Consider the following 56,244-nt stretch of genomic DNA (forward strand, 5'->3'; position numbering starts at 1 on the left):
TGGAACGAGCCGAGGCATTTCCCATGGCTGACTACGACATCATCATCATCGGCTCCGGCCCCGGCGGCTACATCGCGGCGATCCGCGCGGCGCAGCTCGGCTTCAAGACGGCGATCGTCGAGCGCGAGCACCTCGCCGGCATCTGCTCGAACTGGGGCTGCATCCCGACTAAGGCGCTGCTGCGCTCGGCCGAGATCCTGCACTACGGCCAGCACGCCAAGGATTACGGCCTGATGCTGGAAGGCTCGTTCAAGGCCGATCTGGAAGCGGTGGTGAAGCGCTCGCGCGGCATCGCGGTCAGGATGAACAACGGCGTCCAGTTCCTGATGAAGAAGAACAAGGTCGACGTGATCTGGGGCGAGGCCAAGCTCACCAAGGCCAACACGATCGTGGTCGCGCCGACCAAGAAGCCGGCGATGCAGCCGCAGGGGCCGATCCCGAAGGGCGCCAAGGGCGAGGGCACGTACACCGCCGACCACATCATCGTCGCGACTGGCGCCCGTCCGCGCGTCCTGCCGGGGCTGGAGCCGGACGGCAAGCTGATCTGGACCTATTTCGAGGCGCTGGTGCCGCCGACCATGCCGAAATCGCTGGTTGTGATGGGCTCGGGCGCGATCGGCATCGAGTTCGCCTCGTTCTACCGCACGCTCGGCGCCGAGGTGACGGTGGTCGAGGTGATGCCGCAGGTCGTGCCGGTCGAAGATGCCGAGATCGGTGCCTTCGCCCGCAAGGCTTTCGAGAAGCAGGGCATGAAGATCCTGACCTCGACCAAGGTCACCAAGGTCGAGAAGGGAGCCAACTCCGTCACCGCCCATGTCGAGGACGACAAGGGCAACAAGCAGACGATCACCGCCGAGCGGATGATCTCGGCGGTCGGCGTCGTCGCCAATGTCGAGAATCTCGGCCTTGAGGCGCTCGGCGTGAAGCTCGACCGTGGCGTTATCGCGATCGATGGGCTCTGCCGTACCAATGTGAAGGGCATCTATGCGATCGGCGACGTTGCCGGCCCGCCGATGCTGGCGCACAAGGCCGAGCACGAGGCGGTGATCTGCGTCGAGGCGATCAAGGGCCTGCATCCGCACCCGATGGACAAGGCGATGATCCCGGGCTGCACCTATTGCCACCCGCAGATAGCCAGCGTCGGCCTGACCGAGGCCAAGGCCAAGGAAGCCGGCCACCAGCTCAAGGTCGGCCGCTTCAACTTCGTCGCCAACGGCAAGGCCGTGGCGCTCGGCGAAGACTCGGGCATGGTCAAGACGATCTTCGACGCCAAGACTGGCAAGCTGCTCGGCGCCCATATGGTCGGCGCGGAAGTCACCGAGCTGATCCAGGGCTTCGTGGTCGCGATGAACCTCGAGACCACCGAGGAAGAGCTGATGCACACCATCTTCCCGCATCCGACCCTGTCAGAGACGATGAAGGAGGCCGTGCTCGACGCCTATGGCAAGGTGCTGAACGCCTGAACGAGGCCTGCCCGTTCATCCACGCTTCAGCTCAAGGTTGCGATGACCTGGCGGCATAGCAAGGAGATCGTTCATGGACCTTCGTGCCATTCTCGTCGCCATAGCCATCGGTGCCGTCGCCGGCTGGCTCGCCAGCATCGTCATGGGTGGCGGCGGGCTGATCCGCTACATCATCACCGGCCTGATCGGCGCCTTCGTCGGCAGCTTCCTGCTGCAGTTCCTTGGCATCAGCCTCGGCATCGGCAATCCGCTGATCTCGCAGATCGTCACGGCGACGATCGGCGCGATCGTCGTGGTCTTCCTGGCCCGGCTGATCGCCTGATCGCACGGCACTGGCATTCGCTGATGGTGCAGGCCATATCCGGCCGATGAGCCGCACCCGCAAAACTGCCAAGCCTGACAAGGTCGTGCCCGACGACAAGGTCGAGATCCTGCCGCCGAGCAGGAAGCTGACGCTTGATTGGGCCCGACTGTTGCCGCCGGTCGCCTTCGGCACGGCCGCGGGCTTCATCGCCAGCCTGGTGGTCGGAGGCGGCGGCTTCCTGCGTCACGCTGTGGTCGGGCTGCTCGGCATGCTGGTCGGGCAGGGTATCGTCCGAGTCACCGGCTGGCGCGCGAGTACCGGCTATCGCTTCCTCGACTCGATGGCGATGGCGGTGATCGGCGCGATCCTGGTGGTGCTGCTCGCGCGCTTCATCGCGTGACGGAACCAGCGGACATTCAGCGCGTTGTCGTCGGCGGCCGGATAGCCGGTCTTTGAGGGCAGGGGGACTACTATGAACGACCAGATCTACGCCGCGCTCGGCACGCCGGGCTACGGCTTCTTCATGACGTTGCTGATCGGCATCATCGCCGGCTGGATCGCCGAACGGGTCACCTCGTCCGATCACGGGCTCTTCACCAACATGATCGTCGGCGTCGCCGGCTCCTTCGTCGGCAGCCGCATCGCGGAACTGCTGGAGATCCCGATCTTCGGATTCTGGCGCACACTCGTCGCGGCGATAGCCGGCGCCTGTCTGCTGATCGTCGTCTGGCGCGCGGTGCGCAACTGACCCGGGTACGGTACAGCGGGTTGCCGGGACGCCACTTCGGCATTAGCTAGACGGAAGTGGCCGTGCCCTGCTGTGCGGCGCCAGTAACGGACCCGTCCATGGCCGTCGTGCTCGACCTCCTCAACCGCGATCCGCGCCCCAACTCCGGCAACCCGAAATCCGAGGTTAAGCCGGAGCTGCGCCATCCGGAGAAGCAGAAACGGCCGGAGAACCCGATCCTGCGCAAGCCCGACTGGATCCGGGTCAAGGCGCCGGGCTCGCCGAAATGGGCCGAGACCCAGAAGATCGTCAAGGCCGAGAAGCTCGTCACGGTCTGCGAAGAGGCAGGTTGCCCCAATATCGGCGAGTGCTGGGAAAAGAAGCACGCCACCTTCATGATCATGGGCGACACCTGCACGCGCGCCTGTGCCTTCTGCAACGTCAAGACCGGTGTGCCCGAGGCGCTCGACCATGACGAGCCGCGCAAGGTCGCCGACGCCGTCGCCAAGCTGGGCCTCGAGCATGTCGTGATCACCTCGGTCGACCGCGACGATCTCAAGGATGGCGGCGCCGAGCATTTCGCCCGCGTCATCCGCGCTATCCGCGAGGCCTCGCCCGGTACGACGATCGAGATCCTGACACCAGATTTCCTGCGCAAGCCCGGAGCGCTCGAAGTCGTCGTCGCCGCCAAGCCCGACGTCTTCAACCACAATCTCGAAACGGTTCCCGGCAAGTACCTGAAGGTGCGCCCAGGCGCCCGCTATTTCCATTCGCTGCGGCTGCTGCAGCAGGTGAAGGAGCTCGACCCGACCATCTTCACCAAGTCCGGCATCATGGTCGGCCTCGGCGAGGAGCGGAACGAAGTCCTGCAGCTGATGGACGATCTGCGCTCGGCCGAGGTCGACTTCATCACCATCGGCCAGTATCTGGCGCCGTCGCGCAAGCATCACGAGGTCATCCGCTTCGTCACGCCGGACGAGTTCAAGAGCTTCGAGACCATCGCCTATGTGAAGGGCTTCCTGATGGTCTCCTCGACGCCGCTGACGCGCTCCTCGCACCATGCCGGCGAGGATTTCGCCAAGCTGCGTGCGGCGCGCGCGGCCAAGCTCGGTAACTGATCGGCCATATCCATGCCGATGTTCAACAGCACCCGCCGGGTGAAGCATTCACCCGGAGAGATGTTCGCGCTCGTGGCGGATGTCGAGAAGTACCCGCAGTTCCTGCCGCTTTGCGAAGGGCTGACCGTCCGCCGGCGCACGCCGCGCGAGGGGGGCGGGGAGGTGCTGCTCGCCGACATGACGGTGGGCTACAAGGCGATCCGGGAGACTTTCACCAGCCGCGTCACGCTCGATCCCAGCAATCTCAAGATCCTGGTCGAATATGTCGACGGGCCGTTCCGCTATCTGGAGAACCGCTGGAGCTTCAAGCCTCTCGACACGGGCAGCGAGGTCGGCTTCTTCATTTCCTACGAATTCGCCAGCCGGATGCTGGGCCTCTTGATGGGCGCGATGTTCGACAAGGCCTTCCGCAAGTTCGCCGAAGCTTTCGAGAAGCGCGCGGACCTGATCTACGGGAAAAGCAGCCCCGCCGCGCTCACCTGAACTTAATCTCTTTCAGGCAGGCTCCCCCGATCGCCCGGGGGATGACATGGACGCTGAATTGACGCAGGAGCGCGGCCAAATCGCCGCGCCGAGCTTGACCGCAGTCCTCCCGGTCTTCGCCGGAACCATTTTCCTCTCCGCCTTTCTCCTCTTCGGCATCCAGCCGATGTTCGCCAAGATGGTGCTGCCGAAGCTCGGCGGCTCGCCCGGCGTCTGGTCGACGGCGATGGTCTTCTTCCAGGCCGTGCTGCTGGCCGGTTACGCCTATGCGCATTGGTTGGTCAGGCGCTTCAGCGTGCGGCACGCTGCCTTGATCCACATCACCCTGATGGTCGTCGTCGTTGCGACCTCGCTGCCGATCGGCATCGTCGCGGGCTTCGAGCGCCCGCCGCAACAGGGCGAATTCGCTTGGCTCCTGCTGCTCTTCACCGCGTCGGTCGGCTTGCCGTTCTTCGCGGTCGCCGCCAATGGCCCGCTGCTCCAGGCCTGGTTCGCGCGGACCGGGCATGCCCATGCCCGCGATCCCTACTTCCTCTACGCCGCCTCCAATATCGGCAGCTTCCTCGCTCTGCTCGCTTATCCGTTCGCGGTCGAGCCGACCCTGCGGCTGGCGACGCAGGCCTCGGCCTGGGCATGGGGCTTCGGCCTGCTGCTTGCCGGCATCACGGCCTGCGCAGGGCTCTGCGTCGGACAGTCGGCGGAGGCAAGCGAGAACGCCTTGCCCGCGGCCCAACCCGTCCCGACCGGCCGCAAGCTGCATTGGCTGTTCCTCGCCTTCGTACCATCCGGCCTGCTGGTCGCGGTGACGGCCCATATCTCGACCGACGTTGCCGCCGGCCCGCTGCTCTGGGTCGCTCCGCTCGCGCTCTTCCTGCTGAGCTTCGTCATCGTCTTCCAGCGCAAGCCCCTGCTTCGCCATAGCTGGATGCTGAATACGCAACTGCTGCTGATCGTCTGCTATATGGCCATGATGGTGCTCGAGCTGCGCCTGGGCTGGGGCTGGGAGCTCGTCCTTCATCTCGCCATTCTCTTCATCACGGCGATGGTCGCGCATGGCGAGCTCGCGCGGCTGCGGCCATCGGCAGCCGAGCTGACGGGCTTCTATCTCTGGATGTCGCTCGGCGGTGTGCTCGGCGGCGTGTTCGCGGCCCTGCTGGCGCCGTTGCTGTTCAACTCCGTCGCCGAATATCCGCTGCTCGTCGTGGCGGGCATGCTCTGCCGTCCCGGCTTCACGTCGATCCGGATGCGGCGCTGGCAGGGCATTGCACTTGCCGGCTGCGCCGTTCTCGTAAGCTGCATCCTGATCACCCGCGAGTGGGCGCGAACGGACATGGTGCGCTCGTTCTTCGGCATCCACCGCATCACCGAAACCAAGGATGCCCGTTTCCGGATGCTCAGCCATGGCAGCACGATCCATGGTGCGCAGCGCCTGCGCCAGGACGATGGCACGCCGGTATCGGGGCGTCCGGAACCGCTGACCTACTATTTCACTGGCGGCGGCATCGCCGACGGGGTCGACTCGATCCGGCAGGCGCGAGGAGGCCGGATCGCGGCGGTGGCAGCGATCGGCGTCGGCACGGGCTCGCTTGCCTGCCAGGCGCGTACCGGCGAGGATTGGCGCTTCTACGAGATCGATCCGGCCGTGATCCGGATCGCGACCGATCCGGCCCGCTTCACCTTCTTCAGCGAATGTGCGCCAGCGACGACCTTCGTGATCGGCGATGCCCGTCTGACGCTCGGAGATGCCCAGGACGGGTCGCTCGACATGATTGTCGTCGACGCATTTTCCTCCGACGCCATCCCCGTGCATCTGCTCACCGACGAGGCCCTGGCGCTCTATATGCGCAAGCTCAAGCCGAATGGCGCTGTGCTGCTGCACATCTCGAACCGGAACATGGAGCTTGCATCCGTGGTCAGGGCGACGGCGGCCGGGCAGGGGCTGACGACCTGGCTGAACGTTCCGGTTCGTTCCGAAGCCAACCGGCAGGCCATGAAAACGGCTCCGGACGTCGCGCTCGTCCTGCGGCCCGGCGTCGATCCCGGCCCGATCGTGACCGGCAGCTGGCGCGAGCAGGTCGGACAGGGAACGACCCGCCCGTGGAGCGACGACTATGCCGATGTCGTCAGCGCGATCTGGCGGCAGCTTTCGGCGAAATAGGCGCGGCGCCGCCTATTCGATCGTCAGTGAGGCCTCGCGTAGCAGGTCGAGCGCCTCCAGCACGCTGAGGCGCCGGATTTCGTCGCGTCCCTGACCGCCGAAGCGCTTCTCGCGATGCAGTGTCCGAGCGCCACTGGCGCAGGCGAAATGCACCAGCCCCACCGGCTTGGCTTCGCTGCCGCCATCGGGGCCGGCGATACCGGTGATCGAGACGGCGAGCCGCGACGACAGGCGCTCGCGGCCGCCCACCGCCATGGCGCGCGCGACCGGCTCGCTGACCGCGCCGTGTTGGCGGATCAGCTCGGCCGGAACGCCGGCGAGAGCCGTCTTCGCCTCGTTGGAATAGGTGACGAGGCCGCCGAGCACCATGCTGGACGAACCGGAGATCGCCGTCAGAGCGCCTGCAACGAGCCCGCCCGTGCAGGATTCGACCGTCGCGACGGTGATGCCGCGCTCGCGGGAGATGTTCAGCAGTTCGGCGGCAAGCGAACGGATGTCGAGATCGAACATGGCCTCACTCCGGTTCGGGCAGGCGGATGGTGGCGGTGGCGAGCGCAGCCAGGCCCTCGCCGCGCCCGGTGAAGCCGAGGCGCTCCGAGGTCGTCGCCTTGACCCCGACATGGTCGAGACGCAGGCCGGCGATCTCGGCGATGCGAGCCCGGATCGCCTCGCGATGCGGGCCGACCTTTGGCCCCTCGCAGACGATGGTCAGGTCGAGATGATCGATCCTGCCGCCGCGCTGCCGGACACGTTCCGCCGCGAAGGCGAGGAAGCGGTCGGAGGAAGCGCCGCGCCATTGCGGGTCGCTCGGGGGAAAATGGCTGCCGATGTCACCATCGGCCAAGGCGCCCAGCACGGCGTCGGTGAGCGCGTGCAGGGCGACGTCTCCATCGGAGTGAGCGGTGACACCGCGGCTGTGCGGGATCCGGATACCGCCGAGCCAGACATGATCGCCTTCGGCGAAAGCGTGGACGTCGTAGCCCGTGCCGGTGCGAGTCACGAGCGGGCGGGCGAGGCGCTGCTCGGCCAATTCGAAATCGCCGGGATAGGTCAGCTTCAGGTTCATCGGGTCTCCGGCGAAGGTCGCGACGCGGTGGCCGGCCCATTCCATGATGGCGGAATCGTCGGTGAAGCCGCCGGCTGCGGCGGCATGGGCCTTCCTGTGCGCGGCAAGGAGCGGCTGGAAGGCGAAGGCCTGGGGCGTCTGCACGAAGGCGAGCTGTTCGCGCGGCAGGGTTTCCTCGATCACGCCGGCGGCATCGACGCGCTTGACGGTATCGGTCACGACGAGCGCCGGGATCGCGGCGACATGCTTACCGCTCGCCGAAAGCGCCCGCTCGATCAGGGCCGGCGAGACGAAGGGGCGGGCAGCGTCGTGCACGAGCACGCTGCCGGCGAATCCGGTCGCCGCGAGTGCCTCCAGCCCCATGCGAACCGAAACCTGCCTAGTCTCGCCGCCGTCGATCGGTGTGGTCAACCGGCTGCGCGTCGTTTCCGGCAGATGAGCGATCGCATCGTCGTAGCGAACGCCGTCGCCGGCGCCGATCACCACCAGCACCGTGCCGATGCGATCGTCGGCAAGGAAGGGCGCGAGCGTACGGCACAGCACAGGCACGCCATCGAGCTGCCGGTACTGCTTCGGAGCTTCCGCGCCGGCACGCAGGCCGCGCCCGGCGGCAACGATCAGGGCTGCGACGGCCGGTGTCATCGATCCTCTGGGCTCCGCTACTCAGGGCCTCGCTGATAGGACGGCAACGGCCCGCCGCCAAGCCGTCGACGTTCCGAAGCAGGAGGCGCCACCACGAACCCTGCGCCATATGTCGATATTGCAATGCAATATGGCGTGAAATTCTCTTGCGCGGCGCAGCATTTGTCCAATAAATCAGCACAATGGAAATTGCCTCAAATTCAGGCGAGCATCAGGCCGCGATCGGTGGACTGCTCCCGGTATCGCGCGCTTTCCTCGCGCCGATGTCGGGGGTGACCGATCTCGCCATGCGCCGGATCGCCGCGCGCTTCGGCGCCGGGCTCGTCGTCTCCGAGATGGTCGCCTCGGACGAACTCGTCCGCGGCAGCGAGGAAGCACGGCTGCGGGCCGAGGGCGCCGGCGTCACGCCGCATGTCGTCCAGCTCGCCGGCTGCGAGGCGCGCTGGCTGGCGGAAGCTGCGCAGGTGGCAGAGGCGTCGGGCGCCGACGTCGTCGATATCAATATGGGTTGTCCGGCGAAAAAGGTCGTCGGCGGCTGGGCTGGTTCGGCGCTGATGCGCGATCTCGACCACGCTATCGGCCTGGTCGAAGCGGTCGTCGCGGCGGTGAAGGTGCCGGTCACGGTCAAGATGCGGCTCGGCTGGGACGATGCCAGCCGCAACGCGCCGGAGCTCGCCCGCCGCGCCGTGATGGCTGGCGCGGCTGCGATCACCGTCCACGGCCGCACGCGCCAGCAATTCTACAAGGGCCAGGCCGATTGGGCGGCGATCCGCCCGGTGCGCGCCGCAGGGCTATTCCCGCTGGTCGCCAATGGCGACATCGCGACGCTGGAGCAGGCGCAGGCCTGCCTGGAGCAATCGGGCGCCGACTACGTCATGGTCGGGCGGGCGGCGACGGGCCGCCCCTGGCTGCCCGGTGCGATCGGCGCCGCGCTCGCTGGCCGCGAGCCGGGGACGATCTCGCTCAGTACCAAGCACGACATCGCCCGCGAGCATTACGAGAGCCTCCTGTCCCTGATGGGGCGTGAGACCGGCGTCCGCCACGCTCGCAAGCATCTGGCCGCCTATGCCGACGAAGCGCTCGCCAGCGGGCTGGAACCGGACGAGACCGCTCGCCGCGAGCTCCTCACCACCACCGAGCCTGCCCGCGCCATCACGGCGCTCGGGCAACTGTTCTCGACCGACCGTCTCGGCGCGGCCGCCTGACCACGAAAGTCCCGCATATGACGATGGCGATGTTCAACGAGGATGCGGAGGAGCGGCACGGAGCCTTGTACGATCTTCTCGAAATCCAGGCGCTGAATGTCCTGCCGATGCCGGTGCTGGTGATCGGGGAGGGGCACGGCATCCTCTACGCCAATACCGCCGCGGAGGACTTCTTCCAGGCCAGCGCGCTCGTCCTGAAGCGCCAGCGCCTCGACGATCTCGTCGCCTTCGGCTCGCCGGTCCTGACGCTGGTCGAGGAGGTGCAGCGACGCGGCGCCAGCGTCAGCGAATACCGGCTCGAGCTCGCCTCGCCCCGGCTCGGCCTCGACCGGGTGGTCGACGTCTTTGCCTCGCTCTTGCCCAGCCAGCCCGACGCCGTGGTGCTTTTGCTGCAGGAACGGACAATTGCCGAAAAAATGGACAGGCAATTGACGCATAGAGGGGCAGCCCGCTCGATTACTGCGCTCGGCGCGATGCTGGCTCACGAGATCAAGAATCCGCTCTCGGGCATCCGTGGCGCGGCGCAACTGCTCGAAGCCTCGGTCGAGGACGATGACCGCCTGCTGACGCAATTGATCTGCGACGAGGCCGACCGGATCGTGAAGCTGGTCGAGCGCGTCGAACTGTTTGGCGATGACCGGCCGGCCGAGCGCGGGCCGGTCAATGTCCATGACGTGCTCGACCATGTGAAGCGACTGGCCCAGTCGGGCTTCGCCCGCCACATCCGTTTCAGCGAGATCTATGATCCCTCGCTGCCGCCGGTGGCAGGCAATCGCGACCAACTGGTTCAAGTCCTGCTGAATCTGGTGAAAAATGCGGCAGAGGCGATCGGCCAGGACGCCATCGACGGCGAGATCACGCTCACCACGGCCTATCGCCCCGGCATCCGCATGCAGGCGCCCGGCTCCGGCGCGCGCCTTGCCCTGCCGCTCGAGATCGGTATCCGCGACAACGGGCCCGGCGTACCGCCCGACCTGCATCAGCACCTGTTCGATCCCTTCGTCACCACCAAGGCACAGGGAAGTGGCCTTGGACTTGCACTCGTCGCCAAGGTGATCGGCGATCACGGCGGAATCGTCGAATGCGAGTCCGCGCCGCGACGCACGACATTCCGCATTCGATTGCCCCTGCACGAGGCGAAGCCGCCTCAACTGGGGTGAAAGACGAGTAGGACACGGAAAAGCGCATGCCGACGGGTAACATTCTCATTGCTGACGACGATGCGGCGATCCGCACCGTCCTCAACCAGGCCCTCGCCCGCGCTGGTTACGAGGTTCGCACGACAGGTCAGGCGGCGACGCTCTGGACCTGGGCTGCGCAGGGACTCGGCGATCTCATCATCACCGACGTGGTGATGCCGGACGGCAATGCCTTCGACCTGCTGCCGCGGATCAAGCGGGTCCGGCCGGAACTGCCGATCATCGTCATGAGTGCGCAGAACACCTTCATGACCGCGATCAAGGCCTCCGAACGCGGCGCCTATGAATACCTGCCCAAGCCCTTCGACCTGAAGGAGCTCGTCGCCATTGTCGGGCGAGCCCTGTCGCGGCCGCGTGGCGACGCGCCGCGCAACCAGCCCGCCGAGCCCGAGGATATCCCACTGGTCGGCCGCTCGCCGGCGATGCAGGACGTCTATCGCGCGCTTGCGCGTCTGATGCCGATCGACCTGACCGTGATGATCAACGGCGAGTCCGGGACCGGCAAGGAGCTGGTCGCCCGTGCCCTCCACGATTACGGCAAGCGCCGCACCGGGCCTTTCGTCGCGATCAACATGGCGGCTATCCCCAAGGACCTGATCGAATCGGAGCTGTTCGGACATGAGAAGGGCGCCTTCACCGGCGCGCTGACCCGCTCCTCCGGACGCTTCGAGCAGGCCGAGGGCGGCACGCTCTTCCTCGACGAGATCGGCGACATGCCGATGGAGGCGCAGACGCGGCTTCTGCGCGTTCTGCAGCAGGGCGAGTACACCACGGTCGGTGGGCGCACGCCGATCAAGACCAATGTCCGCATCATCGCCGCGACCAACAAGGATCTGCGCATCTCGATCGCGCACGGCCTGTTCCGCGAGGACCTGTTCTTCCGCCTCAATGTCGTGCCGATCCGGTTGCCGCCTTTGCGCGAGCGGGTCGAGGACATTCCCGATCTCGTCCGTCATTTCTTCGCGCTGGTCGAGAAGGAGGGCCTGCCGCGCAAGCAGATCGATTCGGAGGCGATGGACGTGCTGCGGCGCTATCGCTGGCCCGGCAATGTGCGCGAGCTCGAGAATCTGGTGCGGCGACTGGCCGCGCTCTATCCCCAGGATACGATCACGGCGCCGATCATCGAAGCCGAACTGCAGCCGGCGAGCGGAGCTCCCATGCAAGCCGGTGGTGGCAGTGCGCCGGAGCGGACGGAAACCCTTTCGGGCTCGGTCGAGCGCCATCTCACCCAGTATTTCGGCGGTTTCGGCGACCAGATTCCGCCGCCCGGCCTCTACCACCGCATTCTCCGCGAGATCGAGCCGCCCTTGATCGCCGCGGCCCTGGCAGCGACGCGCGGCAACCAGATTCGCGCCGCCGAGTTGCTGGGACTTAATCGCAACACCCTGCGCAAGAAGATCCGCGAGCTCGACATGCAGGTGGTGCGCTCGCCGCGCTGACGGCGAGGCGGTGTGGCTGCCTTGCATCTGTCATATTTTGACAACACCGTTGCGGCGGCGCATCAGTGCGTCGTGTGACGCCTGTTCGAAGGGCGTCGCGGGCAACGGAGCTTCGGCATCGCCTTGACGGCCTCGACCGGTGACATGCGCATGACGCCCCGGACCGACGACCCGCCCCGCCGGGTCTCGGGCTGGCTCGGCGCGCTCGTCGTCGGTTTCGCCCTGGTCTCGGCGCTGACGACCTTCCTCGTGCTTTCAGGCGCGACGCCGGTCGCGCCTGTCCATGAGGTCGTGGTCGGCGTCTTCGTCATCAACGGCCTGCTGATTCTGCTGCTCCTGACCATTGTGGCCTTTGAAGCGGCGGTGCTGATCCGCGCCCGGCGCAAGGGTGTGGCCGCCGCCGGCCTGCATGTGCGGATCGTCAGCCTGTTCAGCATCGTCGCCGCCCTGCCGGCGGTGCTCGTCGCGATCATTGCGACGGCGACGCTGGAACGTGGCCTGGAGCCCTGGTTCTCGGATCGCATGCGCGACGTGATCTTCAAATCCGTCGAGGTGGCCGACGCCTACACCACCGGGCAATGCCGCTCGCTCGGCCGCGAGATCCGGTTGCTCGCGGACGATCTCGGGCGTGCGAAGACGGCCTATGACGCCGACCGGCGTTGGTTCGAGAACTTCCTGACGGCACGCGCCACGGCGCTCGGCCTGCCGGTGGCCTGGATCATGAAGCCGCCGGACAACGTCCTCGTCCGGGCCAATATCGACGTCCTGCGGGACGCCCATAAGCCGAATGCCGATGCCTTCGACGATGCACAGAGCTCACCCGAGCCGATTTGCGTGCTGCCGTCGACCGGCCGGGTCTTCGGCGCGCTGATGAAGCTGCCGAGCTATGACGGCGCTTTCCTCTATGTCGCTCGCGAGGTCGATCCGCTCGCAGTCGAATTCCCGGCTGTCGCCCGTGGCGCCGCGGTCGAATATCTCGGCATCGATGCGCGCCGGAAGGGTGTGCAGATCGCCTTCGCCTCCATGTACGCGCTGATCTCGGTGATCCTGTTGCTCTCGGCGATCTGGCTCGGCCTCAACTTCGCCAACGGCCTCGTCGCGCCGATCCGGCGGATGATCCACGCCACCGACCAGGTCTCCAGCGGCAATTTCTATGTCCAGGTGCCGATCAGACGGGCGGAAGGCGATCTCGCCCATCTCGGCGAGACCTTCAACAAGATGACTGCGGAACTGCGCCGCCAGCGCGACGGCCTCGTCACTGCGAGCGAGGTGATCGACAGGCGCCGGCGTTTCACCGAGACGGTGCTGTCCGGCGTCTCCTCCGGCGTGCTCGGCATCGACGAGGACGGCCACATCACGCTCAGTAACCGTTCGGCCGAGGCCCTGCTCGGCGCCGGCGGGCGTCTGCTCGGCGAGCCCGTCGCTCGCGTCGTGCCGGAGATCGCCGGCTTCGTCTCCGAGGCGCTCACCAGCCGCCAGCGCCTGAGCTCTAGCCAGGCCGCGATCACCCGCGGCGGGCGCGAACGCATGCTCAACATCCGGGCGACGCGCGAAGGCGAGGGGGCCGGCGCCGGCCTGGTGGTGACGCTCGACGACATCACCGATCTCGTCTCGGCGCAGCGCACCGCCGCCTGGGCCGACGTCGCCCGGCGCATCGCCCACGAGATCAAGAACCCGCTGACCCCAATCCAGCTCTCGGCCGAGCGCATCCGCCGCAAGTTCGGCCGTGTCATCCTCGAAGACAAGGAGATCTTCGACCAGTGCACCGCCACGATCGTGCGGCAGGTCGAGGACATCCGCCGCATGGTCGACGAGTTCTCCTCCTTCGCCCGCATGCCCAAACCCTCGCCGGCGCGGGACGACATCGTCGAGACAGCGCGGCAGATCATTTTCCTGATGCGGGTAGGCAATCCCGAGATCGACATCTCCGACAATCTGCCGGAGACGCCGGTCCTGGCGCATTTCGATCGGCGCCTGATCTCGCAGGCCCTGACCAACGTCATCAAGAACGCGACCGAGGCGATCCAGGCCGTGCCGGCGGAGGAACGCGGCAAGGGGCGCATCGAGATCGGCTTCGAGCGGACGCAGGACGGCCGGATCGTCATCGACATCCTCGACAACGGCAAGGGCCTGCCGGCCGACCAGCGCCAGAAGCTGCTCGAGCCCTACATGACTACACGCGACGGCGGTACAGGGCTCGGCCTCGCCATCGTCGGCAAAATCCTCGAGGACCATGGCGGCGGCATCGAATTGCTCGACCGCCCGGACGGTGCTCGCGGTGCGCGGATCAGGCTCTGGTTCATCGAGACCGGGCCGCCGCCAGCCGGCGAAGACCGATCAGAAACAGGCAATAGCACGGCGGATTCCGCCGCACGACAAGTGAACGGGACGAAGGCATGAGTGCTGACATTCTCGTCGTCGACGACGAGGTCGATATTCGCGAACTGGTGGCCGGCCTCCTGGAGGACGAGGGCTACCGGACGCGCAAGGCGGGCTCCGCCGACGAGGCGCTGGCCGCGATCGCGGCGCGGCGGCCGAACCTCGTCTTCCTCGACATCTGGCTGCAGGGCAGCCGGCTCGACGGGTTGCAGGTGCTGGAGCTGATCAAGGAGAGCCACCCCGACCTCGCGGTCGTGATGATCTCCGGCCACGGCAACATCGAGACCGCGGTCTCGGCGATCAAGAGCGGCGCCTACGACTTCATCGAGAAGCCGTTCAAGGCCGACCGACTCGTACTCGTGGCCGAGCGCGCCTTGGAGGCCTCGCGGCTGCGGCGCGAAGTGCGCGAGCTCAAGACCCGCTCGGTCCAGGCCAGCCGGATCGTCGGCCGTTCGACTGCGGTCAACCAGCTGCGCCAGACGCTTGAGCGCGTCGCGCCGACCAATGCCCGCGTGCTGATCACCGGCGAGCCGGGTTGCGGCAAGGAACTGACCGCGCGCACCCTGCATGACGCCTCGACCCGCTCGGCCGGCCCCTTCGTCGTGATCAATGCGGCGACGATCACGCCCGAGACCATGGAAGAGGAGCTGTTCGGCATCGAGGGTGGCGACGGCCGCTCACGCCGCGTCGGCGCGCTCGAGGAAGCCCATGGCGGCACGCTCTACATCGACGAGATCGGCGACATGCCGCGCGAGACCCAGAACCGCATCCTGCGGGTTCTGGTCGATCAGAACTTCCAGCGCGTCGGTGGGGCGACCCGCGTCCATGTCGACGTCCGGATCATCTCCTCCAGCAGCCGCGATCTCGCCAAGCTCATCGCCGACGGGCAGCTGCGCGAGGATCTCTATCACCGGCTCGGCGTGGTGCCGATCCGCGTGCCGGCCCTGTCCGAGCGGCGCGAGGACGTGCCGGAGCTGATCGAGTTCTTCATGGACCAGATCTCGGTCGCGACCGGCCTGCCGAAGCGCCGGATGGGCGGCGATGCCATGGCGATCCTGCAGTCGCATGAATGGCCAGGCAACGTCCGGGAGCTCCGCAACAATGTCGAACGGCTGATGATCCTGACCAAGGGCGATCCGACCGCCGAGATTACGGTCGACATGCTGCCGGCCGAGGTCGGTGCCATGGTGCCGACGACGCCCTCCGGCTCGGGCGGCGAGAAGCTGATGAGCCTGCCACTGCGCGATGCGCGCGAGATCTTCGAGCGTGAATATCTGATGGCGCAGATCGCCCGATTTTCCGGAAACATTTCGCGCACGGCGGAGTTCATCGGCATGGAGCGTTCAGCCCTGCACCGTAAGCTCAAATCGCTAGGAGTAGGCTGAGCGACCCCGGCCGTGTTGCACTGCATGCAAGGCGGCCGGCCGAAATTGGTGTTGCGCAACCCTTGCGCGTCGTTGCCCGGTCACGATCTAATGGAGTGTCGGTGTTCCGAATGCCCGGCGATTGGCGCCGAAGCCTAACGGAACGATCTGGATCGCAAGTGCAAGCCGAGTTGCGATCCCAACAACAGGGGTTACCCATGGCCGCGGAGCGGGCTCAAAATCTCCAGGACACCTTTCTCAACCACGTCCGCAAGCAGAAGATCCCTCTCACCATCTTTCTCGTGAACGGCGTCAAATTGCAGGGCGTCGTCACCTGGTTCGACAATTTCTGCGTGCTGCTGCGCCGAGACGGGCATTCGCAGCTCGTCTACAAGCATGCGATCTCGACGATCATGCCGGGCCACCCGGTGCAGCTGTTCGAGCCCGAGGATACGGACAAGGCCTGACCGTGGGCGGGAAGGCCGGCAACTCGTCGACGACGGGTGGCGGAGCGTCGATCGGGATCTCGATCGACGCGGCCGAGCATGCCCTCGCGGCTGATACCCGCGCCTTCGTGGTCGGCCCCTATCTGGCGCGTCATGCCGCCAGCCGGGCCACCACGGCCGACGAGAACCAACGCAACCACGCGGCGCGGCTGGACGAGGCTTTCGGCCTCGCCAGCGCTATCGATCTCCAGATTGTCGAAGCGATCCCCGTGGTGCTGACGGCGCTGCGGCCCGCGACCTATCTCGGCAAAGGCAAGGTCGAGGAGCTCTCCGAACGCGTCAAGATCGAAGAGATCGGTCTCGTCGTGATGGATTGCGCCCTGTCGCCGGTGCAGCAGCGCAATCTGGAGAAGGCGTTCGGCTGCAAGGTCATCGACCGCACCGGCCTGATCCTCGAGATATTCGGCCGTCGCGCCCGTACGCGCGAGGGCGCGCTGCAGGTCGAACTCGCCCATCTCAACTACCAGAAGAGCCGGCTCGTGCGCTCCTGGACCCATCTGGAACGCCAGCGCGGCGGATTCGGCTTCCTCGGCGGCCCGGGCGAAACCCAGATCGAGGCCGACCGGCGCATCATCCAGGAGCGGATGACCAAGATCGAGCGCGAGCTCGACAGCGTGAAACGCACGCGCTCGCTGCATCGTGCGAGCCGCAAACGCGTGCCTTATCCGGTCGTCGCGCTAGTCGGCTACACCAATGCCGGCAAGTCGACCCTGTTCAACCGGCTGACCTCGGCCGAGGTTTTGGCGCAGGACATGCTCTTCGCCACGCTCGACCCGACGGCGCGGGCGCTGAAGCTCCCTCACGGCGCCAGGATCATGCTGTCGGACACGGTCGGCTTCATCTCCGAGCTGCCGACGCAGCTCGTCGCCGCCTTCCGCGCCACCCTCGAGGACGCGATCGAGGCCGACGTCCTGCTGCATATCCGCGACGTCTCGCATGAAGACACACAAGCCCAGGCCGCTGACGTCCGTGGCATCCTGCGCGATCTCGGCATCGATCCGGAAGACGGCGACCGCGTCATCGAGGTCTGGAACAAGGCCGACCTGCTCTCCGAAGAAGAGCGTGAGCGCCAGGCAGCGCTGACCGCGCTGAAGCCTGGCGCCTCGCGGCCGGTGCTGGTCTCTGCGCTGACCGGCGAAGGCATGGAGCGGCTGACCGATGCGATCGAGCAGCGCATCGCGCGGGCGCGGCCGGTCTATCGGCTCACCTTGGAGCCAGGCGACGGCAAGTCGCTGGCCTGGCTGCACGCCAATGGCGAGATCCTCGAGCGCGAGGATGCGGACGACGGCACGCTGAGTCTGTTGGTGCGGCTGCCGCCGGAGCGGGAAGGGGCCTTCGGCGCGCGCTTCCCACAGGCCGAACGCGTCAGCAGCAATCCCTGATGACGGATTTGGTTACGCTCGCGATGAGCGCAGCCTGAACCGCTGGTGTTTCAAGTCGGCCAGCACGGAACGGGCTGCGTTGTGACCAGGCGCGCCGGTGACGCCGCCGCCGGGGTGGGCACCGGAGCCGCAGAGATAGAGGCCCGGCACCGGCATGCGATAATCGGCATGGCCGAGCACCGGCCGGGCGCTGAAGAGCTGGTCGAGCGTCAGTCGGCCATGGAAGATATCGCCGCCGACCAGCCCGAAACGCTCCTCCAGATCGCTCGGCGCCAGCGCCAGCTGGCCGATGACGGAGGCGCGGAAGCCCGGAGCGTAGCGGTCGACCGTCTCGATCATCAGATCGGCGACCGTGTCGCGGTGCTTGTCCCAGCTCTCGCCGTCCGGCAGCTGCGGCGCGACATGCTGGCAGAACAGGCTCACGACATGCCGGCCGGGTGGGGCGAGGCTGTCGTCGAGCGTCGATGGGATCAGCATCTCGACGATCGGCTCGCTCGACCAGCCCGACAGCCGCGCCTGCGCATGGGCGCGGTCCATATAGGCGAGCGACGGCGCGATGATGATGCCGGCGGTGAGATGGTCGCCCGGTTCCGGCAGGCTTGTGAAGCGCGGCAGCTCCGACAGCGCCAGATTCATCCGGAAGGTCCCGGAGCCCGAGGCATAGCGGCGGATGCGCTCGCCGAAATCGGCCGGGACGACCGCCGGGTCGACGAACCGCTCGAACAGCAGGCGCGGGTGCAGGTTCGACACCACGGCGCGCGCCCGCACCACGTCGCCCCGTTCCGTCACGGCGCCGACGGCCCGACCCTTCTCGGTCAAGACCTCAGCGACAGGCGTCTCCAGCCTGATCTCGACGCCTTGCTCGGCGCAGGCCCGCGCCATCGCCTGCGTGATCGCGCCCATGCCGCCCAGCGCATGACCCCAGGCGCCGCGCTTGCCGTTGACCTCACCGAAGACGTGATGGAGCAGCACATAGGCCGAACCCGACGTATAGGGGCTGGCATAGTTGCCGACGACGCTGTCGAAGCCGAACAGCGCCTTGACCGGATCGCTCTCGAACCAGCCGTCGAGCCAGTCACCGGCCGATTTGGTGAAGAGGTCGACGAGATCGCGCCGGCCGGGCTGGTCGAGTCCGGCGACGCGCCGCCCTAGCGCAGCCACTTCCAGCACCTGCGGCAGCGCGGCCAGCCAGCCGCCATCACCGAGATTGGGCGGCGCCTGCAGCACGAGATCGCGCAGCATGGCGGCGACCCGTTCGAGCCGCTCACCATAGGCTGGCAGCCGCTCGGCATCGCGCGCGGAGAACTTCGCCACCTCCGCTTCGGTCCGGCCTTCGCCGGCCGCGAGATAGCGCCCGTCCGGCAAGGGCAGGAAGTTGGCGAGGCGTCGCTCGACGATGCGCAGCCCATGCCGTGCCAACTCCATCTGCGCGATGATGCGCGGGTTGAGCAGGCTGACCGTGTAGCTCGCCGTGGAATTGCGGAAGCCGGGATGGAATTCCTCGGTGACGGCCGCGCCGCCAACCACGGCGCGCCGCTCCAGCACGATGACCCTCAGCCCGGCCTTGGCGAGATAGAAGGCGCAGACAAGTCCGTTATGGCCGCCACCGAGAATGACGATGTCGGCATGGCTGGTGCTCACGAAACCACTCCTTCGTCAGCACGCAGCTTGTCGATTGGAAGGCCGACGGATCAGTTCAGCTCGGCCTTGTCGAGCCGGTACTTGCCCTTGCGGTCGCGCCGAAAATATTCGCGCGCCTGCGGATGACGGATCGGCCGGTTCGACTCGTCGATCACGAGATTTTGTTCCGAGACATAGGCGACGTACTCGGTCTCCTCGTTCTCGGCGAAGAGGTGATAGAAGGGCTGGTCCTTCGACGGGCGCAGGTGCTCCGGGATCGCCAGCCACCATTCGTCCGAATTCGAGAACACCGGATCGACGTCGAAGATCACGCCGCGGAACGGGTAGACGCGATGGCGCACTACATCGCCGATCCGAAATTTCGCCGTGCGTGATTCCATGATCCTCGTTCAGCCCAAACCCGGCTCGCCACAGCCGATGTCGCCGCACCCCAGCGCTTGACGTAGGATTACGTCGCAAATGCGTCAACATCCGTGGATGTCGCGGGTACTAACTCTTCAAAGCCCATAGCGAGCCGCAAGTTCCGGATCCCGCGCCGCCACCTGCCGCGCCAGGTCGACGATGACCTTTGCCTGCTTCCAGGTCGCGTCGTCCTGCATCTTGCCGTCGATCATCACCGCGCCCGAGCCGTCCGGCATCGCTTCCAGGATGCGGCTGGCGAAGGCGACCTCATCCGGGTCCGGACTGAAGACGCGCTTGGCGATTGCGATCTGCGAGGGATGCAGCGTCCAGGCGCCGGCGCAGCCGAGCAGGAAGGCGTTGCGGAACTGCGCCTCGCAGGCGGCGGCGTCCGAGAAGTCGCCGAACGGGCCATAGAACGGCTTGAGGCCGGCCGAGGCGCAGGCATCGACCATCTTCGCGAGGGTGTAATGCCAAAGATCCTGCTGCGCGATCGCGCGCGGGCCGCCATCGGGGGTAGGATCGGCGATGACCTTGTATTCGGGATGGCCGCCGCCGACGCGCGTCGTCTTCATCGCGCGCGAGGCAGCAAGGTCGGCCGGTCCCAGGCTCATGCCGTGCATGCGGGGGGAGGCGGTGGCAATCGCGTCGACATTCTTGACGCCTTCGGCCGTCTCCAGGATGGCGTGGATCAGGACCGGCTTGGGCAGGGCATGCCGCGCCTCGTACTGCGCCAGCAGCTGGTCGACATAGTGGATGTCCCAGGGCCCCTCGACCTTGGGCACCATCACGACGTCGAGCTTGCCGCCGATCTCGGCCATGATCGTGCTGATATCGTCGAGGAACCAGGGCGAGTTCAGCGCATTGACGCGGGTCCACAGGCCGGTCGCGCCGAAATTGGTCGCTTTCGCCAGCTCTATGAAGCCGTCGCGGGCGGCCTGCTTGGCTTCGGCCGAGATGGCGTCTTCGAGATTGCCGAGCACGATGTCGACTTGGCCGGCCAGCTCAGGCACCTTGGCGCGCACCTTCTCCAGATGCGGCGGCACGAAATGGATCATCCGCTCCAGCCGCAGCGGCAACTCGCGATAGGGCTCGGGCGCGCCGATCGCCAGCGGGCGGAAGAACTGGCGCGGCGTCTTCGTCGTCATGCTCGGCTCCATGCTGCAATGCAGCGAATGTGCCGGAAGGCCAGTTCCCCGTCCATCGGTCTTTTGGCGGCTTTTGGGTGCATTATCCTAGGATGAAAAACCCAGGATGATCATCCTACGCTCCAGTCAATTGCGTGCGAACGGAGTTTGCAGCACCACGCGCGGCGGGTTGGCGATCGGGTCGCGCGGATTGAGCTGTCCGCGCAGGCCGAGTGCATCGCTGGCGTAATTGTCGTCATGCAGGCTGGCCTCGCGCACCCGCATCTGCCGACGCAGGGCACGAGCCTGCGCCTCCATGTGCGAGATGCCGACCTTCTCGTCGATCTTGCGGCGGTCGCTGGCGGTCAGCTCAGGCGAGCCACGGAAATCACGGAAGTCGGCAGCGGTGTAGGGCCATTTGCCGCCGTTGAAGGTCCGCACCCTCCCGTCGAGCACGATGCTGTCGCCCGGCCGCAAGGTGAAGTCGCGCAGCAGCGAGACACGACGGTCCTTCGCGGTCGCGATGGCGGGCCGGCAGGCCGGATCGGCGCCGCGCTCATAGGCATAGGCCATCGGCAGCTGGCGATAGGTCTTGCCGTCGTTCGCCACGGCGTCGTCGATGGTCGCAGCACCGGCCGCGACCTTGAAGACCTTGACCGGCACGCCCGGATTGGCGGCCTGGCAGAGCGCCTCATGCGCCTTGAGGTCGGACTGGCCGCGCAGATGGCCGATCGGCGCCTGGAAGCCGTCGCAGAGGCGCACGCAGATGGTGCGCGTCACATCGGCCGCGCCGGACACGGTGTCATAGCGCATCGCCGGCAGCTTCGGCTTGTGCTGCGCCTGCTTCGGCGCGGCCTGGACCGGCCGGAAAGGATTGAGTTCGACCGGCGGCGGCGCGAGGCGCCCGTCTGGACGCGTCTGCTGGAAGAAGGGCAGGGACCAGGTCTGGCGAGCCGGGGCATAGGCCGAGACCGGCACGGACGCGAAGGTGGCCCTGGACGCGATGCGCTCGGCCCGGTTGGCGGCTTCCTGGCGGTGGAAGGCACGGATGCCGGCATCGTCCTCGGCCTGGACCAGCGAGACGGTCAGGATCGTGCCGCCCGCGCCGAGCGCGAGCCCTAGGCCGGCCATGGCCATGAGGCGCAGACCGCCATTGCGGCCACGCGAAACGGGATTCACCTTCGTCGAGGAGCTGGAACCGGTCGGCGGGACAGGATCGGAACGCAGGCAATCGACATTACGGACACGAAGCACCGCGATTTCTCCATCGCTCGCTGGTTCATTGTCCGCCGCAGGATTGGCTTAGTTTACTTTTTGTTAAGACTCAACGGGCGGCGGGGCGCTGTCACCGCAAAGCCGGCGTCATCGTTAACACCGAAAAGGCGCGTGTCGTCCCGGGCGACCGAAGGGGGACCCGGGACCCATTCCGGAACCTCTTTCGGAGAGGCTCAGAAATGGATCTCGGATCGGCGCGGCTTCGCCGCTTGTCCAGGATGACCAAGAATGAAGCTAAAGGCCCTATCAATCCGCCTGGCGATGGACCGCCTGCGGGATCGCCACCGGGATCGCGCCCGGCACCGACGCCGCTTCCTCCCGTTCGCCGCGACCGCGGCCGGAGATGAAGCTGTCGACCTTGTCGAGATAGAAATAGACGACCGGCGTGATGTAGAGCGTCAGCAATTGCGAGACGACGAGGCCGCCGACCACGGCGATGCCGAGCGGCTGGCGCAGTTCCGCGCCGGCGCCGGCCCCGAGCGCGATCGGCAGCACGCCGAAGATCGCGGCGAAGCTCGTCATCATGATCGGCCGGAAGCGCACCAGCGCCGCATCGCGGATCGCGGTCAGCGCGTCATCGCCCATCTTGCGACGCTCGATCGCGAAGTCGACCATCATGATCGCGTTCTTCTTGACGATGCCGACCAGCATCAGGATGCCGATGATCGCGATCACCGATAGGTCCATGTGGAAATACTGCAAGGCGAGCAGGGCGCCCAGGCCCGCCGAAGGCAGGCCGGACAGGATCGTGATCGGGTGGATGAAGCTCTCGTAGAGGATGCCGAGGATGATGTAGATCACCAGGATCGCCGCGAAGATCAGCAACCCCTGGCCTTTCAGTGCGTCCTGGAAGAGCTGGGCCGAGCCGGCGAAGCTGGTGACGATCGAGGCGGGCAGGTTGATGTCGCGTTCGGCGCTCCGGATTGCGTTGACGGCATCGCCAAGCGAGACGCCGGGCGCGGTGTTGAACGAGATCGTCACCGCCGGCTGCTGCGAGATCCGGTTGACGGCGAGCGGCCCGACGCTCGGCTTGATCGTCGCCACCGTCTCGAGCGGCACGTTCTGACCGTTGGCGGCCTTGAGCATCAGCCGCGACAGCACCGCCGGATCCTGCTGGTAGGCGCGCTCGGCCTCCATGATCACCTGGTAGTCGGTGGCTGGCGTGAAGATCGTCGCGATCTGGCGCGAGCCGAAGGCGTTACCGAGCGCCTGGCGGATCTGGTCGCTGGAGATGCCGAGGCTGGCGGCGCGCTCGCGGTCGATGTCGATCGAGAGCTGCGGATTGCGCAGCTGCAGGTCGATATTGGCGTCGCGCAATTGCGGCAGCTGCGACAGGCGCTGCTGCATTAGCGGCGCATAGTTGAAGAGGGCGCCGAGATCGGGCCCCTGCAGCGAATAGAGATACTGCGCCCGCGAGGAGCGGCCGGCGTTGAGGTTGATGTTCTGGACCTGCTGGAACACCGCGGTGATGCCCGGCACCTCGGAGACGGCCCGGCGCAGCCGCGCGATCACGACCTCGGCCTTGTCGCGCTGCTCCTTCGGCTTCAGAGCGATGAACATGAAGCCGTTATTGGTGGCGTTGAAGCCGCCGATATTCGAGGTCAGGTAGTCGATAGCAGGATCGGCCTTGACGATCTCGGCGACCCGGCTCTGGCGCGCCGCCATCGCCTCGAAGGAGGTGTCGGGCGGGCCTTCCGTGGCGCCGCGCAGCAGGCCGGTATCCTCGGTCGGGAAGAAGCCCTTGGGCACGTCGATATAGAGTTGGACCGAGACATAGACCGTGCCGAGCGTCACCAGCAGCATCAGGAAGCGCGCCTTCAGGACGAGGTCGAGCGTCCAGCGATAAGCGCCGAGCATGCCCTGGAAGCCGGCTTCGAACACGCGTTCGACGAGGTTCGGCCGCTTGTGATGGTCGTGCGCCTTGAGGAAGCGGGCGCAGAGCATCGGCGTCAGCGTCAGCGAAACGAAGCCGGAGACGATGATCGCCGCTGCGATCGTACCGGCGAACTCGGCGAAGACCTTGCCGACGACGCCGCCCATGAAGAAGACCGGGATGAAGACGGCGACCAAGGAGATGGTGATCGAGAGGATGGTGAAGCCGATCTCGCGCGAACCGTCGAGCGCCGCCTGGAACGGCTTCTTGCCCATCTCGATATGCCGGATGATGTTCTCCAGCATGACGATGGCGTCGTCGACGACGAAGCCGACCGCGAGCGTCAGCGCCAGCAGCGAGATGTTGTCGAGCGAATAGCCCAGCGCATACATGATCGCGAAAGTGCCGACCAAGGAGATCGGCAGCGCCAGCGTCGGGATCACCGTCGCGGCGAAACTCTTCAGGAACAGGAAGATCACCATGATCACGAGGGCGATCGCGATCATCAGCGAGACCTCGACATCCTCGACCGCCTCGCGGATCGGGATCGAACGGTCGTTGAGGACGACGAGATCGATCGCTGCCGGCAATTGCGCGCGATAGGCGTCGAGCTTGCCCTTGATGGCATCGACGACCTGGACGGTGTTGGCGTCCGACTGGCGATAGACCGCCAGCATGATCGAGCGCTGGCCGTTGTACCAGCTGCCGGTCTGATCGTTCTCGACGGAATCGTAGATCTGCGCGACGTCGTTGAGCCGGATCGGGATGCCGTTCTTCTGCGAGATGATCAGGTTGCCGTATTCGCCCGCACGCTCCATCTGGCCGGTGGCGCCGAGCGTCAGGCGCTGGTTGGCGCCGTTCAGTGTGCCGACCGGGGAGTTGGAGTTGGCGGCGGCGATGGCAGTGCGGACTTCAGCGAGGGAGAGGCCGCGGGCCGAGACCGCGTCCGGGTTCACCCGCACACGCACCGCATATTTCTGCGCGCCGAAGATGTTGACCTGGGCGACGCCGGGCAATTGCGAGATCTGCTGCTGCAGGATGTTCTCGCCGAACTCGTGGACCTCGTAGAGCGGCTTGGTCGCCGAGGTCAGCACCATGAACAGCACCGGCTGGTCAGCCGGATTGACCTTCCTGAAGCTCGGCGGGGCAGGGAGCTCCGGCGGCAGGCGCCGCACGGTGGCACTCAGCGCCGCCTGCACGTCGAGCGCGGCGCCGTCGATGTTGCGGTTGAGGTCGAACTGCAGGGTGATCGAGGTCGAGCCCTGCTGCGAGACCGACGACATCGAGGTGATGCCGGAGATCGAGGCGAATTCGCGCTCCAGCGGCGCCGCGACCGAGGACGCCATGGTCTCGGGGCTCGCACCCGGCAGGCGGGCGCTGACATTGATCGTCGGAAAATCGACCCGGGGCAGCGCCGCTACCGGCAGCTGCTTGAAGGCGAACAGCCCGAAGATCAGGAACGTCGCCATCAGGAGGGTCGTCATGACCGGGCGACGGATGCAGAGCTCGGGCAGGTTCATCAGCCGGCGCTCCCCCGCTGGGAGGTGAGATTGGGCGCCGGTGGGCTCTGGCCGCCACGGCCGCGCTCGATCGTGCGCGCGCCCTCGGTCAGCAGCAATTGCCCGTCGATCACCACCGTCTCGTCGCCGTTGAGGCCCGAGGCGATGACAGCGCGGTCGTCGACATTGCGCGCAACCACGATCGGCCGGGCGCGGGCGAGATTGTTGTCGATCACGAAAACATAGGAGCCGTTCTGGCCGGTCTGCACCGCCTCGCGCGGCACAGTGACGGCGTCGGCCTCGGTCCGCAGCGTCAGTCGGACCTGGCCGAGCGCACCCGGCCAGAGCGTCTCCTCGGCGTTGTCGAAACTGGCGCGAAGCTGGATCGTGCCGGTCGTCGCATCGACGGCGTTGTCGATCACCGCGATCGTGCCCTCGATGCTCTTGCCGACGCCCTGCTGGGTCGCCTGGACGACCGCGGTCTTGGCGTTCATCGCCTCGCGGATCTCGGGGAGATAGCGCTGCGCCACGGCGAAGCTGACATAGATGGGATCGATCTGGTTGATCGTCGCCAGCATCGCCGAGCTGTCGCCGCTCTTGGCGATGTTGCCCTCCTTCAGCGCGGCGACGCCGACGCGGCCCGAAACCGGAGCGGTGATCGTGTAGTAGCTGAGCTGGACCCGCAGGCTGTCGACAGCAGCTTCGCCGCCACGGATCGCGGCGCGCAGCGTGCTCACCGCCGTGCGGGCGGTGTCGAGGCGCGCGTCGGTGGCGATCTCGCGCCGGGAGAGCTCCTCGGCTCGGCGCAGATCGGACTCGGCCGCGATCAGCGAAGCCTTGTCGCGCGCGACATTGGCTTCGGCCTGACGCAATTGCGCCTCGAGCTGGCGCGAATCCAGCCGGAACAGCACGTCGCCCTTGTTGACCATGGCGCCGTCGCGGAACTCGACCGCCATGATCTGGCTGTCGACGCGCGAGCGGATGTTGACGGTGGAGATCGCCTGCACCGTGCCGATAGCGTCGATCCGGACCGGCATCGCCCGGCGCTCGACCTTGGCGGTGACGATGGTCACCGGCGGCCGGTTGGCCTGGCCGGAGCGGTTACCGCCGGCTGCCGGCGCGGCAGCGGTCGCTGCCGGCTTGGCCGGCCCCGGGATGACCTTGCCGTAAGGGACCTGATCGAGCGGCCAGGGAACCGGACGCCCGGTGTAATGAAGAAACGCGCCCGCGGCGAGAACGCCCGCGGCCGAGAACAGAGCCACACGCCCGAAAGTCAGCACTGCCATAGAAAGCCTTGCGCCACGGGGAGCGCCACGTCGACCCTGTCGAACGGTTGCTCCCCAAACCGTCCTCACCGCAAGAATTTAGCATGAAGACGGCCGGGTTTCGACGCAAGTGTCCAATACGGTTTATTGAGCGCTGTCGCGACGATGTGACAGGACGACAATTCAGCGGAACGAAATCGCCGTCACACGTCTTGCGTGCGTAAGCAACGCCCGCTCAGACGATGGCAATCACGATGCCGATCCACATGAAGAACAGGCATGCGATGCCGGCTGCAAAGACGAGCGCCCGATGCTTGAGGCTGTTGGAGCCGGTGTGGATCAATGTATGGGCAACACGCGTCGCGACAAAAGCCCAGGCCAGCGCCGCCATGACATAGCCGGTAGCGCCGACATGGATCGCGATCAGGGTCAGCGCGAAGAACAGGACCGGCGTCTCGAACTGATTACTGAAATTGGCCGCCGCGAGACGGGCCGAATCCGGATAGCGCTCAGTCGAGACTGCGATGTCGGCAAGCCTGACTTCGCGGTTGGCGAACGCCTGCTTGCGGCGCCGGAACATGATGACGAGGACGACGAAGCTCCAGAGAATCTGGGCCAGCGCCGGATAGATCAGCTTGAGCGTCATGTCGGCCTCTTCGCGGAGCGGCGGACCGACAACTGGGCCGCCGCTCCGGAAGTATCCGATGCCCGATCGAAAAAGGACAGATCGCGATGAGGCGATCCGCGATCAGGAACGGGTCGGGTAGTTCGGGCTCTCGCGCACGATGGTCACGTCGTGGACGTGGCTCTCGCGCAGGCCGGCGCTGGTGATGCGGATGAAGCGCGCCTTGTTGCGGTAGTCCTCGAGGTTGCGGCCGCCGACATAGCCCATCGCGGCACGCAAGCCGCCGGCGAGCTGGTGCAGCACGCTGGAGACCGGCCCCTTATAGGCGACCTGGCCCTCGATGCCCTCAGGCACGAGCTTCAGCGCATCCTTGATGTCCTGCTGGAAATAGCGGTCGGCCGAGCCGCGCGCCATCGCGCCGACCGAGCCCATGCCGCGATAGGCCTTGTAGGACCGCCCCTGGTACAGGAACGTCTCGCCCGGCGTCTCGTCCGTGCCGGCGAGCAGCGAGCCGACCATGGCGCAGGCGGCGCCGGCGGCGAGCGCCTTGGCGAGGTCACCCGAATACTTGATGCCGCCATCGGCGATGACCGGAATGCCGGCCTTCTGCGCCGCCGAGGCGGCATCCATCACCGCGGTGAGCTGCGGCACGCCGACGCCGGCGACGATGCGGGTGGTGCAGATCGAGCCCGGGCCGATGCCGACCTTGATCGCGTCGGCGCCGGCGTCGATCAGCGCCTGCGCGCCGCCGGCGGTCGCGACATTGCCGGCGATGACCTGGACGGCGTTGGAGAGCTTCTTCACCCGCGTCACCGCCTCGAGCACCTTGGCGGAATGGCCATGGGCGGTGTCGACCACGATGATGTCGACGCCAGCGTCGATCAGCATCTCGGAGCGCTCGAAGCCCAGATCGCCCGTCGTGGTCGCAGCCGCGACCAGGAGCCGGCCCTGACCGTCCTTGGCGGCGTTGGGGTGGGTGACCTGCTTTTCCATATCCTTGACGGTGATCAGGCCGATGCAGCGGAAATGATCGTCGACGACGAGGAGTTTCTCGATGCGGAACTGGTGCAGCAGGCGGCGGGCTTCGTCAGGGCTGACGCCCTCGCGCACCGTGATCAGCCGGTCCTTGGTCATCAGCTCGGCGACGGGCTGATCGGGATTGGCGGCGAAGCGCACGTCGCGATTGGTCAGAATGCCGACGAGCCGGCCATTATGGCCCTGCGGACCGCGCTCGACCACCGGGATGCCGGAAATGCCGTTGTTCTTCATCAGCGCCAGCGCGTCGGCCAGCGTCTCGTCGGGATGGATGGTGATCGGGTTGGCGATCATCCCGGATTCGAACTTCTTGACCAGGCGGACCTGAGCCGCCTGCTGATCGGGATCGAGATTGCGGTGCACAACGCCGAGGCCGCCGGCCTGCGCCATCGCGATCGCCATCCTTGCCTCGGTCACCGTATCCATCGCCGAGGCGATGATCGGCAGGTTGAGCGAGATCGTCTTGGTGAGCTTGGTCGAAATATCGACATCGCTGGGCATCACCTCGGACGGGCCCGGCTCGAGCAGCACGTCGTCGAAGGTGAAACCGTCGCGAATGAGGCCGTCAGTGATCGTCGCCATCGTCAACTCCGAGGGCCGGCCGGACCGGCGCTGAAAGAGGGCCGGGCAGATGCGCCCTGAGCCGAGTTGACGAGGCCCGTTATCATGCGTGTGACGCGCCCGCTAGGGGCAGTGCGATAAAATCTGTCGAAGCGGTCGCGGCACAAGGCCGCGACCGCCTCGTTCAGCAAAACTATGGACGTCTACTGCTTCCGGACGGGGCGCGCCTGGCTGGCCTGCGCCGCAGGGGGAGCAGCGTTCGGCATCACGAAGAAACAGCCATTGCCCATCATCATGCTGCCCTGGGCATTGGCCATCTGCTGGCAATCCTTTTGGCGGCCACAGTTGGTGGTCCGCAGAATATCACCCGAGCCCGGTGTGACGACGCGCATCGCACAGCCTTCCTCCCAGCTCATCGACTGGGCGAGGGCGGGCGCCTGACCGGCACTGAAGAAGGCAGCTCCGGCGAGCAATGCGGCGGCAGCACCATGGCGCAACGCGGTCAGGGTGAGCGAGCGGACTGTGTGGTGGGTGGAGTTGATCATAGGACACCTCTTGCCCGCGGACCGGCCGCGTCGGCTTGTGCGAAATCATCGCCCCTTCCGCCATCAGATAGGCACGATCTTGCCGGAATGACCTGCAATCGGTGCATGGCAGAGCCGCAGTCACGTCCTTGTGATGAGCTGCGCGCAACTCGGAAGCCGGCTATTCCCCTGCCACGTCGCCGTTTTTGCCATGCAGCGAACGCAACCCTCGTCGCCGAGGTCCAATCTGCTCTCGCCAGTCTGAAATGCGCGCATTAAAGCGCTGCGGGCGGCCAAATCCGAAAGTCCAATTCCTTGCAGCGCGCCAAGCTCCTGCCCCTGATAGTCGCTTGCGCGTTGTTCATGGAGAACACCGACTCGACGGTGATTGCGACCTCGCTGCCGGTGATCGCCCAGTCGCTCGGCGAGGATCCGATCGCGCTCAAGCTGGCGCTGACCTCCTATCTCGTCAGCCTTGCCGTGTTCATCCCGATCTCCGGCTGGATGGCCGACAGGTTCGGGGCCCGCACCATCTTCAGGACGGCGCTCGGCATCTTCATGCTCGGCTCGGTGCTCTGCGCCTTCTCGAACTCGCTCGGGGCCTTCGTCGGGGCACGCTTCATCCAGGGCATGGGCGGGGCGATGATGGTGCCGGTCGGGCGCCTCGTCATCCTGCGCAGCGTCGAGAAATCGGAGCTGGTCAGCGCGCTGGCCTATCTGACGGTGCCGGCGCTAGTCGGCCCGGTCGTCGGGCCTGTGGTTGGCGGCTTCATCACCACCTATTTCGATTGGCGCTGGATCTTCTTCATCAACCTGCCGATCGGCCTGCTCGGCATCGCGCTCGCGACGATGTTCTTCGAGGATATCCGCGAGGAGGACGTCGCTCCGCTCGACATCAGGGGCTTCCTGCTCTCCTCGACCGGCTTCGCCGCGCTGATGCTCGGCCTCGCCACCGGTGGGCGCCATCTCGTGCCTGTCGCTGTGTCCTATGGCTGCGTCGCCTTCGGGATCGCGGCATTGGTCCTCTACTGGTTCCATGCCCGCCGGCTGGCCTATCCGGTGCTCAATCTCTCGCTGCTACGCATCCCGACCTATCGAATCGGCGTTCTCGGCGGCTCGATCTTTCGCGTCGGCATCGGCGCGATCCCCTTCCTGCTGCCTTTGATGCTGCAACTCGGTTTCGGATTGGATGCGCTGCAATCGGGCCTGATCACCTTCGCATCGGCCGCAGGCGCGCTCGTGATGAAGACGCTGGCGAAGACGATCCTCGCCCGCTTCGGCTTCCGCGGCGTGCTGACGTTCAACGCGCTGATCGGCTCGGCTTTCCTGGCAGCTTCAGGCCTGTTCACACCGACGACGCCGCACTGGATCATGCTCGGCGTGCTTTTCATCGGCGGCTGCTTCCGCTCGCTGCAGTTCACCGGCATCAACGCGTTGAGCTATGCCGACGTCTCCAATCGTGACATGTCAAGCGCGACCAGCTTTTCCAGCGTCGCCCAGCAGCTATCCCTCAGCCTCGGTATCACCGTCGGCGCCTTCGCGCTCGAGGCCGCCAATCTCTACAATGGCGGCAAGATGTTGGGCGCCGGGGATTTCTGGCCGGCCTTCGTCCTGGTCGGCCTGATCTCGGCCTCGTCGGCGCTGTGGATGATCAGGCTGAAGCCCGATGCCGGCGCGGAAGTCTCCGGCCATGCGCCGATGAGCGCCCGCAAGGTCACGGCGCAGGCGATCGAGGACCAGAAGCCACTCGAGTGATGCCCTGCAGATTGACGAAGCCGCGCGACTGCGCCAGCGGTAGCGCATGAATTCCGGCCAGAATCGCCTGTTCCTCGGCGTCGGGCACTCCGCCCTCGGACGCCCCTGGCGCGACCGGCTCGACGTCGCCGGCCTGGCGCAAGCCGAGGCGCTGGCGCAGGTCGAGGGCGTGCCCGACACGCTGGCGCGCATCCTGGCTGGCCGCGGTGTCATCTCCAGCGAGGCCCTGCGCCATCTCGAGCCGAAGCTGCGCGATCTGCTGCCGGACCCGTCCGTGCTGCGTGACATGGACCGCGCGGCGCAGCGGCTCGCGCAGGCGGCGATATCCGGCGAGAAGGTCGCGATCTTCGGCGACTACGACGTCGACGGCGCCTGCTCGGCGGCGCTGCTCGCCGGCTTCCTCGCCGAGGCGGGCGCGCGGCCGCGCATCCATATTCCCGATCGCCTGATCGAGGGCTACGGCCCGAATGCCGAGGCGATCGCCATGCTGGCGGGCGAGGGCGCGACGCTGCTCGTCACCGTCGACTGCGGCACGACCAGCCATGAGCCGCTGCAGCAGGCCGCAAGGCTTGGCCTCGACACGGTAGTGCTCGACCACCACCAGGCGCCGGAGCTGCTTCCGGAGGTCCAGGCGCTGGTCAATCCGAATCGGCAGGACGACCTCGCCGGCCTCGGCCATCTCTGCGCCGCCGGCGTCGTCTTCCTGACGCTGGTGGCGACGAATCGCGAACTGCGCCGGCGCGGCGCCTGGCAAGCGAGGGGCGGGGAGCCCGACCTGCTCGCGGCGCTCGATCTCGTCGGACTCGCGACCATCGCCGACGTCGTGCCGCTGATCGGCCTCAACCGCGCCTTCGTGCGCCAGGGCATCGCGATCATGCGCCAGCGTCACCGGCCCGGTCTCGCAGCGCTGCTCGACATCGCCGGGCTCGACGGCCCTGTGCAGCCCTGGCATCTCGGCTTCCTGCTCGGGCCGCGCATCAATGCCGGCGGACGAATCGGCGATGCGGCGCTCGGCGCCCGGCTGCTGCTGACCTCAGACGAGGTCGAGGCACGCAGCATCGCGGCCGAGCTCAACCGGCTCAATCAGGAGCGGCAGGAGATCGAGCGCGCCGCGGTCGAGGAGGCGGTGGCCGAGGTCGAGCATCGTTTCGAGGATGCCGCCTCGTATCCCGTGCTGGTCGTCGGCTCGGCGGATTGGCACCCAGGCATCGTTGGATTGATCGCCGGCCGCTTGAAGGAGCGCTTCCGCCGCCCGACCTTCGCCCTGGCGCGCAATAGCGATGGCGGCGCGACCGGCTCGGGCCGCTCGATCGCTGGCGTCGATCTCGGCTCGGCGGTGCGGCTGGCGGTCGAAGCTGGCCTTGCAGTCAAGGGCGGCGGACATGCCATGGCGGCGGGCGTGACATTGGCACCAGGGCAGGAGGGCGCCTTTGCGAGCTTTGTCAGCGAGCGGCTGGCCAGCGGCGTCGCCAGCTCACGCGAGGCCGAGGCACTGCTGATCGATGCCGCGATCAGCGCCGGCGGCGCCAATCCGCGCCTGCTCGCCGAGATCGACCAGGCCGGCCCGTTCGGCGCCGGCTGTCCCGAGCCGGTCTTCGTGCTGCCGGCGCACCGGCTCACCGAGGTGATCGAGGTCGGCGCCGGCGGGCATCTGCGCATCAAGCTGCGCTCTGGCGACGGCGCCACGATCGGGGGAATCGCCTTCCGCGCCGCGCGCGAGCCGCTCGGCCAGGCCCTGCTGGCGGCACGCGGCGAAAGCGTCCATCTCGCCGGCACATTGACCCTGAATCGCTGGGGTGGCAGCGAGCGAGCCGAGCTGCGCGTCGTCGATCTGGCGCGGCCGCTGTGAGCGAATGCGAAAAACCCCGACAGCGGGCTTGCCCAAGCTTCGCCGGGACACTATAGCTCGCCCCGCCTCGCAAGAGCGCGTCGCGCTCAGGCCTGCGGTCTTCGTCTATCGGTTAGGACACCAGCCTTTCACGCTGGGAAGACGGGTTCGATTCCCGTAGACCGCGCCACTTTTTCCCGCGCACAGCTCCGCTCCATCCTACACTGAAGCAGGCGCACCGGTCGTTTTGACCGGTGCGGGAATGCTCGATCCGTTGCGGCGCCGCAGCTCAGCGCAGTGGCGGGGCGTAGAGGACGCCGCCCATGCTCCAGAGCTGGTTGAGGCCGCGCGGGATGGCGAGACTTGTGCCAGTGCCGAGATTGCGCTCGTAGAGCTCGGCATAGTTCCCGCCCGCCTTGACGGCGCGGATCGCCCAGTCGGGGTCGAGGCCGAGCGCCTTGCCGAAGCCCCCTTCGGCCCCCGTGAAGCGGCGCGCATCCGGCTTCTGCGATTTCAGGGCTTCGTCGACATTCGTGCTGGCGATGCCGAGCTCCTCGGCGTTGACCAGCGCGAAGTTGATCCATTTCACCACGTTGAACCAGGCGAAATCGTCGCCGCGCACCACCGGGCCGAGGGGCTCCTTCGAGATCACGTCGGGCAGCACCACCGCCTCGGCGGGCTTGGCCAGCTTGAGACGCTCGCCGTGAAGGGCCGACTGGTCGCGGGTCAGTACGTCGCATTGCCCGGACTGGAAGCCAGCGAGGGCCTCGGCCGCGCTGGGGAAGGCCTTTTCCTCATAGGCCATCGAGTTCGCCTTGAAGAAGTCGGCCAGGTTGGCTTGCGTCGTGGTGCCGGCCTCGACGCAGATCTTCGCCTTGTCGAGAGCGAGTGCCCCGTCGACGTTGAGCGCGCGCTTGGCCAGGAAGCCCTGGCCGTCATGATAGGTGATGCCTGCGAAGGCGAGGCCGAGCTGGGCCTCGCGTTCGAGTGTCCAGGTCGAATTGCGCGCCAAAAGGTCGACCTTGCCGCCCTTCAGCGCTTCGAAGCGCTCGCTGGCCGAGAGCGGCGTGAAGGCGACCTTGCCCTTGTCGCCGAGCACCGCGGCCGCCACGGCCCGGCAGAAATCGACGTCGAATCCGCGCCAGCTGCCCTGGGCATCCTTCTCGGAAAATCCCGTCACGCCCTCGCTGACGCCGCATTGCAGCGTGCCGCGCTGCTTGACCGTATCGAGCGTTCCGGCCGCCACCGGCAACGTGAGCAGGCTCGCCAGCGCCGAGGCGGAGACGAGACGAAAATTGCGCGAACGAACCGACGGGGCCTTCGACATGGCGCTCTGCTCCTTACGACGATCGGCGAAGACGGCGAGGCCGGTCACAGCGTCGCCTTGTGGCGGATGATGACCTTGGTCCCGGCCGGCACACGGTCGTAGAGATCGACGATGTCGCCATTGGCGAGCCGGAAGCAGCCCGAGGAGATTGCCTGCCCGATCGTCTCCGGCTGGTTGGTGCCGTGGATGCGGAAGACGGTCGAGCCCAGATAGAGCGCGCGCGCGCCCATCGGGTTGCCGGGACCGCCGGCCATGAAGCGCGGCAGGTAGGGCTGGCGCTGCAGCATCTCCGGCGGCGGGCGCCAGTCCGGCCACTCGGCCTTGCGGCTGACCTGGACCTGGCCCGACCAGGTGAAGCCTTCGCGGCCGACGCCGATGCCGTAGCGCAGCGCTCGGCCATTGCCCTGGACCACGTAGAGGAATCGCTCGGCCGAATGGATCACCACCGTGCCGGGCGCCTCGTTGGAGCGGAACAGCACCATCTGGCGGGCATAGGGGCCCTCGGTGATGCTGACCTCCTCGGTCGAGACGCGGCCCGGCTCGTCGCCGATGTCCATCGTCTCCTGCAGGCCCGCAGGCGGACGCGGCTGGGCGGCGCCGGGCAAGGTGAGCAGGGGGGCCGTGAGACCGCAGGCGAGAAGGCTGCGCAGGATGAAGCGAGTGGTGCTCATGGGCGTCGCCTCCGGTCAGCCGCAGCGGGAATAGATGAAGGTGCCGTAGCGCCGCTGCGCATCCGGATCGACGAAGCGCATCACCAGCATCGACCTGCTGTGCGAGAGGATCTCGCGGTCCTGCGGATCGCCGGCCGGCGCCTCGAAGCCGACATAGGTCTTGCCGCCTCCCGCCTTCAGCCTGAGCTCATAGGGCTTGGGATCGTCGGCGACATGCATCATCACCCCGTCCCCGGGGCCCTGCGTGATCGTGTAGGGCTGCTTGCATCCCGCCCGCGCTTCAGCCTCGGTGCGCTTGCGGTCCTTGTCGGTGTGGAACGAGGCGATGCCCCAGCGCCCGACCAGGACGTCGCGCGTGATCCCGGCCGGAGCCGGAGCGCTCGCGGCACTGCTCGATGAGGACGACAGGCCCTCGCCGCCACCGCCGCAACCGGCGAGCAGCAGTGGCAACCCAACGGCTACGGCGACGATCCGGAGGGGATTCTCCCTCGCGAACCCGAACCATTGCTGTCTCATCATCCCTCCTCGCCAAGTCGCCAGCTTGTTCGCGGCATCCCAGGGTATCGGGCGATGAGCGCCCCCCGGGCTCAGCCTTAAGACAGCCGGAAGCGCGCTCTCAATCAACCCCTTTCCTCGATCAGGGGATCACGACTCGTTCCGACGGTGCCGCCAGGAGCAGTCGAGTTCAGCCTCGGCTGGCCTGCCTCCGCCGCCACTCCTTATAGAGATCCGGCCCCGATTCCGGGCGAACCGGCTCGTGGCGGATCGCCATCGACTGTTCGGCGAAGGGTTTTGCCAGATCGGCATAGATCGTTGCGGTCGACAGGCCATAGGGAGCGCCATCGTCGTTCGAATAGGCGTAGTAGACCTCGCCCACCCCGGCGAGCCGCATCGCGGCCATGCACATCGGGCAGGGATGCCCGCTGGCATAGACCGCGCAACCGGCGAGATTGGGCGAGCCCAGCACCTGGCTGGCCGCCCGGATGGCGACCAGCTCGGCATGCGCCGTCGGGTCGTTGGTGCTCAGGATCTCGTTGACGCCGCGGGCGATGACTTCACCATCCCTGACGATGACGGCGCCGAAGGGGCGCCCGCCATTCTCCAGATTGGCGTGCGCGAGCGCGATGGCCTCGCAGAGGAAGCGGCGGGTGTCGCTCATGATCGTCTCCTTGGGAGAAGCATGACGGAACTGCTCCTCTGCGGAGCTCATTATTGCCTCAGATACATGTCCCAGCAGGGCGACAGCGCGACGAGCTGACGCCCCTCCAGTGCCTGCGCGAACTGCTTCCAGATCGCCGCCCGCTTCACCTCGACCGGGCATTTCGGCCGCATGATGGCGTCGATGTCGCGCAGGGCCTCCAGCATTTCGCGCGTGACCTTGGGATTGGTGCGTTCGGTGTCGATCCCGAGCGCGACATGGGGTGGCGCGGCGCGACCCAGCAGGTGATTGAAGGGGCTGACGAAATCGAGTGCGAAGAAGCCGTTCAGCTGCCTGCGGTTCGAGGTTTCCCAGCGCTCGATCGCGTCGATCCCCTGCTGGACCTCGAGCAGCCAGGTCGCCTGGTGGTCGATTTCCGAGAACAGGGTCGCGGACGGCAGGATTCCGCGCCGGACGAGGTCCTCATAGGCATCGTTGTATTTCGGGTAGTGGTCGACCTGTGCGATTGCACGCTGCGCCAGCTCCGGCTTGAGGCTGACGCGGCCGAGCGGCCCCACATCCGGCACGTCCAGCGCCTGATAGCGCGGCGCCGCAATCACGGCCCGTGCGCCTCGTTCGAGAAAGATCACGGCGCTCGGCAGCGACACTGCCATCACGAGCATCAGCACCCACATGCGCAGCGGGTCGCCGGTGCGGCGGCGATAGTCCTTGAGGATCAGGATCAGCACCGGCCAGAGCCCGATGAATTCGAGCGAGCCGCTGTTCTGCGTCTCGCCCAGGACGAGGGCGAAGAGGCTCGCGCTCAGCCAGCCCAGCGGCGACGCCAGCAGGCTCAGCACCGACAGCTTATCGCGCCGCGCGGCGAGGACGAGGATGCCGATCAGCATCAGGCAGGGTGCGATCACGTTGAACTTGATCGAGCCCAACGTCAGGAAGCGCCGCAAGAGCGACGACGAGTTGAGCATCGCCAGGTCGAGGATGTCTTCGAGATAGGCGAAGACGAGGCCGGTCGTGAACTCGATCACGCACAGGCAGGCGATCACGGAGCCGGCAGCGATCGCCGCGTCGCGAAAACGCATGCGCCCGGCGAGGACCGCATAGCCGACGAGGACCGCGCCCGATACCGGCCCCGTCACCTTGACTAGGAAAAGCGCGGTCATCAGCACTGCGACGAGCGTCGTCAGCAAGACCCGGCTCTGCACGAAGAGCAGTGCCGCCAACAGCAGGTAGAGCAGCAGGGCGACGTGGCGGTTGTAGTAGCCGAACCCGTCGAAGCCCGGCGACGGATAGAGGCTGTGCAGGTTGATCGGCAGCGAGGTCAGGAACAGCAGCGGAATCAGGATCGCCAGGGCCAGCCGGCGCGAACGCGCGTCGACATCCCAGGCGATCAGCGCTGCGATCGGCAGCAGGACCGGCACGATCGCCCAGTTGGCGAGCAGGGCGGGCTGCGCCTGCGGGAACATCGCCTTGATTCCCGCGGTGAGATAGAAGCCGAGCGGGCCGATCGACGTGAAGAAGTCGATATTGGGAATTTGCCCGAGCCGGATGCGCTGGGCGGCGTCGAGATAGATGTCGGTGTCCCAGTAGTTCGGCCCCAGCGGCAGCCTTATCGGAAGCGCGAGCCCCAGGATCACGGCGACCAGGAACGACACGATCCAGAACGTCGGGGACGCGACGAAATATCGCCAGTGCGCTCCGGATGCCGGATTGCCTGCCGCCGCCTGAGTACTGGTCATCTTCGCCTGTTCCATGAGCCGCCACGGAACATGGCAGAAATGTGTTACCCGATTGCTTCCGCGCCCGGCAGTCCGCAATTACCGGTTGTGCCCGGGACGTTCGGTCAATCGGCTGCTTGGAGCGGTATCCGGTGATCAGGCTCAAGGCGCAGCTGGCCGGGTTCTCAGGCGCCGACGCCCATCCTATAACGCGTCGCCGTCGTCATCGTCGGTCGCTTGAGAATGCCGCATGGCCGACATCGCCAGCCTGTTCAACCTGGTCGCTCCCTTCTTCGGGCTGATCCTGCTCGGCTTCCTGATCGGCCGCTACAAGCGCCTGCCGGGCGAGGGTCTCGCCTGGATGCAGTTCTTCCTGATCTATGTCGCGCTGCCCTGCCTGTTCTATCGGCTGATCGCCGACAAGCCGCTGAGCGAACTGACGAACTGGCGCTTCGTCGCGGTGACGACGCTCGCGACCTTCTGCGCCTTCGTGCTCTCCTTCGCGCTCGGCTGGCGCCACACCCATGGCGACATGCCGCAAGCGGTGATGCAGGGCGTCGCCGGCTCCTATTCCAACATCGGCTATATGGGCCCGCCGCTGATCCTGGCGGCGCTCGGCCCCGCCGCCAGCGCGCCGGTCGTGTTGATCTTTGTCTTCGACAATCTCCTGCTGTTCTCGCTGATCCCGTTCTTGATGGCGCTGGCCGGCGTGGAGAAGCGCAGCTTTGCCGCGACGGCGGGGGAGGTGGTCCGGCGGGTGGTCACCCATCCCTTCAACGTCGCCACTGTCGCCGGCGTGCTCGCGGCCTTCCTCAAGCTCGAACTGCCGACCGCGATCGACAAGATGACGCTATGGCTCTCGCAGGCGGCCGCTCCCTGCGCGCTCTTCCTGCTCGGCGTCACGGTGGCGTTGCAGCCGATACGGCGCATGCCCGGCGAGTTGCCCTGGCTCGTCGCGATCAAGCTGCTGCTGCACCCGCTGCTGGTCTGGCTGCTGCTGTCGGGCCTCGGCAACTTCTCGGCGCCCTGGGTCTACGCCGCCGTGATCATGGCGGCGCTGCCACCGGCGCTGAACATCTTCGTCATCTCGACGCAGTACCGCGTCGGCATCGAGCGTGCCTCCGCCTGCATCCTCGTCGGCACCATCGTCTCGACGGTGACGCTGACGGGCTTCCTGTGGCTGGTGAAGACGGGCAGGATGCCGGCAGACCTCTTCCACTGACGGCCCGCAAGGGCCTGCCTTCCGGGCCCATCGATGCAGCCGCTCTCCGATCTCCTCGTCCTCGACTTCTCAACCCTGCTGCCCGGCCCGCTGGCGAGCCTCTTCCTCGCCGAGGCCGGCGCGCGCGTGATCCGGATCGAGCGGCCGGACGGCGAGGACATGCGCCGCTTTCCGCCTCGCTTCGGCGAGACCTCCGCCCCGTTCGCCGCGCTCAACCGCGGCAAGCAGAGCCTCGCCATCGACCTCAAGGCGCCGGACGCGCTGGAACGGCTGACGCCGCTGATCCAGCAGGCCGACATCGTCATCGAGCAGTTCCGGCCCGGCGTGATGGCCCGCCTCGGCTTCGGCTATGGCGCACTGAAGGCGCTCAACCCCAGGCTGATCTACTGCTCGATCAGCGGCTACGGTCAGGAGGGCCCGCGTGCCCCCGAGGCAGGCCACGACATAAACTACCAGGCGATCGGCGGTTTGCTTGGCCAGTCGCTTGCACCCGGCAGGCCGGCACCGCTGCCGCCGACCCTGGTCGCCGACATCGCCGGCGGCGCCATGCCAGCGGTGATCAATATTCTGCTCGCCTTGCGCGAACGCGACCGTTCCGGCCAGGGCTGCCATCTCGACATCGCCATGACCGACGCGATGCTCGCCTTCGCCTGGTATGCACTGGCGCAGGGGCAGGCGTCGGGCCGCTATCCGGCGGGCGGGGAGGGGCTGCTCACCGGCGCCAGCCCGCGCTACGGCCTCTATGCGACCGCGGATGGCTGGTTCCTGGCCGTCGGCGCGATCGAGGAGAAATTCTGGACGAGCTTCTGCGAGGGCATCGGCCTCGATGCCGGATTGCGCGATGATCGGCGTGATCCCGCCGCGACGCAGGAAGCCATCACTGCGATCATCGCATCGCGGCCGGCGGACCATTGGCGCGCCACGATCGAGCCTCTCGACTGCTGCTGCACAGTGGTCCGCACGCTTGGCGAAGCGCTGGCCGATCCGCACCTGACCGCCCGCGGCCTGTTCGACCGGCAGGTCGAGGAGCCCGGTGGAAGGCGCATGGTCTCGACACCGCTGCCGCTCGCGCCGGTCTTCCGCAGCGCCGCGCCGGCGCTGCGGCCAAGCCCACCAGTCGGCGACTACGAGATCTGAGGTTCAGCCCGCTGCAGTACCGCCAGCCAGCCCCTGCCGCATCACCAGCCGGCGTAAGGGGGCAATCCGCGACAGTGCCAGCAATCCAGCGCCGCGCATCAGGTCAGCCGGCAAGAGGTCGGTCAGCAAGGTCCGGTTGAGCGCATCGACCGCGCCGGTGCGCAGGCGCACATCCGCCTGGCGCGAGCGGTCATAAGCCGAGAGTGCCCCCTCTTCGCCAGGATCGCCTGCACCGGCGACCGCATCGCGCAGCGCCGCGACGTCGCGCAGGCCGAGATTGAGCCCCTGCGCCCCGATCGGCGGGAAGACATGCGCAGCTTCGCCGATCAGCACCATGCGCGCCGCGGCGAAACGATCGACCGAAAGCCCGCCCATCGGCACGCGGCCGCGCGGGCCAGCGAGCGTCATCGCGCCGAGAATCGAATGGGTCTGGCGCTCGACCGCGCGGGCGAAGGCGATATCGTCCATACCGGCGATACGTTCGGCCTCGCCAGGCTCGACCAACCAGACCAGCGAAGAGCGCCGGCCGGACATCGGCACCAGCGTGCACGGGCCGGAACGGGTGTGGAACTCTGTCGAGGCGTCCTGATGCTCGCGGCGATGGCTCAGGATTGCCGTCAGCGCCACCTGTGGGTAGTTCCAGTCGCGCGCCGTGATGCCGGCGGCCTCCCTGACGCGAGACCTGCGGCCATCGGCGCCGACGGCGAGGCGTGCATCGACTGGTGCGAAACCTTCACCCACCAGCCTGACATTCTCGGTGTTCGCCGTGATCCCGGTCACGGCCTGCGGGATCATGCGGATACGCGGATCGGCCGCTGCCTTGGCCGCCATCGCCTCGACCAGCGCGGCATTCTCGATATTCCAGCCGAAGGCCGGCAGGCCAAGCTCGGCCGCCTTGAACTCGACCGGCGGCTGCCGGAACAGGCTGCCGGTATCGTCGACCAGCCGCATCACCGCGAGTGGCGCCGCGAGCGCGTCCAGCGCCTCCGTCAGGCCCAGCATCTCGAGCAATCGCCAGGAGCCGTCGAGCAGGGCGACGGTGCGGCCATCGCGCGGCGCGCTCGCCTGCCCGAATAGTACGATCTGCCGCCCGGCCGCGGCGAGAGATAGCGCTGCCGCGAGCCCGACCGCGCCGGCCCCAACGATGGCTATGTCGCAATGCTGCTGGTCCGTCATGACCTTTCGGTAGCCGATGCCGGCGCTGCTGGCGAGCGCGCCCTTGCCGCAGCTATCCCCAGACCACGCCCTTCCCGGGCTTCTGGGCGATCTCCCGGAACGAGACAATCCGCTCGTCGATGCCCTCATGGCCGAGCACCGCACGCACCTGCCGCCCGGCGCCGCGAATCTCTACGGTGGAGCCATGGTGCAGCGCCTTGTCGATCACCGCCTTCAGCGAAACCGCCGCACTCGAATCGGCGAAGGGCACGCCGGAGAGATCGAGCACGATCCGCTCGGGGAAGGGGCCTACGCGATCGAGCACCGTCGCGACATGGCTGCTGGCGCCGAAGAAGAGCGGGCCGGTGATCTTGTAGTGGAAGGCTTCGCCGTCGCGCTTGCCGTTGCCGTTTGTCAGCGGCTCGTCATGGCCTGCTTCGTCATAGTCGACGAGGCTTGTGTCCATGCCGGCCTCGACTGTGACGATGTTCGCCATGCGGTGCATGAAGATCAGCGACCCCAGCACGACGCCGACGCCGATCCCGACCATCAGATCCTCGAAGATCACCAGCAGGAAGGTGGCGAGCAACACGAGCGAGTCGGCGCGCGAATGCCTGAGGATCGCCGCGAAGGCAGCCTTCTCAGCCATGTTCCAGGAGACCACGGCGAGCACCCCGGCCAGAGCCGCCAACGGGATGTAGGAGGCGAGCGGCGCCGCGACCAGCATGAACAGCAGCACAAAGGCCGCGTGCAGCATGCCGGCGATCGGCGTGACGCCGCCGGCACGGATATTGGTCGCGGTGCGGGCGATCGTGCCGGTGACGCAGATGCCCCCGAACAGGGGCGAGCCGATATTGGCGACGCCCTGCGCCACCAGCTCCATGTTCGAGCGATGCCGGCGTCCGCTCATCCCGTCGGCGACCACCGCCGAGAGCAGCGACTCGATGCCGCCGAGCACGGCGATCGACAGCGCCGCCGGCAGCACCTCGACCAGCTTGTCGAGGCTGAAGGCCGGCAGATGCGGGGCCGGCAGGACGCGCGGAATGCCGCCAAAGCGGCCGCCGATGGTCTCGACCGGCAGGTTGAACAGGAAGGTCGCGGCGGCGGCGAGCGCGACAGCGATCAGGAGACCCGGCCAGCTCGGCCGCCAGCGCCTGATGGCCAGGATCGTCGCGACAGTCAGGGCCGAGAGCCCGAGCGCCGCCGGGTTGAGCGTGCCGAGCGCGGCCCCGAGCGCTTGCAGCTTCGGGATCAGTGCAGCCGGCTCCTTGCCGGGCAGCGTCAGGCCGAGCAAATCGCGAATCTGGCTGGCGAAGATGATGATCGCGATGCCGGTGGTAAAGCCGACCAGCACCGGATGCGGGATATACTTGATATAGGTGCCGAGCCTCAGCGCCCCGACCACGATGAGCATGACGCCGGCCAGCGTGGTAGCGAGCAGCAGCCCGTCGAAGCCGTGCTGGTCGATCGTCGCGGCGACGAGGACGATGAAGGCGCCGGCCGGCCCGCCGATCTGGTGGCGGCTGCCGCTCAGCGCCGAGACCAGGAAGCCGCCGATGATCGCCGTGAACAATCCGGCAGCCGGCGTCGCGCCACTGGCGATGGCGATCGCCATGGACAGCGGCAGTGCGACGATCGCGACCGTCAGTCCCGAAAGCGCATCGGCTCGCAGCCGGGCGAAGCCATAGCCCTCGCGCAAAGCGGAGATCAGTTTGGGGGTGAAGGCCTCACGCAGGATGGGACGGCCGCCGAGATGAGCACCTTGGCTGTTCATGTCAGAGACCGATCATGCAGTTATGCCCGACCGACTCGGCGTTTGCGCGGGTCTGCCGTGCAGTGCAGCCGTTGCGCGGGAGGAAGGCAAGTCCCTATCGTTGCGGCCATCGACATCAGGAGATCGCCATGGCGAAAGCAATCCGCGTACACAAGACCGGTGGGCCCGAAGTTCTGCAGCTCGAAGAGGTCAGCCTGCCGGCGCCGGGAGCGGGCGAGATCCTGATCCGCAACCGCGCCATCGGCCTCAACTTCATCGACACCTATTTCCGCACCGGCCTCTACCCGGCGCCGCTGCCGTTCACGCTCGGCAACGAATCGGCGGGCGACGTGCTCGCGGTCGGCCCCGGCGTCACGGAGTTCAAGCCGGGCGACCGGATCGCCGTCGTCGCCGCCCATGGCGCCTATGCCGAGGAGCGCATCGTTCCTGCGTCGGCGGTCGTCGCCTTGCCCGACAACGTGTCCTACGAAGCCGGCGCCAGCATGATGCTGAAGGGGCTGACGGCGGAATACCTGCTTCACCGCACCTATCCGGTGAAGCCGGGCGACACGATCCTGGTCCATGCCGCGGCCGGTGGCACCGGCTCGATCCTCTGCCAATGGGGCAAGGCGCTGGGTGCGACCGTGATCGGTACCGTCGGCAGCAAGGAGAAGGCCGAACTCGCCAAGGCGAACAAGGCCGACCATGTCATCCTCTATCGCGACGAGGACGTTCCGGCGCGGGTCAAGGAGATCACCGGCGGCAAGCTCTGTAATGTCGTCTATGACGGCGTCGGCAAGGACACCTTCATGGGTTCGCTCGACTCGCTAAGGCCGTTCGGCCTGCTGGCGAGCTTCGGCAACGCCTCGGGTGCGGTCGAGGCCTTCAATCTCGGCATTCTCGCCGCGAAGGGCTCCCTTTACGTCACCCGCCCGACGATGAACACGCACACGGCCAACCGCGACACCCTGGTCGCGATGGCGAAGAACCTGTTCGAGGCGGTCGGCTCCGGCAAGGTCGCCGTCGCCATCAATGCGCGTTTCGCTTTGAAGGATGCGGCCGATGCTCATCGCGCGCTGGAAGGGCGCGGAACGACCGGCTCAACAGTGATCGTGCCGTAGAACGAGCGATCCGGCGACACTGCATGCGGCCGCCCGAAGGGCGGCCGCTTCCGTAACGGAACGAAAAAATCGAAAGTTTCGAAACCTGAAAGCGAAAGGCTGCCTGGAGCCGGCAAAGCGGGACCAACAACAAGATCTTTGGTCCCTACGTCATGTCCCCGCTTCTTCGCCGCGTCGGCTTCACCCTCTCCTTCATCATCGTCGCGATGGCGCTCAACGCACAGCTCGCCGCCCGGCCGACGCTCCAGCTCGTCACACAGGTCAGCGATGCGCAGATCGTCTTCGAGAAGTCCTCGCGGCCGCGTATCGGCCGTGTCGCCGAGCCGCGCCGCATGCCGCGCCCGATGGCCGCGGTCCATGCCTGAGAGACAGGCTCCGCTCAGACCGCCATGCCGTGCAGGTCATAGGCGTCGGCACGCTCGATCTTCACGGTGACGATATCGCCCGGCCGCAGCGGCCGGCGGCTCGAGACATAGACATTGCCGTCGATCTCCGGCGCATCCCATTTCGAGCGGCCCTTGGCGACGGTCGGACCGGCCTCGTCGATGATCACCTGGATACGCTTGCCGACGCGCCCCTTGACGATACGGGCCGAAACCTCGGCCTGCGTCTTCATGAAGCGATGCCAGCGCGCTTCCTTCTCGTCCTCGTCGACCAGCGGCAAGCCGAGGTCATTGGCGGTCGCGCCCTTGACCGGCTCGTATTTGAAGCAGCCGACGCGCTCCAGCTTCGCTTCCTTCAACCAGTCGAGCAGGAAGTCGACATCGCCCTCGGTCTCGCCAGGGAAGCCGACGATGAAGGTCGAGCGGATGGCGAGGTCCGGGCAGGTCTCGCGCCATTTCCGGATCCGCTCCAGCGTCTTCTCGTGATGGGCCGGCCGGCGCATCGCCTTCAGCACGGAAGGCGAGGCGTGCTGGAACGGGATGTCGAGATAGGGGAGCACGTTGCCCTCCGCCATCAGCGGGATGACCTCGTCGACATGCGGGTAGGGATAGACATAGTGCATCCGAACCCAGACGCCCATCTGGCCGAGCTCGCGCGCCAGCTCGAAGAAGCGGGTGCGGACCTCGCGATCCTTCCACATCGACGGGGCGTATTTGATGTCGAGCCCGTAGGCGCTGGTGTCCTGCGAGATCACCAGCAGCTCCTTGACGCCGGCCTTGACCAGTTTCTCGGCCTCGCGGAGCACGTCGCCGATCGGCCGCGAGACCAGATCGCCGCGCAGCTTGGGGATGATGCAGAAGCTGCAACGGTTGTTGCAACCCTCTGAAATCTTGAGATAGGCGTAGTGCCGCGGCGTCAGCTTGATGCCCTGGTCCGGCACCAGATCGATGAAGGGATCGTGCTTGGGCGGCACCGCCTGGTGCACGGCCGAGACCACGCTCTCATAGGCCTGCGGCCCGGTGATCGCGAGCAGGTTCGGGAAGGCGTCGCGGATCTGCTCGGGCTCGGCGCCCATGCAGCCGGTGACGATGACCTTGCCGTTCTCGGCCATGGCCGAGCCGATCGCCTCGAGCGATTCCTGCTTCGCGCTGTCGAGGAAGCCGCAGGTGTTGACGATGACGACGTCGGCGCCCGCATGGCTCTTGCTGAGCTCATAGCCCTCGGAGCGCAGCGAGGTGATGATGCGTTCGGAATCGACGAGCGCCTTCGGGCACCCGAGAGACACAAACGAGATTTTCGGCGCGACGGCGTTCATCGGCGGCGGAACTCTGAAAACGGAGCAAGGGAAGGGCGCGGCAAGGCCGGCGCGTTGGCGCTTCCTTTGATCCTTTTTGGACGAATTTGCAAATGCAGGTTGGGCTGGTCGGCGGTGAACGCCTGGATCGCCAGCCCTCTACGTCATTGCGAGGAGCGCAGCGACGAAGCAATCCAGGAGCGCCAGAGCTCTACGTCTCCCTGGATTGCGTCGCTTCGCTCGTAGTGACGTCGAGCGCGGTTGGATTCAGCCTCAGGCCGTCGCGACCGGCCGCTCCGGCACCTGCGTCCAGTCGGTCATCGAGCCGTCGTAAAGCGAGACCTCGTCGCGGCCGAGCAACTCCGACATCACGAACCAGTTGAGCGAGGCGGTGTGGCCGGTGTTGCAATAGGAGATCGCCGGTCCCTGCGGCACCGGGCCGAACAAAGCGGCGAGATCGCCGGCCGGCTTGAAGCGTCCTGTCGCAGGGTCGAAGGCCGCCGCATAGTCGCGCGAGACGGCGCCCGGGATATGGCCAGCGCGCGTCGCCTCCGCCGCCTTCTCCTTGCCCTCGAAATAGCTGGCCGAACGGGCGTCGACGAGCGTTGCGAGCTTGCTCCGCGACGCGACGAGGGTGGCGTCGGCGGTGCTGCGCAGCTTCTGCTGCATCACGACCGGGTAGGGCGCTGCCGACGCCGGCTTGGAGGCCCCGGTTTCGATCGGATATCCCGGCGAAATCTGCCAGCCCTTGAAGCCGCCATCGAGGATCGCCTGCTGGCCATGGCCGATCAGCTTCAGCGTCCAGTAGACGCGGGTCGCGGCGGCGAGGTCGCTGGCGGTGAGCCCGGCCGGCACGATCACGACCTTGCTCGGCGGCGTTACGCCGAGCCGGCCTGCTAGCTCCGCGAGATGGTCGAGCGGCGGCAGCATGCCCGGTGCATTGCCGACCTTGGCGCGCCAGCCATCGGCGGCGTAGTCGCTATGGACGGCGCCGGGGATATGGCCGGCCTCGAAGGCCTGGCGCCCGCCCTCGGCGGCAGCGCGAATGTCGATGATGACGAGACCGGGCGTGCCCAGCGCACCATGCAGGACTTCGGGGGACACCAGCCCCGAGGTCGGGATATCCGTCATTCCGCGGCCTCCTGTTGCAGTTCGTCGACGACCACGAGCGAGGTGCTCATCTCGGCGGTCGCTCCCAGCATGATCGAAGCGGAGCAGTATTTTTCCTTCGACAATGTGACGGCGCGCTCGGCCTTGGCCTGCGACAGGCCGCGGCCGCTGACGCGATAGGCGATGTGGATCTTGGTGAAGACCTTGGGGTCCTCGGTGGCGCGCTCGGCCTCGACCTCGACCTCGCAGCCGGTCACCGCCTCGCGGCCCTTCTTCAGGATCTGCACGACGTCGAAGCCGGTGCAGCCGGCGAGCCCGATCAGCAGCATCTCCATCGGCCGGATGCCGATATTGCGGCCGCCATATTCAGGCGCGCCGTCCATGATCACGGAGTGGCCGCTACCGGCCTCGCCCATGAAGGCCATGCCTTCAACCCATTTCGCCCGCGCCTTCATAGCCGCCTCCTGTCGTCAGACCGTATCGGGCGACAGGCATAACCCGCGCTGCGTGTGGAAGGCGAGGGTGGCCTTAGGCCGCAGCAAACAGGTTGCCATGCGTGATGCGCAGCCGGATGCGTTCGCCGATCGCCGGAGCGACCTGGCTGGCGAGATCGACATCGAGCCGTTTCGGCAAGCCGTCGACAGCGACTTCGGCGCGCCGCAGCGGCCCGTTGCGCCTGAGATGCTCGACCACGCCCGGTAAGGCGAGCGGCGCATCGTCGACGATGCGCAGGTGCTGCGGCCGGACATAGAGCGAGGCCGGGCCGCCTTGGTTCTGGCGCAGGCCCCCGAGCACCGGCCGATCCTGGAAGAAGGCCTGGCTGCCGACCACCTTGACCGGCAGATGGTTGGCGTCGCCGAGGAACTGGCAGACGAAGGGCGTTGCCGGGTGATCGTAGACATCGTCGGGCGAGCCGACCTGTTCGAGCCGGCCGTCATGCAGGATCGCGACCCGATCGGCGAGCTCCAGCGCCTCTTCCTGATCGTGCGTGACGAAGACGGTGGTGTGGCCGGTGCGCTGGTGCAGCTGGCGCAGCCAGGCCCGCAGATCCTTGCGGACCTTGGCGTCGAGCGCGCCGAAGGGCTCGTCGAGCAGCAGAACGCGCGGCTCGATCGCCAGCGCCCTGGCGAGCGCGATGCGTTGGCGCTGGCCGCCGGAGAGCTGGCTCGGATAGCGTTTCTCCAGCCCCGGCAACTGGATGAGCTCCAGCAATTCGGAGACGCGCTTCCTGATCTCGGTCGGGTTCGGCCGCTCGGCCCGCGGCCGTGACTTCAGGCCGAAGGCGATGTTCTCGGCGACGCTCATCGTCTTGAACAGCGCATAGTGCTGGAAGACGAAGCCGATCCGGCGCTCGCGCAGCGAGAGTTCGCGCGTGTCGGTCTCGCCGAAGAGCACGCGGCCGCGCTCGGCCTGCTCGAGACCGGCGATGACGCGCAGCAGCGTCGTCTTGCCCGAGCCGGAGGGGCCGAGCAGGGCGACGAGCTCGCCCGGCTGGATGTCGAGCGAGACCCCGCGCAGGGCGGGGAAGTTCTGGAAGCGCTTCTCGACGCTTTCGATGGTGACGGCGACCGACATCGGAGTTCCCCGCTATCTCAGTGGCGGCGGCTGGCGGCGATCGCGTCGGCGAAGCGCCATTCCAGGACGGTTTTCAGGACGAGCGTGACGAGGGCGAGGCCCGCCAGCAGCGAGGCGACGGCGAAGGCGGCGGCGCCCATATACTCGTTGTAGAGAATCTCGACATGCAGCGGCATGGTGTTGGTCAGGCCGCGGATCTTGCCGGAAACGACGGCGACCGCACCGAACTCGCCCATGGCGCGGGCATTGCAGAGCAGCACCCCATAGAACAGGCTCCACTTCACGTTCGGCAGGGTGACCGTGAAGAAGGTGGTCCAAGCGGAGGCACCGAGCGTCAGCGCCGCCTCCTCGTCGGCCGAGCCGAGCGACTGCATGTGCGGGATCAGTTCGCGCGCGACGAAGGGGAACGTGACGAAGATCGTCGCCAGCAGGATGCCCGGCACTGCGAAGACGATCTTGAGGTCGTTCGCCGCGAGCCACGGGCCGAAATAGCCCTGGGCGCCGAAGAGCAGCACGAAGACCAGGCCCGAGATCACCGGCGAGACCGAGAAGGGCAGGTCGATGAAGCTGATCAGCAGGCTCTTGCCACGGAACTCGAACTTGGCGATCGCCCAGGCGGCGGCGAGGCCGATGATCACGTTGAACGGCACCGCGATCGCCGCGACGAGCAGGGTCAGGCGGATCGCCGCCAAGGCATCGGGTTCGAGGATCGCCTCGCGATAGGCCTGCCAGCCGCGTGCACCGGCCTCGACGAAGACCGAGATCAGCGGCAGGAACAGGAACAGGCAGAGGAAGCCGAGCGAGATGCCGACCAGCAGGAACTGGACGAGCCGGGATTCGCCCTTGACCCGCCGGGCGGCGCGGGCCGGAGCGAGATCCTCGATCTGATAGGGCAGGCTCGCGTCAGACATCGCCGAACCTCCGGCGCGCGCTCGCCTGGATCAAGTTGACCAGCAGGATCAGCGAGAACGAGAGCAGCAGCATGATCGTCGCGACCACGGCCGCGCCGGCATAGTCGAACTGCTCCAGCCGGATCACGATCAGGAGCGGTGCGATCTCGGAGACCATCGGCACATTGCCGGCGATGAAGATCACCGAGCCGTATTCGCCGACGGCCCGCGCGAAGGCAAGCACGAAGCCGGTCAGCAGCGCTGGCAGTACCGGCGGCAGCAGCACGGTGAAGACGGTGCGCCAGCGGCTGGCGCCGAGCAGCGCGGCCGCCTCCTCGATATCGGCCGGCAACTCCTCCAGCACCGGCTGGATCGTGCGCACGACGAAGGGCAGGCCGATGAAGATCAGCGCCACCATCACGCCGAGCGGCGTATAGGCGACCTTGATGTCGTAGGGCGCGAGCAGCCCGCCGACCCAGCCGTTCGGTGCGTAGATCGCGGCGAGTGCGATGCCGGCGACCGCGGTCGGCAGGGCGAAGGGCAGGTCGACCGCCGCGTCGATCAGGCGCCGACCGGGGAAATCATAACGCACGAGCACCCAGGCGAGGATCAATCCGAAGACCGCGTTGACCGCCGCGGCGAACAGCGCGCCGAGGAAGGAGAGCTTCAGCGCGGCGAGCGTGCGCGGCGAGGTCGCCACCGCCCAGATATCGGCGGGGCCGGCGCTCGCCGCCTTGATGAACAGCCCCGCGAGCGGGATCAGCACGATCAGCGACAGCGCAGTCACGGTGATGCCCAGCGCCAGGCCGAAGCCGGGCAGGATGCTGGGCTCGCGCCAGCGGAATACCGTCGCTGTCATGGCTCAGCGCGCCGGCTTGTAGAGCTGATCGAAGGTGCCGCCGTCACCGAAATGAGCGGGCTGCGCCTTGGCCCAGCCGCCAAAGCTCTCATCGATGGTGACGAGCTCGACCTTCGGGAAGCGGGCAACGTCCTTCGGATCGGCTGCTTCGGGATTGCGCGGCCGGTAATAGTGCTTGGCGATGATCGCCTGCCCCTTCGGCGTGTAGAGGAAATCGAGATAGGCTTGCGCCTCGGCGCGGGTGCCCTTGGCGTCGACATTGCCGTCGACGATGGCGACCGGCGGCTCGGCCAGGATCGAGAGCGAGGGCACGACGATGTCGAACTTGTCCTCGCCGAACTCCTTCAGCGCCAGGAATGCCTCGTTCTCCCAGGACAGGAAGACGTCGCCGATGCCGCGCTGTGTGAAGGTCGTGGTCGCGCCGCGCGCGCCGGTGTCGAGCACCGGGACATTGGCCAGCAGCTTGCCGATATAGTCGCGGACCTTGGCCTCGTCCTTGTTGAAGGCCTTCTCGGCATAGGCCCAGGCGGCGAGATAGTTCCAGCGCGCGCCGCCGGAGGTCTTCGGGTTCGGCGTGATGATCTGCACGCCCGGCTTGACCAGGTCGCCCCAGTCCTTGATCGCCTTGGGATTGCCCTTGCGAACCAGGAAAACGATGGTCGAGGTGTAGGGCGAGGAGTTCTGCGGCAGGCGCTTCTGCCAGTCGAGCGGCAGCTTCTTCGAGCGCTGCGCCACCGCGTCGATGTCGCCGGCGAGCGCCAGGGTCAGCACATCGGCGTTCAGGCCGTCGATCACGGTGCGGGCCTGCGCGCCCGAACCGCCATGCGACTGCCGGATCGTGGTGATCTTCTTGGCGTTCTTGCCGTTCCAGTCGGCGATGAAGGCCGCATTGATCTCGCGGTAGAGCTCGCGCGTCGGATCATAGGAGACGTTGAGCAGCTCGGTCTGGGCGCGGGCGCCGCTGATCACGCCGAAGCACAGGGCGAAGGCTCCGAGCGTCAGGCCGGCTTGCAGCAGGCGGTGAAGTCTCTGTCGCGTCATCTCAGTGCTCCGTGTCGGACAGTTCGGAAAACCGTCGGAACGGCTCAAAACTGTTCTTAAAAACAAACAGAACGTACTGAATTGGCGGTCATCGCTCAACTAGCGGGGGCAGTAGAGCCCTTCCAAACTTTTCGCGCCAGAGAGAAAACGCATCTCCGGCGGTTTGGTTCGTTTCAGCCGTGCGCCAAATTTCCGCTCGCTGCAGCCGGCAGCGCAGCGCCCATGGCATGGCCGATCAGGACGAGGACCGGTCCCTTGCTCGGCAGCTCGCCGAGACGTTCGGGCAGCTGCGCGATCGTGCTGGCGATCCGCGTTTCCGCCGGGGTGGTGGCACCGAGCACGGCGATCGCCGGCGTTTCAGGATCGAGCCCGGCGGCGAGCGCCTTCTCGCGGAACAGCGGCAGCGTGGCGCGGGCCATATAGAGCGCCGTGGTCGCGGCCGGGTCGGCGAGCGCCTTCCAGTCGAGGTCCTGCGGCAGCTTGCCGTCGCGGGCATGGCCGGTGACGAATTGCAGGCGGCGGGCATGGTCGCGATGGGTCAGCGACAGGCCGAGCGACGCGGCCGCGCCCTGCGCCGCCGAGATACCGGGCACGATCGTGACGGGGATTCCGGCGCGCTGGCAGGCCTCGATCTCTTCGCCGGCGCGGCCGAAGATGCCGGGATCGCCGCCCTTCAGCCGAACCACATGCTTGCCTTGGCCGGCGAGCGAGACCAGCATCGCGTTGATGTCGTCCTGCTTCACGGCCGGACCATAGCCCTGCTTGCCGACCAGCATGCGCCTGGCCTCGCGCCGGGCGAGTTCGAGCACGCCGGCCGAAACAAGATCGTCGTAAAGAATGATGTCGGCGCTCTGCAGCGCCCGGATCGCCTTCAGCGTCAGCAGCTCCGGATCGCCAGGGCCGGCGCCGACCAGCGTGACCCGGCCGTTCGGCGTGCCGCCACGCTCGATCTCGTCCAGCACCGCAGAGAGATCGCTCCGATCGTTCTCGTCGGGGCGGCGCTGCGGCTCGGCTAGCGCACGGCTGGTGAAGCGCTCCCAGAAATCGCGGCGCAGCGGGAAGGCGAGCTCGCGTGCCTTGACCATCGGGCGCCAGTCATGCGCCGCCTGCGCCCAAGACTTGAGACCGGCGGGCAGCAGCGCCTCGATCTTGGCGCGGATCGCCTGGCCGAAGACAGGCGCGGCGCCATCGGTCGAGATCGCGACGACGAGCGGCGAGCGGTTGACCAGCGAGCCAAAGGCGAAATCGCAGAATTCGGGCTTGTCGATGATGTTGACCGGCACGCCGTTCTGCCGGGCCGCGGCAGCGAAAGCTTTGGCCTCGTCGAGCGAATCGATGTCGGCAATGGCGAGCGCCGCGCCGTCGAGATCATCAGCCTGCCAGGCGCGCGGCAGCACGGTGATGGAGCCGGCTGGCGGATCGGAGGCGAGGCTCGCGAAAACCTCCGGCTGGTCGCCGGCGAGGATCAGCAGGTTTGAGCCCGCCGCGGCCAGCAATTCCGCCTTCCAGAGCGCACCCTCGCTCGCACCCGCGAGCACGACCTTGCGTCCCTCCAGCTTGTGGAAGAGTGGCAGGGTCGCGAGCCGGTCGATGCGGCGCGGGGCGGTTGTCTCCGGGCGTCTTGCGCTCATCTTTGCGTCGCTGCGGCCTTCACATCGGGTTGCGCCCGGCTATCGCCCGCAGGTGGCATGAACAACCACAGGCCGGCAAGCACCAGGATGATAAGCCGGAAGCAAAGATCGAACCAGCGCTCGCGCGGGCCGGGCGCGGAATGGCTCAGGGCGTCGTTCAGCATGGCCTCCTCCCATTCATCGTCGCTATGGCGATCGGCCGGCCGCCGCAGGCTGGTCTGGGCCGAACCGTGCATCGTCTCAGCCCGCCGCAGCATGTTTCAGCCGGGCCGAGCGGCGCCGGTCGAGGATGTTGCCGCTGTCGCCATAGCCGCGCTGATAGCCATGGCTGATCTGGCCAAGGGCCTGGACCCATTGCTCGACCGGCTGGCGCGCCGCGCTGGCCTCCGGCAACTCGACCTCGTCGAAGCCGCAGGCGAGGGCATAGGCGAACTGGTCGACGATCAGCGGCCCGCTGGCGCGCAAGGTGCCGGTGAAGCCGTGATTGCGGATCAGCCGTGCCAGGCTGAAGCCGCGTCCGTCGCCGAAGGACGGGAAGCTGATCGCGATCAGCGAGAGCTGGCGCATCAGGAGCTTCAGTTCGGGAATGCGGACAGTGTTGGGGATGACGACGCCGATGCGCTGGTCGCGCGTCTTCTGCGCCAGCGCCTCCGGCAGCGTCGCCCAGTCGACGAGCGCATGCGAGAGGTTGCCGATCGCCGCGCCTTCGCTGCGCGTCCAAATCTCGGCCTTGGCGCCGTGACGATCAAGCAACGGCATGGCTGACCTCTCGGTTGGTGTCTTGGAAAGCCGCCTTGAACGGCGCGAGGCCGATGCGGCGGACATTGTCGATGAAGCTCTCGCCCGTCAGGCGCTGGGCCAGATAGACCGAGACGATGCGCTCGATCGCGTCCGGCACGTCCTCGGCGGCGAGGCCGGGGCCGAGAATCTCGCCGATCGCAGCGTTCTCGGTCGCGTCGCCGCCGAGCGTGATCTGGTAGGATTCGATCCCGCGCTTCTCGAGGCCGAGAATGCCGATATGGCCGACATGGTGGTGGCCGCAGGCATTGATGCAGCCGGAGATCTTGATGTTGAGCACACCGATCTCCTTCTGCCTGACGGGATCGGCGAAGCGCTGCGCCAGCGCCTGCGCGATCGGGATCGAGCGGGCTGTCGCCAGCGCGCAATAATCGAGGCCGGGACAGGCGATGATGTCGGTGATCAGCCCGGCATTGGCCGTCGCGAGCTCAGCCTCGCCGAGGCGCTGCCAGACCGCGAACAGGTCGGACAGCTTAACATGCGGCAGGACGAGGTTTTGCGCATGGGTGACGCGGATCTCCGACAGCGAGAATTCGTCGGCGAGATCGGCGACGACACGCATCTGCTCGCTGGTGGCATCGCCCGGAGGCGCGCCGATCGGCTTCAGGGAGATCGTCAGCGCCGCATAGCCCGGCTGGCGATGCGGCGTGAGATTGGTCTCGACCCAGCGGGCGAAGTCGGGATTGCCGGCCTTGGCTGCCTCGAAGGCGCCGCTCGTCGCCGGCAGCGTCTCGTAGGTCGGCGGCGCGAAATAGGCGGCGATGCGCGCGACCTCGGCCGGGTCGGCATTGACCGAGGGGCCGTCGAGCCGGGCGAACTCCTCCTCGACGCGGCGGGAGAATTCCTCCGTCCCGATCTCGTGGACGAGGATCTTGACCCGGGCCTTGTACTTGTTGTCGCGCCGGCCTTCGAGATTGTAGACTCGCATGATCGCCTCGAGATAGGCGAGCAGGTCGGCCTTGGGCAGGAACTCGCGCACGACCTTGCCGATCATCGGGGTGCGACCGAGACCGCCGCCGACGATGACCTCGTAGCCGATCTCGTGGGTGTCGGGATGGCGCAGGATGCGCAGGCCGATATCGTGCGCCTTGATCACGGCGCGGTCGTGCTCGGCGCCGGTCACCGCGATCTTGAACTTGCGCGGCAGGTAGTCGAACTCGGGATGCAGGCTCGACCATTGCCGGATCAGCTCGGCGGTCGGGCGCGGATCCTCGACCTCGTCCTGCGCGACGCCGGCGAAATGATCGGCGGTGACATTGCGGATGCAATTGCCCGAGGTCTGGATCGCATGCATCTCGACATCGGCGAGCAGGTCGAGAATATCAGGGATATCGCGCAGCTTCGGCCAGTTGAACTGGAGATTGGTGCGCGTGGTGAAATGGCCGTAGCCGCGATCATAGCGCTCGCCGATCAGCGCGAGCTGGCGCATCTGCTTCGACGACAGCGTGCCATAGGGCACCGCGATCCGCAGCATATACGCGTGCAGCTGCAGATAGACGCCGTTCTTCAGGCGCAGCGGCTTGAACTCGTCCTCGGTCAGCGAGCCGCTGAGCCGGCGGCCAACCTGGTCGCGGAACTGCGCGACGCGCTCGCGGACAAAGCGTTCGTCGAATTCGTCGTAACGATACATGCGTCAGGCTCTCAGAAATGCTTGGGCCAGCGGCAATTCGGCCTGCTTGCCGAGGTCGCGCCGGATGCTGGGGCCGGTCGTCTTCATCCGCTCACGGTAATGGCGCGGCACCGGCACGCCGTCTTCGATCGCGACATCGACCAGATAGGCGTCGACGACATGCTGATTGCCGAGCTCGGCGGCAGCGAAGGCGTCGAGCCGGTCGGCGGTGGCATCGTCGTCGCCGACCAGCGCCGCGCTGGGATCGCGCGACCAATGCAGGCCGTTCGCATCGCCGGCCGCGAAGACGACATCGCCGTCGAGCAGGTCGTTGGCCAGCAGGATCACCGGCAGGGCAGGGCGCTTGGCGGCAGCCATGAATGATGCTCGCTACGTTCGCTATTACGAACGTTTTACATAAGGCACGGACCCTCAAGCATCAATTCACGTCAGGTAGTGTGATTTTTCTTATTCCCGTTCCAAAAGAGGAAATCTCTCTTCGGGGCAATTCGACCGCCCAAATCGGGGGAAGCATTTTCTCCGGCGGCAGCGTTAGCGCGGGCCGCAGGACTGGTTGAGCTTGCGTAAGGCGGGGCCGATTCCCTTGAGCGGGATCACGTCGTAGCCCTTCTTGATCCCTTCCTGGCGGATGCGCAGCGAGCGACCGGTTGGAAAGGCCGCGAACATCTCGCCGTCCGCGCCCAGGACCCGATAGGCATCTCCAAACGGTCCCGGTGTCTCCTGAAGCCGGAGCGAAAAATCGCGGCCATCGATGGCGAGGATGATCGGCCCTTCCGAAAGAATGCCGGGAATGTCGAGATAGAGGCCGAGCTGCTTGTCCGCCTCGCAGCGGATGAAGGCGCAGGACCAGGCGTCATCGGTCATCGTCGGGGAGCAGCCTTGGATCGCGCGCTTGCTCTCGCCGTTGAAGATGCTCGGCTTCCAGTCGGC

The 56,244-nt window shown here is 66.9% G+C and carries 51 protein-coding genes and 1 tRNA gene (1 of these 52 only partly in view); 21 read left to right on the forward strand and 31 right to left on the reverse strand.

The genetic code is table 11. The features are described 5' to 3' along the window. Positions 1–23: 23 nt before the first annotated feature. The 7 genes from lpdA to ACQKLX_RS00565 all read left to right on the forward strand — a co-directional run bounded on the left by lpdA (position 24) and on the right by ACQKLX_RS00565 (position 6,253). Positions 24–1,463 (forward strand): dihydrolipoyl dehydrogenase, encoded by a 1,440-nt coding sequence (gene lpdA / locus ACQKLX_RS00535; RefSeq protein WP_427358514.1) that lies wholly within the window; start codon positions 24–26, stop codon positions 1,461–1,463. 73 nt (positions 1,464–1,536) lie between these two features. Then, entirely contained in the window at positions 1,537–1,785 is a 249-nt protein-coding gene (locus tag ACQKLX_RS00540; protein WP_427358516.1) for a GlsB/YeaQ/YmgE family stress response membrane protein, read from the forward strand. 46 nt (positions 1,786–1,831) lie between these two features. Next, positions 1,832–2,167 carry a GlsB/YeaQ/YmgE family stress response membrane protein gene (locus tag ACQKLX_RS00545; protein WP_427358518.1) on the forward strand — a complete coding sequence of 112 codons (336 nt, stop codon included), beginning with the start codon at positions 1,832–1,834 and terminating at the stop codon, positions 2,165–2,167. Between the two features lie 72 nt (positions 2,168–2,239). Continuing rightward, a complete protein-coding gene (locus ACQKLX_RS00550; RefSeq protein WP_427358520.1) occupies positions 2,240–2,515 on the forward strand; it encodes a GlsB/YeaQ/YmgE family stress response membrane protein in 276 nt (91 codons plus the stop codon). 98 nt (positions 2,516–2,613) lie between these two features. Then, the gene (gene lipA / locus ACQKLX_RS00555) at positions 2,614–3,612 is read left to right on the forward strand and encodes a lipoyl synthase (protein WP_427358522.1); all 999 of its coding nucleotides are present in this window, start codon (positions 2,614–2,616) and stop codon (positions 3,610–3,612) included. Positions 3,613–3,624: 12 nt separating this feature from the next. Further along, on the forward strand, positions 3,625–4,095 hold the full coding sequence (locus ACQKLX_RS00560; protein ID WP_427358524.1) for a type II toxin-antitoxin system RatA family toxin: 471 nt from the start codon (positions 3,625–3,627) through the stop codon (positions 4,093–4,095). A gap of 46 nt (positions 4,096–4,141) precedes the next feature. Further along, positions 4,142–6,253, forward strand: coding sequence for a fused MFS/spermidine synthase (locus ACQKLX_RS00565; RefSeq protein WP_427358526.1), 2,112 nt, complete (start codon positions 4,142–4,144; stop codon positions 6,251–6,253). A 12-nt stretch (positions 6,254–6,265) separates the two neighbouring features. On the opposite strand, the gene ACQKLX_RS00570 is transcribed toward ACQKLX_RS00565, so the two are convergent. Continuing rightward, the gene (locus ACQKLX_RS00570) at positions 6,266–6,763 is read right to left on the reverse strand and encodes a CinA family protein (RefSeq protein ID WP_427358528.1); all 498 of its coding nucleotides are present in this window, start codon (positions 6,761–6,763) and stop codon (positions 6,266–6,268) included. A gap of 4 nt (positions 6,764–6,767) precedes the next feature. Beyond that, entirely contained in the window at positions 6,768–7,961 is a 1,194-nt protein-coding gene (locus tag ACQKLX_RS00575; RefSeq protein WP_427358530.1) for a bifunctional 2-C-methyl-D-erythritol 4-phosphate cytidylyltransferase/2-C-methyl-D-erythritol 2,4-cyclodiphosphate synthase, read from the reverse strand. A gap of 182 nt (positions 7,962–8,143) precedes the next feature. On the opposite strand from ACQKLX_RS00575, the gene dusB reads away from it, so the two are divergent. The 7 genes from dusB (at position 8,144) to hflX (ending at position 17,435) form a co-directional block, all read left to right on the forward strand. Continuing rightward, positions 8,144–9,166, forward strand: coding sequence for a tRNA dihydrouridine synthase DusB (dusB, locus tag ACQKLX_RS00580; RefSeq protein WP_427358532.1), 1,023 nt, complete (start codon positions 8,144–8,146; stop codon positions 9,164–9,166). A gap of 107 nt (positions 9,167–9,273) precedes the next feature. Beyond that, the gene (locus ACQKLX_RS00585; protein WP_427359251.1) at positions 9,274–10,326 is read left to right on the forward strand and encodes a two-component system sensor histidine kinase NtrB; all 1,053 of its coding nucleotides are present in this window, start codon (positions 9,274–9,276) and stop codon (positions 10,324–10,326) included. A gap of 26 nt (positions 10,327–10,352) precedes the next feature. After that, positions 10,353–11,804 (forward strand): nitrogen regulation protein NR(I), encoded by a 1,452-nt coding sequence (gene ntrC / locus ACQKLX_RS00590; protein ID WP_427358534.1) that lies wholly within the window; start codon positions 10,353–10,355, stop codon positions 11,802–11,804. A 150-nt stretch (positions 11,805–11,954) separates the two neighbouring features. Beyond that, positions 11,955–14,204: a sensor histidine kinase NtrY-like gene (locus tag ACQKLX_RS00595; protein WP_427358536.1), complete on the forward strand. Its 2,250-nt coding sequence runs from the start codon at positions 11,955–11,957 to the stop codon at positions 14,202–14,204. Further along, a complete protein-coding gene (gene ntrX / locus ACQKLX_RS00600; protein WP_427358538.1) occupies positions 14,201–15,568 on the forward strand; it encodes a nitrogen assimilation response regulator NtrX in 1,368 nt (455 codons plus the stop codon). The genes ACQKLX_RS00595 and ntrX overlap by 4 nt, the downstream gene beginning before the upstream one ends. Before the next feature lie 197 nt (positions 15,569–15,765). Continuing rightward, entirely contained in the window at positions 15,766–16,014 is a 249-nt protein-coding gene (hfq, locus tag ACQKLX_RS00605) for an RNA chaperone Hfq (RefSeq protein ID WP_057192822.1), read from the forward strand. Between the two features lie 50 nt (positions 16,015–16,064). Continuing rightward, positions 16,065–17,435 (forward strand): GTPase HflX, encoded by a 1,371-nt coding sequence (gene hflX / locus ACQKLX_RS00610; RefSeq protein ID WP_427359253.1) that lies wholly within the window; start codon positions 16,065–16,067, stop codon positions 17,433–17,435. Between the two features lie 12 nt (positions 17,436–17,447). Here the strand turns inward: hflX and ACQKLX_RS00615 are convergent, their stop codons facing one another. From ACQKLX_RS00615 to ACQKLX_RS00655, 9 genes are all read right to left on the reverse strand, one after another. Beyond that, entirely contained in the window at positions 17,448–19,076 is a 1,629-nt protein-coding gene (locus tag ACQKLX_RS00615; protein ID WP_427358541.1) for a phytoene desaturase family protein, read from the reverse strand. A gap of 50 nt (positions 19,077–19,126) precedes the next feature. Next, on the reverse strand, positions 19,127–19,456 hold the full coding sequence (hspQ, locus tag ACQKLX_RS00620; RefSeq protein ID WP_427358543.1) for a heat shock protein HspQ: 330 nt from the start codon (positions 19,454–19,456) through the stop codon (positions 19,127–19,129). Between the two features lie 117 nt (positions 19,457–19,573). Further along, a complete protein-coding gene (locus tag ACQKLX_RS00625; protein WP_427358545.1) occupies positions 19,574–20,623 on the reverse strand; it encodes an HpcH/HpaI aldolase/citrate lyase family protein in 1,050 nt (349 codons plus the stop codon). A 126-nt stretch (positions 20,624–20,749) separates the two neighbouring features. Then, the gene (locus ACQKLX_RS00630) at positions 20,750–21,856 is read right to left on the reverse strand and encodes a DUF2865 domain-containing protein (RefSeq protein WP_427358547.1); all 1,107 of its coding nucleotides are present in this window, start codon (positions 21,854–21,856) and stop codon (positions 20,750–20,752) included. A 267-nt stretch (positions 21,857–22,123) separates the two neighbouring features. Next, on the reverse strand, positions 22,124–25,270 hold the full coding sequence (locus ACQKLX_RS00635; protein ID WP_427358549.1) for an efflux RND transporter permease subunit: 3,147 nt from the start codon (positions 25,268–25,270) through the stop codon (positions 22,124–22,126). Next, positions 25,270–26,535, reverse strand: a complete 1,266-nt coding sequence (locus tag ACQKLX_RS00640; RefSeq protein WP_427358551.1) for an efflux RND transporter periplasmic adaptor subunit — start codon at positions 26,533–26,535, stop codon at positions 25,270–25,272. Before ACQKLX_RS00640 ends, ACQKLX_RS00635 begins: the two co-directional genes overlap by 1 nt. Positions 26,536–26,749: 214 nt before the next feature. After that, complete coding sequence (locus ACQKLX_RS00645; protein WP_427358553.1) at positions 26,750–27,160, reverse strand: MAPEG family protein; 411 nt, start codon at positions 27,158–27,160, stop codon at positions 26,750–26,752. Between the two features lie 102 nt (positions 27,161–27,262). Then, on the reverse strand, positions 27,263–28,756 hold the full coding sequence (gene guaB, locus ACQKLX_RS00650) for an IMP dehydrogenase (protein ID WP_427358555.1): 1,494 nt from the start codon (positions 28,754–28,756) through the stop codon (positions 27,263–27,265). A gap of 182 nt (positions 28,757–28,938) precedes the next feature. After that, positions 28,939–29,280, reverse strand: coding sequence for a hypothetical protein (locus tag ACQKLX_RS00655; RefSeq protein ID WP_427358557.1), 342 nt, complete (start codon positions 29,278–29,280; stop codon positions 28,939–28,941). 294 nt (positions 29,281–29,574) lie between these two features. Here ACQKLX_RS00655 and ACQKLX_RS00660 point away from each other — a divergent pair, with 294 nt between their 5' ends. The 3 genes from ACQKLX_RS00660 to ACQKLX_RS00670 all read left to right on the forward strand — a co-directional run bounded on the left by ACQKLX_RS00660 (position 29,575) and on the right by ACQKLX_RS00670 (position 33,032). Continuing rightward, entirely contained in the window at positions 29,575–31,014 is a 1,440-nt protein-coding gene (locus ACQKLX_RS00660; RefSeq protein ID WP_427358559.1) for an MFS transporter, read from the forward strand. A 46-nt stretch (positions 31,015–31,060) separates the two neighbouring features. Next, positions 31,061–32,863 carry a single-stranded-DNA-specific exonuclease RecJ gene (recJ, locus tag ACQKLX_RS00665; RefSeq protein WP_427358561.1) on the forward strand — a complete coding sequence of 601 codons (1,803 nt, stop codon included), beginning with the start codon at positions 31,061–31,063 and terminating at the stop codon, positions 32,861–32,863. Between the two features lie 94 nt (positions 32,864–32,957). Beyond that, a tRNA-Glu gene (locus ACQKLX_RS00670) sits at positions 32,958–33,032 on the forward strand. Positions 33,033–33,131: 99 nt separating this feature from the next. Here the strand turns inward: ACQKLX_RS00670 and ACQKLX_RS00675 are convergent. The 5 genes from ACQKLX_RS00675 to ACQKLX_RS00695 all read right to left on the reverse strand — a co-directional run bounded on the left by ACQKLX_RS00675 (position 33,132) and on the right by ACQKLX_RS00695 (position 37,735). Next, entirely contained in the window at positions 33,132–34,169 is a 1,038-nt protein-coding gene (locus ACQKLX_RS00675; protein WP_427358563.1) for an amino acid ABC transporter substrate-binding protein, read from the reverse strand. Positions 34,170–34,213: 44 nt separating this feature from the next. After that, positions 34,214–34,840, reverse strand: a complete 627-nt coding sequence (locus tag ACQKLX_RS00680) for a L,D-transpeptidase (RefSeq protein WP_427358565.1) — start codon at positions 34,838–34,840, stop codon at positions 34,214–34,216. A gap of 15 nt (positions 34,841–34,855) precedes the next feature. Continuing rightward, positions 34,856–35,356 (reverse strand): hypothetical protein, encoded by a 501-nt coding sequence (locus tag ACQKLX_RS00685; RefSeq protein WP_427358567.1) that lies wholly within the window; start codon positions 35,354–35,356, stop codon positions 34,856–34,858. Positions 35,357–35,525: 169 nt separating this feature from the next. Further along, a complete protein-coding gene (locus ACQKLX_RS00690; protein ID WP_427358569.1) occupies positions 35,526–35,999 on the reverse strand; it encodes a nucleoside deaminase in 474 nt (157 codons plus the stop codon). A gap of 50 nt (positions 36,000–36,049) precedes the next feature. Further along, positions 36,050–37,735 (reverse strand): hypothetical protein, encoded by a 1,686-nt coding sequence (locus tag ACQKLX_RS00695; RefSeq protein WP_427358571.1) that lies wholly within the window; start codon positions 37,733–37,735, stop codon positions 36,050–36,052. 229 nt (positions 37,736–37,964) lie between these two features. Here ACQKLX_RS00695 and ACQKLX_RS00700 point away from each other — a divergent pair, with 229 nt between their 5' ends. Then, positions 37,965–38,936 (forward strand): AEC family transporter, encoded by a 972-nt coding sequence (locus tag ACQKLX_RS00700; RefSeq protein WP_427358573.1) that lies wholly within the window; start codon positions 37,965–37,967, stop codon positions 38,934–38,936. Positions 38,937–38,969: 33 nt separating this feature from the next. After that, a complete protein-coding gene (locus ACQKLX_RS00705) occupies positions 38,970–40,073 on the forward strand; it encodes a CaiB/BaiF CoA transferase family protein (protein WP_427358575.1) in 1,104 nt (367 codons plus the stop codon). A 3-nt stretch (positions 40,074–40,076) separates the two neighbouring features. Here the strand turns inward: ACQKLX_RS00705 and ACQKLX_RS00710 are convergent, their stop codons facing one another. After that, a complete protein-coding gene (locus ACQKLX_RS00710) occupies positions 40,077–41,249 on the reverse strand; it encodes a UbiH/UbiF family hydroxylase (RefSeq protein WP_427358577.1) in 1,173 nt (390 codons plus the stop codon). A gap of 52 nt (positions 41,250–41,301) precedes the next feature. After that, positions 41,302–43,002, reverse strand: a complete 1,701-nt coding sequence (locus tag ACQKLX_RS00715; protein ID WP_427358579.1) for a SulP family inorganic anion transporter — start codon at positions 43,000–43,002, stop codon at positions 41,302–41,304. Positions 43,003–43,130: 128 nt separating this feature from the next. On the opposite strand from ACQKLX_RS00715, the gene ACQKLX_RS00720 reads away from it, so the two are divergent. Together ACQKLX_RS00720 and ACQKLX_RS00725 are read left to right on the forward strand one after the other, a co-directional pair. Then, on the forward strand, positions 43,131–44,102 hold the full coding sequence (locus ACQKLX_RS00720) for a quinone oxidoreductase family protein (RefSeq protein WP_427358581.1): 972 nt from the start codon (positions 43,131–43,133) through the stop codon (positions 44,100–44,102). 152 nt (positions 44,103–44,254) lie between these two features. Beyond that, positions 44,255–44,467, forward strand: coding sequence for a hypothetical protein (locus ACQKLX_RS00725; RefSeq protein ID WP_427358583.1), 213 nt, complete (start codon positions 44,255–44,257; stop codon positions 44,465–44,467). Between the two features lie 14 nt (positions 44,468–44,481). On the opposite strand, the gene rimO is transcribed toward ACQKLX_RS00725, so the two are convergent. The 13 genes from rimO to ACQKLX_RS00790 all read right to left on the reverse strand — a co-directional run. Next, positions 44,482–45,801 carry a 30S ribosomal protein S12 methylthiotransferase RimO gene (gene rimO / locus ACQKLX_RS00730; RefSeq protein WP_427358585.1) on the reverse strand — a complete coding sequence of 440 codons (1,320 nt, stop codon included), beginning with the start codon at positions 45,799–45,801 and terminating at the stop codon, positions 44,482–44,484. Positions 45,802–46,053: 252 nt separating this feature from the next. Continuing rightward, positions 46,054–46,911: a sulfurtransferase gene (locus tag ACQKLX_RS00735; protein ID WP_427358587.1), complete on the reverse strand. Its 858-nt coding sequence runs from the start codon at positions 46,909–46,911 to the stop codon at positions 46,054–46,056. Then, positions 46,908–47,345: an OsmC family protein gene (locus tag ACQKLX_RS00740; protein WP_427358589.1), complete on the reverse strand. Its 438-nt coding sequence runs from the start codon at positions 47,343–47,345 to the stop codon at positions 46,908–46,910. Before ACQKLX_RS00740 ends, ACQKLX_RS00735 begins: the two co-directional genes overlap by 4 nt. Before the next feature lie 73 nt (positions 47,346–47,418). Then, on the reverse strand, positions 47,419–48,465 hold the full coding sequence (locus tag ACQKLX_RS00745; protein WP_427358590.1) for a sulfate/molybdate ABC transporter ATP-binding protein: 1,047 nt from the start codon (positions 48,463–48,465) through the stop codon (positions 47,419–47,421). Positions 48,466–48,482: 17 nt separating this feature from the next. Further along, positions 48,483–49,376, reverse strand: coding sequence for a sulfate ABC transporter permease subunit CysW (gene cysW / locus ACQKLX_RS00750; protein ID WP_427358592.1), 894 nt, complete (start codon positions 49,374–49,376; stop codon positions 48,483–48,485). Further along, entirely contained in the window at positions 49,369–50,214 is an 846-nt protein-coding gene (gene cysT, locus ACQKLX_RS00755; protein ID WP_427358594.1) for a sulfate ABC transporter permease subunit CysT, read from the reverse strand. Before cysT ends, cysW begins: the two co-directional genes overlap by 8 nt. 3 nt (positions 50,215–50,217) lie before the next feature. Continuing rightward, the gene (locus ACQKLX_RS00760) at positions 50,218–51,255 is read right to left on the reverse strand and encodes a sulfate ABC transporter substrate-binding protein (RefSeq protein ID WP_427358596.1); all 1,038 of its coding nucleotides are present in this window, start codon (positions 51,253–51,255) and stop codon (positions 50,218–50,220) included. 173 nt (positions 51,256–51,428) lie between these two features. Then, a complete protein-coding gene (gene cysG / locus ACQKLX_RS00765) occupies positions 51,429–52,886 on the reverse strand; it encodes a siroheme synthase CysG (RefSeq protein ID WP_427358597.1) in 1,458 nt (485 codons plus the stop codon). Continuing rightward, positions 52,883–53,050, reverse strand: coding sequence for a hypothetical protein (locus tag ACQKLX_RS00770; RefSeq protein WP_427358599.1), 168 nt, complete (start codon positions 53,048–53,050; stop codon positions 52,883–52,885). Before ACQKLX_RS00770 ends, cysG begins: the two co-directional genes overlap by 4 nt. A 76-nt stretch (positions 53,051–53,126) precedes the next feature. After that, positions 53,127–53,645, reverse strand: a complete 519-nt coding sequence (locus ACQKLX_RS00775; RefSeq protein WP_427358600.1) for a DUF934 domain-containing protein — start codon at positions 53,643–53,645, stop codon at positions 53,127–53,129. Further along, the gene (locus tag ACQKLX_RS00780) at positions 53,632–55,314 is read right to left on the reverse strand and encodes a nitrite/sulfite reductase (RefSeq protein WP_427358602.1); all 1,683 of its coding nucleotides are present in this window, start codon (positions 55,312–55,314) and stop codon (positions 53,632–53,634) included. The genes ACQKLX_RS00775 and ACQKLX_RS00780 overlap by 14 nt, the downstream gene beginning before the upstream one ends. A 3-nt stretch (positions 55,315–55,317) precedes the next feature. Then, positions 55,318–55,671 carry a DUF2849 domain-containing protein gene (locus ACQKLX_RS00785; protein WP_427358604.1) on the reverse strand — a complete coding sequence of 118 codons (354 nt, stop codon included), beginning with the start codon at positions 55,669–55,671 and terminating at the stop codon, positions 55,318–55,320. 174 nt (positions 55,672–55,845) lie between these two features. Next, on the reverse strand, positions 55,846–56,244 hold the 3' portion of the coding sequence (locus tag ACQKLX_RS00790; RefSeq protein ID WP_427358606.1) for a hypothetical protein. 57 nt of this gene lie beyond the right edge of the window; only the last 399 of its 456 coding nucleotides appear in the window; the start codon falls outside the window, past its right edge; the stop codon is at positions 55,846–55,848.

This window comes from Allobosea sp. NPDC003192 (assembly GCF_050275675.1).
GTDB lineage: Bacteria > Pseudomonadota > Alphaproteobacteria > Rhizobiales > Beijerinckiaceae > Allobosea.

What these genes read in the sequence shown, in the direction of transcription:
- lpdA (WP_427358514.1), top strand. Translation starts at nt 24, where the DNA reads ATGGCTGACTACGACATCATCATCATCGGCTCCGGCCCCGGCGGCTAC.
- ACQKLX_RS00710 (WP_427358577.1), bottom strand. Translation starts at nt 41,249, where the DNA reads ATGACGGACCAGCAGCATTGCGACATAGCCATCGTTGGGGCCGGCGCG.
- ACQKLX_RS00685 (WP_427358567.1), bottom strand. Translation starts at nt 35,356, where the DNA reads ATGAGACAGCAATGGTTCGGGTTCGCGAGGGAGAATCCCCTCCGGATC.
- ACQKLX_RS00775 (WP_427358600.1), bottom strand. Translation starts at nt 53,645, where the DNA reads ATGCCGTTGCTTGATCGTCACGGCGCCAAGGCCGAGATTTGGACGCGC.
- ACQKLX_RS00585 (WP_427359251.1), top strand. Translation starts at nt 9,274, where the DNA reads ATGCCGGTGCTGGTGATCGGGGAGGGGCACGGCATCCTCTACGCCAAT.
- lipA (WP_427358522.1), top strand. Translation starts at nt 2,614, where the DNA reads ATGGCCGTCGTGCTCGACCTCCTCAACCGCGATCCGCGCCCCAACTCC.
- cysG (WP_427358597.1), bottom strand. Translation starts at nt 52,886, where the DNA reads ATGAGCGCAAGACGCCCGGAGACAACCGCCCCGCGCCGCATCGACCGG.
- ACQKLX_RS00785 (WP_427358604.1), bottom strand. Translation starts at nt 55,671, where the DNA reads ATGGCTGCCGCCAAGCGCCCTGCCCTGCCGGTGATCCTGCTGGCCAAC.
- ACQKLX_RS00780 (WP_427358602.1), bottom strand. Translation starts at nt 55,314, where the DNA reads ATGTATCGTTACGACGAATTCGACGAACGCTTTGTCCGCGAGCGCGTC.
- guaB (WP_427358555.1), bottom strand. Translation starts at nt 28,756, where the DNA reads ATGGCGACGATCACTGACGGCCTCATTCGCGACGGTTTCACCTTCGAC.
- ACQKLX_RS00635 (WP_427358549.1), bottom strand. Translation starts at nt 25,270, where the DNA reads ATGAACCTGCCCGAGCTCTGCATCCGTCGCCCGGTCATGACGACCCTC.
- recJ (WP_427358561.1), top strand. Translation starts at nt 31,061, where the DNA reads ATGAATTCCGGCCAGAATCGCCTGTTCCTCGGCGTCGGGCACTCCGCC.
- ACQKLX_RS00720 (WP_427358581.1), top strand. Translation starts at nt 43,131, where the DNA reads ATGGCGAAAGCAATCCGCGTACACAAGACCGGTGGGCCCGAAGTTCTG.
- ACQKLX_RS00640 (WP_427358551.1), bottom strand. Translation starts at nt 26,535, where the DNA reads ATGGCAGTGCTGACTTTCGGGCGTGTGGCTCTGTTCTCGGCCGCGGGC.
- ACQKLX_RS00760 (WP_427358596.1), bottom strand. Translation starts at nt 51,255, where the DNA reads ATGACGCGACAGAGACTTCACCGCCTGCTGCAAGCCGGCCTGACGCTC.
- ACQKLX_RS00645 (WP_427358553.1), bottom strand. Translation starts at nt 27,160, where the DNA reads ATGACGCTCAAGCTGATCTATCCGGCGCTGGCCCAGATTCTCTGGAGC.
- ntrX (WP_427358538.1), top strand. Translation starts at nt 14,201, where the DNA reads ATGAGTGCTGACATTCTCGTCGTCGACGACGAGGTCGATATTCGCGAA.
- ACQKLX_RS00560 (WP_427358524.1), top strand. Translation starts at nt 3,625, where the DNA reads ATGCCGATGTTCAACAGCACCCGCCGGGTGAAGCATTCACCCGGAGAG.
- ACQKLX_RS00715 (WP_427358579.1), bottom strand. Translation starts at nt 43,002, where the DNA reads ATGAACAGCCAAGGTGCTCATCTCGGCGGCCGTCCCATCCTGCGTGAG.
- ACQKLX_RS00725 (WP_427358583.1), top strand. Translation starts at nt 44,255, where the DNA reads ATGTCCCCGCTTCTTCGCCGCGTCGGCTTCACCCTCTCCTTCATCATC.
- ACQKLX_RS00625 (WP_427358545.1), bottom strand. Translation starts at nt 20,623, where the DNA reads ATGACGACGAAGACGCCGCGCCAGTTCTTCCGCCCGCTGGCGATCGGC.
- ACQKLX_RS00675 (WP_427358563.1), bottom strand. Translation starts at nt 34,169, where the DNA reads ATGTCGAAGGCCCCGTCGGTTCGTTCGCGCAATTTTCGTCTCGTCTCC.
- ACQKLX_RS00770 (WP_427358599.1), bottom strand. Translation starts at nt 53,050, where the DNA reads ATGCTGAACGACGCCCTGAGCCATTCCGCGCCCGGCCCGCGCGAGCGC.
- ACQKLX_RS00595 (WP_427358536.1), top strand. Translation starts at nt 11,955, where the DNA reads ATGACGCCCCGGACCGACGACCCGCCCCGCCGGGTCTCGGGCTGGCTC.
- ACQKLX_RS00570 (WP_427358528.1), bottom strand. Translation starts at nt 6,763, where the DNA reads ATGTTCGATCTCGACATCCGTTCGCTTGCCGCCGAACTGCTGAACATC.
- cysT (WP_427358594.1), bottom strand. Translation starts at nt 50,214, where the DNA reads ATGACAGCGACGGTATTCCGCTGGCGCGAGCCCAGCATCCTGCCCGGC.
- dusB (WP_427358532.1), top strand. Translation starts at nt 8,144, where the DNA reads ATGGAAATTGCCTCAAATTCAGGCGAGCATCAGGCCGCGATCGGTGGA.
- ACQKLX_RS00740 (WP_427358589.1), bottom strand. Translation starts at nt 47,345, where the DNA reads ATGAAGGCGCGGGCGAAATGGGTTGAAGGCATGGCCTTCATGGGCGAG.
- ACQKLX_RS00745 (WP_427358590.1), bottom strand. Translation starts at nt 48,465, where the DNA reads ATGTCGGTCGCCGTCACCATCGAAAGCGTCGAGAAGCGCTTCCAGAAC.
- ACQKLX_RS00680 (WP_427358565.1), bottom strand. Translation starts at nt 34,840, where the DNA reads ATGAGCACCACTCGCTTCATCCTGCGCAGCCTTCTCGCCTGCGGTCTC.
- ACQKLX_RS00690 (WP_427358569.1), bottom strand. Translation starts at nt 35,999, where the DNA reads ATGAGCGACACCCGCCGCTTCCTCTGCGAGGCCATCGCGCTCGCGCAC.
- ACQKLX_RS00540 (WP_427358516.1), top strand. Translation starts at nt 1,537, where the DNA reads ATGGACCTTCGTGCCATTCTCGTCGCCATAGCCATCGGTGCCGTCGCC.
- rimO (WP_427358585.1), bottom strand. Translation starts at nt 45,801, where the DNA reads ATGAACGCCGTCGCGCCGAAAATCTCGTTTGTGTCTCTCGGGTGCCCG.
- ntrC (WP_427358534.1), top strand. Translation starts at nt 10,353, where the DNA reads ATGCCGACGGGTAACATTCTCATTGCTGACGACGATGCGGCGATCCGC.
- ACQKLX_RS00735 (WP_427358587.1), bottom strand. Translation starts at nt 46,911, where the DNA reads ATGACGGATATCCCGACCTCGGGGCTGGTGTCCCCCGAAGTCCTGCAT.
- ACQKLX_RS00700 (WP_427358573.1), top strand. Translation starts at nt 37,965, where the DNA reads ATGGCCGACATCGCCAGCCTGTTCAACCTGGTCGCTCCCTTCTTCGGG.
- cysW (WP_427358592.1), bottom strand. Translation starts at nt 49,376, where the DNA reads ATGTCTGACGCGAGCCTGCCCTATCAGATCGAGGATCTCGCTCCGGCC.
- ACQKLX_RS00545 (WP_427358518.1), top strand. Translation starts at nt 1,832, where the DNA reads ATGAGCCGCACCCGCAAAACTGCCAAGCCTGACAAGGTCGTGCCCGAC.
- ACQKLX_RS00655 (WP_427358557.1), bottom strand. Translation starts at nt 29,280, where the DNA reads ATGATCAACTCCACCCACCACACAGTCCGCTCGCTCACCCTGACCGCG.
- ACQKLX_RS00695 (WP_427358571.1), bottom strand. Translation starts at nt 37,735, where the DNA reads ATGACCAGTACTCAGGCGGCGGCAGGCAATCCGGCATCCGGAGCGCAC.
- ACQKLX_RS00705 (WP_427358575.1), top strand. Translation starts at nt 38,970, where the DNA reads ATGCAGCCGCTCTCCGATCTCCTCGTCCTCGACTTCTCAACCCTGCTG.
- ACQKLX_RS00550 (WP_427358520.1), top strand. Translation starts at nt 2,240, where the DNA reads ATGAACGACCAGATCTACGCCGCGCTCGGCACGCCGGGCTACGGCTTC.
- ACQKLX_RS00565 (WP_427358526.1), top strand. Translation starts at nt 4,142, where the DNA reads ATGGACGCTGAATTGACGCAGGAGCGCGGCCAAATCGCCGCGCCGAGC.
- hspQ (WP_427358543.1), bottom strand. Translation starts at nt 19,456, where the DNA reads ATGGAATCACGCACGGCGAAATTTCGGATCGGCGATGTAGTGCGCCAT.
- hfq (WP_057192822.1), top strand. Translation starts at nt 15,766, where the DNA reads ATGGCCGCGGAGCGGGCTCAAAATCTCCAGGACACCTTTCTCAACCAC.
- ACQKLX_RS00575 (WP_427358530.1), bottom strand. Translation starts at nt 7,961, where the DNA reads ATGACACCGGCCGTCGCAGCCCTGATCGTTGCCGCCGGGCGCGGCCTG.